Source organism: Hydrogenophaga borbori (assembly GCF_003417535.1).
GTDB lineage: Bacteria > Pseudomonadota > Gammaproteobacteria > Burkholderiales > Burkholderiaceae_C > Hydrogenophaga > Hydrogenophaga borbori.
On the sequence record NZ_QVLS01000014.1, the window covers coordinates 110,714 to 166,828 of the forward strand.

Here is a 56,115-nt window from a genome sequence, read left to right on the forward strand (position 1 = left end):
CGGCGGCGAAGACGGCATCCAGGCGGTGCCACGCGGCCAGCTCTTTGGCCTGATCGACCTGAGCCAGCCCATGGCCATGTACGCCGTGGTGTTCGTGGTCTTCTTCGCAGGGTTCCTGCTGATCTGGCGCGTGGTGCACTCGCCCTTCGGCCAGGTGCTGCAGGCCATCCGCGAGAACGAGGCGCGCGCCACCTCGCTGGGCTACGACACCGACCGCTACAAGCACCTGGCCTTCGTGCTGTCGGCCGGCCTGGCCGGCGCGGCCGGCGCCACCAAGGCCATCGTGTTCCAGCTCGCCTCGCTCACCGACGTGCACTGGAGCATGTCCGGCGAGGTGGTGCTGATGACGCTGCTCGGCGGCATGGGCACGCTGTTCGGCCCGGTGGTGGGCGCGGCCATCATCGTCTCGATGCAAAACTACCTCGCCCAGCTCGGCGCCTGGGTGACGGTGGTGCAGGGCGTGATCTTCGTGATCTGCGTGCTGGCCTTCCGCCGCGGCGTGGTGGGCGAGATCGCGAACCTGATCAAAAGACCGCTGTAGCGCCGCCGCCCGCGGGCGGCGCGCGGCTGGACCTCTGGGCGAGGCGGGTGCGACGGCTCAGACCGCGCCTGGCGCCTTGCCCGACGCCACCGCCGGCCGCTCGGCCACCGGCGGGTCGAGCCCAGGGGCAGGGTGACCGTCGAGCTTGCCCGCCCACTGGGCGGCCACCGCCGTCGCGATGCCGTTGCCGATCACGTTGGTGCCGGTGCGGCCCATGTCCAGCAGCACGTCCACACCCATGAAAAAAGGCGCCCCGAGGGGCGCCTTCGTCATGGCGGAAGCGGTCCTTACACCCGCTCGAAGATCCCCGCCGCACCCTGCCCCATGCCCACGCACATGGTGACCATGCCGTACCGCTTCTGGTGGCGCTTGAGCGCGTGCACCACGGTGGCCGAGCGGATGGCGCCGGTGGCGCCCAGCGGGTGCCCCAGGGCGATCGCCCCGCCCATGGGGTTGACCTTGGCCGGGTCCAGGCCCAGGGTGTTGATGACCGCGATCGACTGGGCCGCGAAGGCCTCGTTGAGCTCGATCCAGTCCATGTCGTCCTGCTTCAGGCCGGCGTAGCGCAGCGCGGCGGGAATCGCCTCCACGGGGCCGATGCCCATGATGTGCGGCGGCACGCCGCGGCTGGCGTAGCTCACGAAGCGCGCCAGCGGCGTGAGACCGAAGCGCTTGACCGCGGCCTCGCTGGCCAGGATCAGCGCGCCCGCGCCGTCGCTGGTCTGCGAGCTGTTGCCCGCCGTGACCGAGCCGCGCGCCGCGAACACGGTGCGCAGCTTGGCCAGGCCTTCCAGGCTGGTGTCGGGGCGCGCGCCTTCGTCCAGGTCCACGGTGCGCGTGCGTTTGTTCACCTCGGCGGTGTCCAGGTTCACCGCGCGCTCGGTCACGTCCACCGGCGTGATCTCGTTGGCGAACTCGCCATTCTTCATGGCCATGACCGCGCGCTGGTGCGACTGCAGCGCGAACGCGTCCTGCGCCTCGCGCGACACCTTCCACTGCTGCGCGACCTTCTCGGCCGTGAGGCCCATGCCGTAGGCAATGCCGTACTGCTCCACGTCCTGGGTGTTGGCGAAGATGGCGGGCGACAGGCTGGGCGAATTGCCCATCATGGGCACCATGCTCATGCTTTCGGTGCCGGCGGCGATCATCACGTCGGCCTCGCCCACGCGGATGCGGTCGGCCGCCATGGCCACGGCCGACAGGCCCGAGGCGCAGAAGCGGTTGACCGTGATGCCGCCCACGCTGTTGGGCAGGCCGGCGAGGATGGCGCCAATGCGCGCCACGTTCAGCCCCTGCTGCGCCTCGGGAATGGCGCAGCCACAGATCACGTCTTCGATGGCCTTGGGATCCAGCCCTGGCGCCTGCGCGAGCGCCGAGCGCAGCGCCAGGGCCAGCAGGTCGTCGGGTCGCAGGTGCTTGAACGCGCCCTTGTGCGACCGCCCGATGGGCGTGCGCGTGGCGGCGACGATGTAGGCGTCTTGAACTTGCTTGCTCATGGTCGGTTCCTCAGTTCCTCACCGGCTTGCCGGTGTTGAGCATCCCGAGGATGCGTTCCTGCGTCTTGGGGTGCGTGATGAGCGCGCAGAAGGCCTGGCGCTCCAGCGTCATGAGGTACTCCTCGCTGACCAGGGTGCCGGGGTCCACGTCGCCGCCGGTGACCACGTTGGCGATCAGGCTGGCGATGTGGAAGTCGTGCTGGCTGATGAAGCCACCGTCGCGCATGTTCACGAGCTGGCCCAGGATGGTGGCCTTGCCGTCGCGCCCGGCCACGGGGAACAGGCGCTTGTGCGGCGCGCGGTAGCCGGCGCGGAACATCGCCTTCGCTTCGTTGAGCGCGACGAACAGCAGCTCGTCCTTGTGCGGCACCACCAGATCGGACTCGAGCAGGTAGCCGATGGCGCGCGACTCGATCGCGCTGGTGCCGACCTTGGCCATGGCAGCCGCCGTGAAGCCCTCGGTGAGGAATGGCAGCAGATCCTTGCCGGTGGAACGGGCGGCGTTCTCGGCCGCGCGGCGCGCGACGTAGGTCAGGCCACCCGCGCCCGGGATCAGGCCCACGCCCACCTCCACCAGGCCGATGTAGCTCTCCATGTGCGCGACGCGCCGGCCGCTGTAGACGGCCAGCTCGCAGCCGCCGCCCAGCGCCATACCACGGATGGCCGAGACCACGGGCACGCTGGCGTAGCGCAGGCGCAGCATGGTCTGCTGCATGAAGCCCTCGGCGTCCTCGATGGCGGCCACGCCCACGGCCAGGAAGGCCGGCAGCATGGCCTGCAGGTCGGCGCCCACGCTGAAGGGTTCGTCGCCCGACCAGACCACCAGGCCCTGGTACTGCGCCTCGGCCAGTTCCACCGCCTGCATCAGGCCTTCGCAGACCTCGGGGCTGATGGCATGCATCTTGGTCTTGATGCTGGCGATCAGGACCTCGTTGTCGAGCGTCCAGAGCCGCACCGCGTCGGTTTCCTCGACGGTGGTGCCGGCATCGGCGAAACGCGGGCCGGCCTCGCCGAGCAGCAGTTCAGGGAAGGGCTGGCGCTGGTAGACCGGCAGCTCGCGGCGTGCCTCGAACACACCCTTGGTGGGGTTCCACGAGCCCTGGGCGGTGTGCACGCCGCCGGCCTCGGCCACCGGGCCCTTGAACACCCAGTCGGGCAGCGGCGCCGTCGACAGCGCCTTGCCGGCGTCGATGTCCTCCTGGACCATCTTCGCCACCTCCAGCCAGCCAGCCTCCTGCCACAGCTCGAAAGGGCCCTGCTTCATGCCGAAGCCCCAGCGCATGGCCAGGTCCACGTCGCGCGCGGTGTCGGCGATGTTCGCCAGGTGCACGGCCGCGTAGTGGAAACCGTTGCGCAGGATGGCCCAGAGAAACCGGCCCTGCGGACCGGTGCTGTTCTTCAGCAGGCGCAGCCGCTCGGCGGCGGGTTTCTTGAGCATGCGGCCATAGACCTCGTCGGCCTTCTCGCCCGAGGGCACGTAGTCGCCGCTCGCCAGGTCGAAGCGTTGGATGTCGCGGCCCACCTTCCTGAAGAAGCCGGCCTTGGTCTTCTGGCCCAGATGGCCCTTGTCGAGCAGGGCCTTGAGCACGGGCGGCGTGCCGAAGCTGCCGTAGAACGGGTCGCTCTCGGCGCTCAGGTTGTCCTGCAGGGTCTTGATGACGTGGGCCATGGTGTCCAGGCCCACCACGTCGGCGGTGCGGAAGGTGCCGCTGCTGGCGCGGCCCAGGCGCTTGCCGGTGAGGTCGTCCACGACGTCGAACGTCAGGCCGTGGTTCTCCACCTCCTTCATCGTGGCCAGCATGCCGGCGATGCCGATGCGGTTGGCGACGAAGTTGGGCGTGTCCTTGGCGCGCACCACGCCCTTGCCCAGGCCGCTGGTCACGAAGGTTTCGAGCTGGTCCAGGATCAGCGGCTGCGTCGCCGGCGTCGCAATCAGCTCCACCAGCACCATGTAGCGCGGCGGGTTGAAGAAGTGGATGCCGCAGAAGCGCGGCTTGATGGCCTCGGGCAGCGCCTCGCTCAGCGCCGTGATCGACAGGCCCGAGGTGTTGGACGCCACGATGGCGTGCGGGGCCACGTGCGGCCCGATCTTCTGGTACAGGTCGCGCTTCCAGTCCATGCGCTCGGCGATGGCCTCGATGACCAGGTCGCACTCGCCCAGCAGGGCCATGTGCTCCTCGTAGTTGGCCGCGACGATGAGGTCGGCGTCGGCGGCCACGCCGAGGGGCGAGGGCTTGAGTTTCTTCAGGTTCTCGATCGCCCGGGTGACGGTGCCGTTCTTCGGGCCTTCCTTCGCCGGAAGGTCGAAGAGCACGACCGGCACCTTGACGTTGACGAGATGGGCGGCGATCTGCGCGCCCATCACGCCCGCGCCGAGCACGGCGACTTTTCTGACGTTGAATCGGTTCATGGGGTGTTCGGAAAAAGGCTGGCGAAAGGTCATTCCACGCGTTGCCAGACCTGGGTTCGGAAGAAGGGGCCGATGTAGCCGCGCATCTCAAGTTGCGCACCGCCATTGACGGGCTTGAGGCGCGCGCGGTAGCTCTTGCCGTTGTTCGGGTCGACGATGCTGCCGCCCTCGAACACGGTCTTGTCGCTCTCGCCGGCCTTGATGTCGCGCAGGATCTCCAGGCCCACGATGGGCTTGTCCTTGCGGTCGTCGGTGCACTTGTCGCACACGCCCTTGGGGTCGCTGGCGGGGTCGAGCAGCTTCTCGATGCGGCCGCTGAAGACACCGTTGTTCTCGGTGATGCGAACCAGCGACTTCTCCTTCTTGGAGTCGTCGTCGATGGTCTTCCACAGGCCCGCGGGCGTCATCTGCGCGTGGGCCAGGCCGGCCAGAAAAAGGCCGGCAAGAGCGAACAAGGTTCTCTTCATGGCAGTCTCCTTGGAGCGAGGGGAAGTGATCGAGAAATGCCGCGGAACTGGCGGTGCCCAGCCGCTGGCGTTGCCCCCCTGAGGGGGCGACGCGAAGCGGCGCGGGGGTGTCTCATGCCAAGGCCAGATCGGTGTCCATCAGCGCCTGGCTGCCCGATCGCGCCAGGCGCATCAGCGTGGCCGTCTCGGGGAACAGCTTGGCGAAGTAAAAGCGCGCGGTCTGCAGCTTGGCGGCGTAGAACGGGTCGCTGCTGCCGCCGTCGATGGCGCGCTGCGCCGCCTGGGCCATGCGCGCGAAGAAGTAGGCGAACACCAGGTGGCCGGCCACGCGCAGGTAAGGCACGGCGGCCGCGCCCACCTCGTCGGGGTTCTGCAGGCCCTTGAAGCCGATCTCGGTGGTGAACTTGGTCATCTGCTCGCCCAGGTAGGCCAGCGGGTTGATGAACTCGGCCATCTTCTCGTTCACGCCCTCCTCTTCCACCAGCGCGGCCACGAGCTTGCCGAATTTCTTGAGCGTGGCCCCGTTGTTGCCCAGCACCTTGCGGCCCAGCAGGTCCAGGCTCTGGACCGTGTTGGTGCCCTCGTAGATCATGTTGATGCGGGCATCGCGCACGAACTGCTCCATGCCCCATTCCTTGATGTAGCCGTGCCCGCCGAACACCTGCATGCAGTGGTTGGTGGCCTCGAAGCCGTTGTCGGTGAGGAAGGCCTTGGCGATGGGCGTGAGCAGCGCGGCGAGGTCGGCGCTGTCCTTGCGCACCTTCTCGTCGGGGTGGTGCAGCTCCTTGTCGAGCAGCAGGGTGCAGAACATCAGCAGCGCGCGACCGCCTTCGGCGTAGGCCTTGGCCGTGAGCAGCATCTTGCGCACGTCGGGGTGCACGATGATGGGGTCGGCCGGCTTGTCCTTGGCCTTCACGCCCGAGAGGCTGCGCATCTGGATGCGGTCCTTGGCGTAGGCCAGCGCGTTCTGGTAGGCCACTTCGGTCAGGCCCAGGCTCTGGTTGCCCACGCCCAGGCGGGCGGCGTTCATCATCACGAACATGGCGGGCAGGCCCTTGTTGGGCTCACCCACCAGGGTGCCCACGGCGCCGTCGAGCACCATCTGGGCCGTGGCGTTGCCGTGGATGCCCATCTTGTGCTCCAGGCCGCCGCAGTGGATGGCGTTGCGCTCGCCGAGGGTGCCGTCGGCCTTCACCAGGTGCTTGGGCACCAGGAACAGGCTGATGCCCTTGCTGCCCACGGGCGCGTCCGGCAGGCGCGCGAGCACCAGGTGCAGGATGTTCTCGGCCAGGTCGTGTTCGCCGGCGCTGATGAAGATCTTCTGGCCCGTGAGCTTGTAGGTGCCGTCGGCCTGGGGCTCGGCCTTGGTGCGCAGCAGGCCCAGGTCGGTGCCGCAGTGCGGCTCGGTCAGGCACATGGTGCCGGTCCATTCGCCGCTGGTGAGCTTGGGCAGGTAGCGCTTTTTCTGCTCAGGCGAGCCGTGGGCGTGCAGGCATTCGTAGGCGCCGTGCGACAGGCCGGGGTACATGGTCCAGGCCTGGTTGGCGCTGTTGAGCATCTCGTAGAAGCACTGGTTCACGATCAGGGGCAGGCCCTGGCCGCCGAACGCCGGGTCGCAGGAGAGCGCGGGCCAGCCACCTTCCACGTACTGCGCGTAGGCCTCCTTGAAGCCCTTGGGCGCCTTCACCTCATGCGTGGACTTGTCCAGCACGCAACCTTCCGCGTCGCCGCCGATGTTGAGCGGGAAGGTCACCTCGGCCGCGAACTTGCCGCCCTCTTCCAGCACCGCGTTGATGGTGTCGGCGTCGATGTCGGCATGCGGCGGGCAGGCCTTGAGCTCCTCCACGGCATTGAAGACCTCGTGCATCACGAACTGCATGTCGCGCAGCGGGGGGGAGTAGACGGGCATGGGGGTGTTCTCCTGTGGTTTCGTCGAAATGAAAAGGGGCGGTCAGGCCTTGCGGCCGACGGGCTGGTGCGCGCCGTTGCGCTCGAGGATGGCGCCGAAGCCGCGCCAGGCGCGGTCGAGGCAGCCGGGGCTGCGCAGGAAGCGCGCCTCGTAGTGCAGGGCAAGGATCAGGCCGTGGATTTCGAAGGCCACCTGTGACGCGTCGGTGTCGGCCGACAGGTGGCCCTCCTCCGCGGCGATCTCGATCGCGCGCCGCAGGGCCTCCTGCCAGGTGCTGACCGAGCTCGCGAGCGCGTCACGCACGGGGCCGGGGCGGTCGTCGAACTCGACGGCGCCGCTGATATAGATGCACCCCGAGTCGATCTCGACCGAGGTGCGCTTCATCCAGTTGTCGAACATCGCGCGCAGGCGCGGCAGGCCGCGCGGGGCACTCATGGCGGGGTAGAAGACCTCGTCCTCGAAGCGCGTGTGGTACTCGCGCACCACCGAAATCTGCAGCTCCTCGCGCGAACCGAAGTGCGCGAAGACACCGGACTTGCTCATCTGCATGACTTCGGCGAGCGCGCCGATGGACAGGCCTTCGAGCCCGATCTGCGTGGCCAGGCCCAAGGCGGCGTCGACGATGGCGGCCTTGGTCTGCTGGCCCTTGGGTTGGGGCTTGGCCGCGCGGCCATTGGCGGGCGCGGCGCGGCGGGGACGGCTGGCGGTGGTGTCGCTCATGCGGGGACTGGGTGGATCGGCCGGGGGTGTCGGCCGAAAGAAACGAACGGTCGTTCTATTTTTACCCAGATTCCGGCGCGACTGGCAAGCCCGAGGGCATTTTGCGCGGGTTTGATTTAGAGCCAGCTGCCTAAGAGGGCGGCAGGGTTGCGGCGACCGAAGGGCCGGCCGCCCGCCCCGGGCCGGCCGGGACACGGTGCCGGCGCCCGAGACGCTCGCCGCCCGAAGCGGCGGCTCAGCCCCGCCCGCCGGGCAGCAGCAGCGCCAGGCTGTGCTCCAGGCTTTCGTTGGGCGAACGCTTGAAGCCGCTGCGCGCGAAGCGCTGCAGGCGCCCGACGCAGAAGGCCGTGATGACGGAGGCGTCGGCCTGCGCGTCCACCGTGGGCGTGGCGGCGCCGCCGAGCGTGGCGGCCTCGCGCAGGTTGTGGCGCAGCGTGGCCTCGATCTTGTCGAAGAAGAGGTTCATGCGCTGCTGCAGGCGCTCGTTCTCGAACACCAGGGCGTCACCGACCATCACGCGCGTCATGCCGGGGTTTTTCTCGCCGAACTGCAGCAACAGGGCCACGAGCTTGCGGCAGCGCGCCTGGGCATCGGGCTCGCGCTCGTCGAGCTGGTTGATGAGGCCGAAGACGGTTTGTTCGATGAACTCGATCAAGCCCTCGAACATCTGGGCCTTGCTGGCGAAGTGGCGGTACAGCGCCGCCTCGCTCACCTCGAGCCGCGCCGCCAGGGCCGCGGTGGTGATGCGCTCGGCACCGGGCTGCTCGAGCATGGTGGCCAGGGCCTGCAGGATCTGCACGCGGCGCTCGCCCGGCTTGGGCCGCTTGCGGCCGGTGGCCTCGACCGCTTCCGTGGCGGACGCGGCGTCCAGCGTGGCGTCGTCGGGCGAGGGCATGTCGGGCGCGGCAGCAGGGGTCATGGTCGGTGGTCCGTGAGGTGGCTGACAGTCCGGTGGACGCGGTCCCCCGATGGGGCTCGGGGGTATTCGCGCGGCATTCTCGCACAGCCGGCTACATCTGGTTACCCAGCATCGGCGCGGTCTGCGCAGCTAGTGGGCAACCGCATCGAAGACCACGCGCACGCACAGGCCATGCCCCTCGGCGCCGCTGCCCAGCTGCAGCTGCGTGTGGTGCACGCGGGCGATGCCATCGGCGATCGCCAGGCCCAGCCCGTGCCCGCTGCCAGCGGTGCCGGGCACCCGGTAAAAGCGCTGCAGCACGCGCGCGCGCTCGGCCGGCGCGATGCCGGGGCCGTCGTCTTCCACCTCGATCCAGGCCGCGCCCGCCCCGCCATCGCCCTGAGCGCAGCGCAGGGTGACGGCACCGCCCACGGGGGTGTACTTGATGGCGTTGTCCACCAGATTGATCAGCAGCTCGCGCAGCAGCCAGGCGTGGCCTTGCACGCGCGCGGGCGCCGCCTCCAGCCCCAGGTCGATGCGGCGCGCGCCGGCGGCGTCCAGGAAATGCGCGAGCACGGTTTCGCAGAGCTCGGCCAGGTCCACCGTCTCGCGGGCCGCGTCGTCGTCGCGCAGCGCGTCGGCCCGCGACAGGGCCAGCAACTGGTTGGCCAGCTGGGTGGTGTTGCGCGTGGCGTCGCGCAGGCGCAGCACCTGCTCGGCGCGCAGGCTCAGCAGGTCGCCCGCGCCCATGCTGCGCGCCGCCTGGGCCCAGGCCTCCACCTGGGCCTGCAGCCCGGCCAGCGGCGTGCGCAGCTGGTGCGCGGCGTCGGCCACGAAGCGCCGCTGGGTGTCGCTTTGCTCATTGACTCGCGCGAACAGGCGGTTGAGGGCCTGGACCAACGGACGCACCTCGGCCGGCGTGTGGCGCTCGTCGATCGGGCTCAGGTCGCGCGGCGAGCGCCGCTCCACCGCCTGCCGCAGGTCCATGAGCGGCTGCAACGCCCGAGTGACGCCCCAGCCCAGCATGCCCGCGGCCACCGCGAACAGCGCCAGGTTGGGCAGGAGCACGCGCAGCAGCACGTTGCGCAGCCAGTGCTGGCGCGCGTCGCTGCCGTCGGCCAGCACCAGGATGAGCTCGCCCGCTTCGGTGACCGCGCGCTGGGCGACCACGCGGTGCGTGACGCCCGCATCGACCACACTCACGAACTCGGGGGCCTCGGTGGTGGGCAGCAGCACCGGCAGCCAGTCGGCGCCGAACAGGCGCTCGCCCCGCGGGCTGAACACGCCCACGGCGGTGTGGCCGTCGCGGTCGGCCAGGAACTCCTGGATCGGCGGCGCCATCAGCAGGGTGAGGTCGGTGCCATCGGTGGGGGTGCCGCCGCGCGGCAGCACCACCGAGTCGGCCAGCATGGGCACCAGGCGCAGCAGGCGCTGGTCCTGCTGCAGCGCGGCGGTGCCCGCGCCCTGGTAGTGGAAGGCCAACGTGGCCGCGCCAATGGCCCCGATGGTGGCCAGCAGCATGACCAAGAGGCGGCGCCGCAGGCCGCCGATCAGGTCGCGCGGGGCGCCGGGCTCAGGCGTCGGCGCGACCCGCGGCATCGGCGCACTCCAGGCGGTAGCCGAAACCGCGGATGGCACGCACCGCGATGCCCGCCGGCTCCAGCTTGGCGCGCAGCCGCGAGACGTAGACCTCGATCGCGTTGGGCGTGATTTCCTTGTCCCAGCCGGTGAGCGCGGCCAGCAGCTTGTCTTTGGCCACAGGCTTGGGGGTCTGCATCAGCATGTACTCGAGCACGGTCCATTCGCGCGGGCCCAGCTCCAGCGGCTGGCCCGCGAGCGTGACGCGCCGCTGCGCGGTGTCCATCTCCAGCGCGCCGAAGCCCAGCACGGCCGAGGTGGCGGCCTGGGAGCGTCGCAGCAGCGCGCGCAGGCGGGCCAGCAGCTCGGGCAGCTCGAAGGGCTTGACCATGTAGTCGTCCGCACCGAGGTCCAGGCCCTGCACGCGGTCGTGCAGCGCGTCGCGGGCGGTGAGGATCAGCACCGGCAGCGCCAGGCCCTGCGCGCGGATGAGGCGCGTGAGCGCCAGGCCGTCGCCACCGGGCAGGCCGATGTCGAAGATGGCGGCGTCGAAGCCCTCGCGCGCCAGCACCTGCTCGGCGCGCTCGGCGCTGCCCACCCAGTCGACGGTGTAGCCCGCGTCGGCCAGGCCCAGCTTGATGCCGCTGGCGACCATGACGTCGTCCTCGACCAAGAGCAAACGCATGAGCTCACCGCGATGGTTTCGCCGCCGGGCCGCCCCAAGGCGAAACGCGACCCCTCGGGGGGCAGCGGCCCGCGCAGCGGTGGAGCGTGGGGGCTGTCATCCCTTGATCATGGTGCCGAAGGGCTCGTTGCCCAGCACCTCGAGCAACAGCGCGTGCGGCACGCGGCCGTCGATGATGTGCACCGCGTTCACGCCGCTCTTGGCGGCGTCCAGCGCGCCGGCGATCTTGGGAATCATGCCGCCGGAGATGGTGCCGTCGGCCACCAGCTCGTCGATGCGGCTCGGCGTGAGTTCCGTGAGCAGTTGGCCTTCCTTGTCGAGCACGCCGCGGATGTTGGTGAGCATGAGCAGCTTCTCGGCCTGCAGCACGGTGGCCAGCTTGGCGGCCACCACGTCGGCGTTGATGTTGTAGCTCTCGTTGTGCTCGCCAAAGCCGATCGGGCTCACGACCGGGATGAACTGGTCGTCCTGCAGGGCCTTCACCACCGCCGGGTCGACGCCCACGATGTCGCCGACCTGGCCGACGTCGTGCTCGCGTGAGGGGTCGGCCTGGTCGGCCATGCGCAGCTTGCGCGCGCGGATCATGGCGCCGTCGCGGCCGGTCAGGCCCACCGCCTTGCCGCCGGCCTGGTTGATCAGGCCCACGATGTCCTGCTGCACCTCGCCGGCCAGCACCCACTCCACGACTTCCATGGTCTCGGCATCGGTGACGCGCATGCCCTGGATGAACTCGCCCTTCTTGCCCAGGCGCTTGAGCAGGGTCTCGATCTGCGGCCCGCCACCGTGCACGACCACCGGGTTGATGCCCACCAGCTTGAGCAGCACCACGTCCTCGGCGAAATCCTGCTGCAGGGCCGGGTCGGTCATGGCGTTGCCGCCGTACTTGATGACCATGGTCTTGCCGTGGAACTGCCGGATGTAGGGCAGCGCCTGGGCGAGGATTTCCGCGCGGTCGCGCGGCGCGATGGTGGTGATGTCGGGAGCGGTGGACATGCGCGAAGTTCTTCCGAGAGGAACAAAACCGCGATTCTAGAGAGGCACACAACGCCAGGGTCTCGATCCAGGCACACCGCGGAACCGGCTTCGCCGGGCCGCCGGTGTTGCCCCTCGGGGGGCCGGGTGGCGCGACGCGCCGCGGGGGGCTTCAGAAATGGATGCCCCGCATCATCTGCTGCATGGCGATCGCCTCGGGCGACAACTGCGCCTTCGCGCCCTTCTCGCCCTTGGCCGCCGCCGAGTCCGGGAACATGCGGAAGCTGGTGTTCATCACGATCTGCGCGATGCGCGGCACCAGCGCGTGCATCACCTGGCCGGTCACGCCCAGGCGGGTGGCGATGCGCACCGGCTTGTCGATGCAGGCCTGGGCGATCATGTCGGCGGCCTCCTCGGGGCTCAGCGTGGGCACGTTGTTGTAGATCTTGGTGGGCGCGATCATGGGGGTGCGCACCAGGGGCATATTGATCGTGGTGAAGGTGATGCCCTGGTCGGCGAACTCGCTGCTGGCGCAGCGCGTCCAGGCGTCCAGCGCGGCCTTGCTGGCCACGTAGGCCGAGAAGCGCGGCGCGTTGGTGAGCACGCCGATCGAGCTGATGTTGACCACGTGGCCCCGGCGCCGCTGCACCATGCCCGGCAGCAGGCCCATGGTCACGCGCAGGCAGCCAAAGTAGTTGAGCTGCATGGTGCGCTCGAAGTCGTGGAAGCGGTCGTAGCTGCCCTCGATGGCCCGGCGGATGGAACGGCCGGCGTTGTTGATGAGGAAGTCCACGCCACCGTGCTGCTGCACCAGCAGCTGCACGAAGCGGTCGCAATCGGCCATGTCGGCGATGTCGGCCGGGTAGGCGATGAACTGGTAGCCCTTGGCCTTGGCCTCCTTGCAGGCCTCGTCGAGTTTGTCCTGGTCACGGCCGCAAATGATGGTGGTGGCGCCGGCCTCGGCGAAGGTGTGCGCCGCCGCCAGGCCGATGCCGGAACTACCGCCCGTGACCAGGACCACCTTTCCCGCGACGGTCCCCCGCAGGCTGCGGTCGCGGTGCAGGTCGGGATCGAGGTGGCGCTCCCAGTAGTCCCACAGGCGCCAGGCGTAGTCCTTCAGGTTCGGGCATTCCACGCCGCTGCCCTTGAGCGCGGCCAGCGTGCCGCGGCAGTCGAAGCGCGTGGGGTAGTTGACGAAGGTGAGCATGTCCTCGGGCAGGCCCAGGTCCTTCATCACCGCGTCGCGCACGCGGCGCACCGGCGCCAGGGCCATCAGTCCCTTCTTCACGCTCTTGGGGATGAAGCCCAGCAGCGCGGCATTCACGAACAGGTTCATCTTGGGCGCGTGCGCGGCCTTGCTGAAGATGTCGAGCACATCGCCCACGCGGTAGCCCACCGGGTCCACCAGGTGGAAGCACTCGCCGCCCTGCCGCGGGCCATGGGCGATGTGGTCGAGCGCGTTGACCACGAAGTCCACCGGCACGATGTTGATGCGCCCGCCCTCCAGGCCGATGCTGGGCATCCACGGCGGCAGGATCTGGCGCATGCGCTGGATCAGCTTGAAGAAGTAATAGGGGCCGTCGATCTTGTCCATCTCGCCGGTCTGGCTGTCGCCCACCACCATGGCCGGGCGGTACACGGTCCAGGCCAGCTTGTTCTCGGCGCGCACCAGCTTCTCGCTCTCGTGCTTGGTCATGAAATAGGGGTGATCGACGTTCTCGGCCTCCTCGAACATGTCCTCGCGGAACACGCCCTCGTACAGCCCCGCCGCGGCGATGGACGAGACGTGGTGGAAGTGGCCCGCACCGATGGCCTTGGCCAGCTCCAGCGTGTGGCGCGTGCCGTCGATGTTGGCGGCCACCTGGCTCTCCTCGTCGGCGCCCAGGTCGTACACCGCGGCCAGGTGAAAGAAGTGGTCGATCTGCCCCTTGAGGGCCTTCGCGTCGTCGGCCGAGACGCCGAGCTTCTTCTCGGTGAGGTCGCCGAACACCGGCACCGCGCGCGCCGGCCCCACGCCCCAGTACTCGCGCAGCGCCGCCACCTTGCCTTCGCTTTCGCGCCGGATCAGGAAGTGCACCACCGCCCCCTTTCGCTGCAGCAGCCGGCGAACGAGGCGCTTGCCGATGAAGCCGGTGGCTCCGGTCACGAAGTACTGCATGGGGGACTCCTGTGTGTTGTTGCTGGGGTGCCGCAAAGGGGCATCGCTCGCGATTCTGTTGCACGCGATCGGACGGCCCATTCCGCAGAAACCCGCGGCCGATTTAGTCGCATGCCCCTACACAGGCCCGGCGTGGGCCGCCACCATGCGCGGCAATGGTGACGCCCCTCAGGCCGCCAGCGCATTCGCAGCAACCACCACAGGAGCCCGAAGCATGGTCAAGAAGATCCAGAAGAAGGGCGGCAGCGCCCGCACCGACGGCGGCAACGAGAAGGGCCACGGCGCCTCGCCGCTGGCCGGCGCCATCAAGGAATCGGCCCAGCAGATCTGGCTGGCCGGCCTCGGCGCCTTCGCCAAGGCGCAGGCGGAAGGCGGCAAGGCCTTCGAGACCCTGGTCAAGGAAGGCATGAACATCCAGCGCAAGACCCAGACCGCGGCCGAGGAGCGCATCAGCGAGGCCACCAGCCGCGTGAGCAGCATGGCCAACGACATCCAGAGCAAGGCCGCCGGCCAGTGGGACAAGCTGGAGAGCCTGTTCGAGGAGCGCGTGGCCAAGGCCCTGGGCAAGTTGGGCGTGCCGTCGGCGCGCGACGTCGAGGCGCTGATGGAGCGCATCGAGGCGCTCAACCAGCAGGTGCTCAAACTCGGCGGCGTGGGCCTGGCCACCAAGCCCGCGCGCAAGGCCTCGGCCAGCGCCAAGGCCGCGCCTCGCAAGGCACCCGCCAAGCGCAGCGCCGCCCGCAAAGCCCCGGCGAAGAAAGCCACCGCGTGATCCGCCCTGCTGCGCCGCAGCAGCCCTGAGCGGGGGCACGCCCTACACTTGGCCGCATGAGACCCGCACGGCCGCCCGCAGGGGCTCGCAGCGCCGCGCGCTGCACGGAGGTGACCCCATGACCCGCACCCGCCCGCGCCCCCCCGCCCGCGCGCGCCCGCCGCGCATCGGGCTGGCCCTGGCCGGTGGCGGTCCGCTGGGCGCCATCTACGAGATCGGCGCCCTGTGCGCGCTCGACGACTCGCTCGACGGCCTGGACCTCAACGCCTGCGCTCACTACGTGGGCGTGTCGGCGGGCGGCTTCATCGCCGCCGCGCTGGCCAATGGCATTGCCCCGCGCGAACTGTGCGAGACCTTCATCGAGGACCGGCCCCGGCTCGACGGCTTCGACCCGGCCTGGCTGATGCAGCCGGCCTGGGGCGAGTTCGCCCAGCGCCTGCGCACGCTGCCGCGCCTGGCGGGCGAGGCCGCCTGGTCCTGGCTGGTCCAGGGCAAGGCCTTGAGCCAGGCACTGGAGCGCCTGGGAGCGGCGCTGCCCGCCGGCGTGCTCGACAACGACACCATCCACCGCGAGATCGCCCGGCTGTTCAGCCGGCCCGGCCGCAGCAACCGCTTTGCCGACCTGCGCGCGCGGCTGACCCTGGTGGCCACCGACCTGGACACCGGCGAGGCGGCGCCCTTCGGCCAGCCGGGTTGGGACCAGGTGCCGATCTCGCGCGCCATCCAGGCCAGCGCCGCCCTGCCCGGCCTGTTCCCGCCGGTGCAGATCGGCGGGCGGCACTACGTGGATGGCGCGCTCAAGAAGACCATGCACGCCTCGGTCGCCCTGGACGATGGCGTGGACCTGCTCCTGTGCCTCAATCCCCTCGTGCCTTACCACGCCACCCCGGAGTCAACGCACGGCGGCCGCATCCCCGCGCTGGTGGAAGGCGGGCTGCCGGTGGTGATGAGCCAGACCTTCCGCTCCATGATCCATTCGCGCCTGGTGCTGGCCTTCGAACGCTACGAGCGCATCTACCCCCACACCGACATCGTGCTGATCGAGCCCGACCAGCGCGACGCCGAGCTGTTCTTCGCCAACACCTTCAGCTACCGCCAGCGCCGCGAGATGGCCGAACACGCCTTCCAGCGCACGCGCGCGCTGCTGCGGCTGCGCGCGGGCCGCCTGGCGCCGCAACTGGCGCGCCACGGCATCACCATCGACCACGCCGCTCTCGCCGACCCCGAACGCCGCCTGATCGACACGCGCTACCGGCCCGCCGACAGCGCCGTGGCCACGCGGCTGCACCGCGTGCTCGACGAACTGCAGCGCCGCCTGCCGACCACCGCAGAGAGCACCACCGGGCCGCTCCCACGGCGCCCCGCCCCGCCGCGCGCCGCACGGCGGGCATTCCAATGAACCCCGCGCGCATGCCCAAGAAAGCCCCGCGCCGCACGGCCGAACGCATCCTGGAAACCTCGCTGGCGCTGTTCAACCGATTCGGCGAGCCCAACGTCTCCACCACGCTGATCTCTGCCGAGCTGGGCATCAGCCCCGGCAACCTGTACTACCACTACCCGGCCAAGGACGAACTCATCAACTCGCTGTTCGAGCGCTATGAACGTTCCCTGAACGAGTTGCTGGGCGCGGCCGAGGGCGTGCGTCACGTGGAAGACGCCTGGTTCTTCCTGCACTCGCTGTTCGAGCGCATCTGGGAGTACCGCTTCCTTTACCGCGACCTGAACGACCTGCTGTCCAAGAACCGCCTGCTGGAGACGCGCTTCCAGGGCCTGCTGGGGGCCAAGACGCGCGCCGTCCGCCAGCTGCTGGGCGGCCTGGGCCGCTCGGGCGCGATCCAGATCGACGGCCGCGAACTCGACCCCACGGCCGACGGCATGGTGGCCTTGCTCACCTTCTGGCTGAGCTTCGAGTACGTGCGCGACCCGCGCCACGCCCTGGAGCCCGACCACGCGCAGGCGGCGCTGCTGCGTGGCGCGCAGCACGTGCTGCACCAGCTCGCCCCCTACCTGGAGCCCGCGCAGCGCCAGCACCTCATGGCACTGTCGTCGGCGTACCAGCGCTGAGCGAAAAGCCCAGGAAGCGCGCCGCGCCGCGCGCCGCCGGCGCCATGTCGGCCAGGTGCAGCCACAGGTAGAAATTGGCGGCGTCGAAGGGGCTGGTGAAAACCGAGGGGCGCCAGCGGCGCCCCCCTTCGGCGTAGTAGACCACCCAGACCGGGCCCTCGGGGTGAATGCACCAGCCGCCCGCGCCGAACGCGTCGGGCACGCCCAACAGCCTGGGGTTGACGCCGCCCACCCGCAGGCGCATCAGCTCATCGGCCAGCTCTTCCAGGGCCCAGGCGGCCGGCAGCTCGGGCCGTGGCGGCGGCAACTCGTAGCGCGAACCCCATTCGATTTCCATCGGTGCTCCTTGCACGCGCGGCGCCCGGTGGCGCGCGGGCCGGCATTTGACGTCGGGAGCACCGGGCCGCGGCGCGGCAGCCCGGTGGAAATCACGCCTCGATCACAGGGCCCTCAGCCCTTCAGGCCGTCGACCGCCTGGAAGAGGGCCTGGCGCGCCTGGCTCACGATCTGGCCGCGCCAGACGTCGGTGTCGGTGTAGAAGGCGTCCTTGACGCGCTGCTTGATGGTCGCCTGCAGCTCGGCCGGCGCATCGGGGTGCTGGTGCAGCCAGTGGTCGCCGCGCAGCGCATCGATCACCTCGGGAATCGGCACCGTGCCGTACTCCAGTGCGATGCCGGTGTACTCCGCCTGCGGGCATTCCTGGTAGATGGACACCCACATCAGGCCGGTGAGCAGGGCCGAGGTGGACGAGCCATCGTAGATGGAGGTGATGGGCGTGGCGCCGTCGCCGCCCCACCAGGCCTTGGCGCGCGCGAAGGCGGCCGCGTCGTCGCGGCAGGCGAAGATGCGCTCGCCCAGGCCGCTGGGACCCAGGCCGGTGTGCAGGTCGATCCAGGCCACGCGGCGCGCGCGCCCGGCCTGCTCGCGCAGCACCCGGCGCACCGTGTCGTTGTTCCAGGTGGGCGCGGTGCCGCCGAAGAACAGGCCGTCGGGGAAGCGGTGCTGGCCCATGGTGATGGCCGCCTGGAAAGCGGTCATGCCGCGCCGGGCGATCCAGCTGCGCACGGCCGCTTCGTTCTCGGCCGTGGGCGGCCACTCGTCCGGCAGCAGCAGGTGGTGCAGATCGGCGTAGTCCTCGTTCACCGGCAGGGGGCCGGAGAAGTCCTGGAAGTTGCGGTTCAGGTCCACGTTCTCGTGCGTCACGCGGCGCAGCCAGGAGAAGCCGTGCGGGTTGAGCGCGTGGATGTAGAGCACCGCCACGCCGCTGTCGCGCGCCTTGGCGCGCCACTCGGCGTCGTGCAGGGCGTGCACCTGCACGCCGGAGCCGCAGAAGCCCTCGGCGCCATGGCAGGCGCTGCTCACGATGAGCAGTTGTTCGGCGTCGGGCGAGCCATCGAGGGCGGTGTCCATGGCCAGGGTTTCGCCCTCGCGGCCCTTGAGCGGGTGCTCGTGGCTGCGGATGGCCAGGCCCGCCGCGGCGGCGGCCTCGAGAAACTTGACCCGGGCCTTGGCGTAGGTTGGGGAGAACGCGTCGCGGATCTCGATCACGCCGCACCCCCGTTCGCGCGCGGCTGGGCCAGCCATTTTTCGGCCAGGCGCACCCAGTAGGTGGCGCCCAGGGGGATCAGGTCGTCGTTGAAATCGTAGTTCGGGTTGTGCAGCACGCAGGGACCTTCGCCATGGCCGACCTCGCGGTGGGCGCCGTCGCCGTTGGCGATGAACACATAGCAGCCCGGCTTGGCCTGCAGCATGTAGGCAAAGTCCTCGGCGCCCATGGTGGGCTCCTGCGCCAGCACGCGCTCGGGACCGACGATCTCGGCCAGCACTTCGCGCGCGAAGGCGGTCTCCGCCGGGTGATTCACGGTGGGCGGGTAGTTGCGGTGGAACTGGAACTCGCAGGTGGTGCCATAGGCCGCGCAGGTGTGCTCGGCGATTGCCTGCATGCGCTTTTCGATCAGGTCGAGCACCTCGTAGGTGAAGGTGCGCACGGTGCCTTGCAGCTCGGCGTGGTCGGGCACGACGTTGGTGGCCTCGCCGGTGTGGACCATGGTGACCGAGATCACGCCCGCGTCCACCGGCTTCTTGTTGCGCGTGATGATGGTCTGGAAGCCCATGACCATCTGGCAGGCCACCGGCACCGGGTCGATGCCGGTGTGCGGCAGCGCGGCGTGCCCGCCCTTGCCGCGGATGGTGATCTTGAATTCGCTGGTGGAGGCCATGACCGGCCCGGCGCTGGCCGCGAAGCTGCCTGTGGGCAGGCCGGGCCAGTTGTGCATGCCGAACACCGCTTCCATCGGACACTCGCTGAACAGGCCGTCCTTGATCATTTCGCGCGCGCCGCCGCCGCCCTCCTCGGCCGGCTGGAAGATCAGGTAGACCGTGCCGTCGAAGTGGCGGTGCTTGGCGAAGTGCTGGGCCGCAGCCAGCAGCATGGCGGTGTGGCCGTCGTGGCCGCAGGCGTGCATCTTGCCGGCGTGCTGGCTGGCGTGGGCGAAGCGGTTGTGCTCCTGCATGGGCAGGGCGTCCATGTCGGCGCGCAGGCCGATCGCCCGGCCACTGGCGCCGCCGTCGCGGCCGTGCACGATGCCCACCACGCCGGTGGTGCCCATGCCGCGGCGGATGGGAATGCCCCACTCGGTGAGCTTGGCGGCGACGAGGTCGGCGGTGCGCACCTCCTCGAAGCAGAGTTCGGGGTGCGCGTGGATGTCGCGCCGCACGGCCGCGATGCCCGCGGCCTGGGTGACGATGGAATCGATGAGCTTCATGTCCGGTCTCCGAAACCGGGCATGGTAGCGGTAGCAGGCGCCGCCGCGCGTGCCCGCGGCGACAGCCCCGCGCGCCCGTCGGGCAAGGGCGCCGGGGGCTGGCGCTTCAGCGCCGCACGCGCCCGTCCTCGGTCAGCAGGGTGAGTTCCACGAACCGGGAACCGGTGTGCTTGTTGGGCCCGAAGTCCACCGGGAAACCGCCCAGGTCCAGGCCCCGGATGCCTTCGATGGCGTTGATGAAACCCTCGCGGCTGAGGCCACGGCCCGCGCGGTTGAGCGCTTCGGTGAACACCTTGGCGGCCACGTAGCCCTCGATGCCCGAGTAATTGGGCGCGCGGCCCTGCTTGGCGCGCACGGCGGCCAGGTACTCACCCGACAGGGATGTGGCCGGGCTGTACGGAAACGGCATGACCTGGCTCACCGCCACGCCGCGCGCGTCCTTGCCGAGCTCGTCGAGCAGGGCCTGGGTGCCCACGAAGGACACGTTGTACAGGTTGCCGGCGAAACCGGCCTTGCGCGCCGCGCGGATGAAGGCGGCGCAGGACTTGTAGGCGCTGATCTGCACGATCGCCTCGGGCCGTCCGGCCAGGATGGACTTGAGCGACTCGGCCACGTCCACGGTGTTGCGCTCCACCGTGCCGGTGGAAGCGGGTTCCATGTTGAGGGCCTTGAGCGCGCGCGTGACCCCTTCCAGGCCGGTCTTGCCGTAGGCGTCGTTCTGGTAGAAGACCGAAATGCGCTTGATGCCCACCTGCGTGAGCTGGCGCACGATGGCCGCCGTCTCGTCGAAGTACGAGGCCCGCACGTGGATGGCGTAGCGGTTGAAGGGCGTGCGCAGGGCCTCGGCGCCCGAGAAGGGCGCGAAGAACGGGACCTTGGCCTCGGTGGCCAGTGGCAGCGCTACCACGCTGGTGGGCGTGCCGATGTAGCCGAACAGCGCGAACACGCCCTCGCCGATGAACTGACGGGTGTTGGCCACGCAGCGGTCGGGCTCGTAGCCGTCGTCCAGGCGCTTGAGCTCGATGCGCCGGCCGTGCACGCCGCCCTTGGCATTGAGCTGCTCGAAGAAAAGCTGGGCGCCCAGGTGGAACTGCAGGCCCAGCTGCTCCGCCGCGCCGCTGAACGGGGCCGACTGGCCCAGCACGAGGGTGGTGTCGCTCAGGCCGGCGGGGGCCCCTTGGGCGCCCGCGCGGGCGGGCAGCAGGGCCAGGCCGGGCAGCAGGGCGGCGGACCCGGTGGCGGTCAGCAGGCGACGACGTCTCATGGCGGCTCCTTGAAGGACGGAACGGGCTCGGGCAGCCGCAAGGGTATAAACAAGCGTTCATATGCCTGCAGGGGCATCCGCCAGGCGGCGCCCCGGAACGGGCGGACGCGGCGGCCTATGATCGCTTGGCCACACCCCCATTCCGCCATGACAGAAGCATCACTTGTTGTCCGCGGCGCCTGTCCGCACGACTGCCCCGACACCTGCGCCCTGCTGACCACGGTGGAGAACGGCCGCGCCGTGCGGGTGCAGGGCAACCCCGCGCACCGCCACACCGACGGCGTGCTCTGCACCAAGGTCTCGCGCTACGCCGAGCGCACCCACCACCCCGATCGCCTGCTGCAGCCGCTGCGCCGCACGGGTCCCAAGGGCAGCGGGCGCTTCGAGCCGGTCGGCTGGGACGAGGCGCTGGACGACATCGCCGCCCGCCTGAAGACCATCGCCGCGCGCGACCCGCAGGCCATCCTGCCCTACAGCTACGCCGGCACCATGGGCCTGGTGCAGGGCGAGGGCATGGCCGCGCGCTTCTTCCACCGCCTCGGTGCCTCGTTCCTGGACCGCACCATCTGTGCCTCGGCCGGCAGCGAGGGCCTGACCCAGACCCTGGGCGGCAAGGTCGGCATGAAGGTGGAGCACTTCGCCGAGGCCCGGCTGATCCTGATCTGGGGCAGCAACAGCATCGCCAGCAACCTGCACTTCTGGAAGCTCGCCCAGCAGGCCAAGCGCGACGGCGCGCGCCTGGTCTGCATCGACCCCCGGCGCAGCGAAACCGCCGAAAAGTGCCACGAGCACCTGGCCATCCGCCCCGGCACCGATGCCGCCCTGGCGCTGGCCCTCATGCACGAGCTGATCGTCCACGACTGGCTGGACCACGACTACATCGCCCGCCACACCCTGGGCTGGGAAGGCCTGCGCGAGCGCGCCCTGCAGTGGCCGCCCGCGCGCGCGGCCGAGGTCTGCGGCATTCCCGAACGGCAGATCGCCGAACTGGCCCGCGCCTACGGCACCACGAAGCCGGCCGCGATCCGCCTGAACTACGGCATGCAGCGCGTGCGCGGCGGCGGCAACGCCGCCCGGGCGGTGGCCTGCCTGCCGGCGCTGGTGGGCGCCTGGCGGCACCGCGCGGGCGGGCTGCTGCTGTCCAGCTCTGGCCTGTTCCCGGTGCGCCGCGCCGAGCTGCAGCGGCCCGACCTGCTGGCCGGCCTCGCGCCACGCACCATCAACATGAGCACCATCGGCGACGACCTGCTGCGCGAGTCCTCGCCCGCCTTCGGTCCGAAGGTCGAGGCGCTCATCGTCTACAACAGCAACCCGGTGGCGGTGGCGCCCGACTCGGCTCAGGTGGTGAAGGGTTTTGCGCGCGACGACCTGTTCACCGTGGTGCTGGAGCACTTCCAGACCGACACGGCCGACTTCGCCGACTACGTGCTGCCGGCCACCACGCAGCACGAGCACTGGGACATCCACACCAGCTACGGCCACACCGACGTGCTGCTCAACCGCCCGGCCATCGCACCGCAGGGCCAGGCGCGCCCGAACACCGAGGTCTTCCGCGCCCTGGCCGCGCGCCTGGGCTTCGACGACCCCTGCTTCGCCGACGACGACCTCACGCTGTGCCGCACGGCCTTCGGCGACCAGGTCGATTTCCAGCGGCTGCTCGACGTCGGCTGGGCCACGCTGCCGGTGCCCGAGGCACCCTACGCCGAGGGCGGCTTCCCCACGCCGTCCGGCCGCTGCGAGTTCCACAGCGCACGCCTGGCCGCCCAGGGCCTGGACCCGCTGCCCGACCACATCCCCAATGCCGAGCCCGGCGGAACGCACCCCGACTACCCGCTGGCGATGATCTCGCCGCCCGCGCGCAACTTCCTCAACAGCAGCTTCGTCAACGTCGCCAGCCTGCGCGGCATCGAGGGCCAGCCGCGGCTGGAAATCCACGCCGACGACGCCGCGCCGCGCGGCATCGCCAGCGGCCAGATGGTGCGCGTGTTCAACCAGCGCGGGGAGTACCGCTGCGTGGCCGAGGTGTCCGAGCGCGCGCGCCCCGGCGTGGTCAATGGACTGGGCATCTGGTGGCGCAAGCTCGGCCCCTTCGGCACCAACGTCAATGAGGTGACCAGCCAGCGCCTCACCGACATGGGCCGCGGCCCCACGTTCTACGACTGCCACGTGCAGGTGGCGCCACTGGAGGCCTCGGCCTGATGCGCGCGGCCGCGCTGCTGCTGGCGGCGACGGCGCTGGTCTCGGGCTGCGCCCGCACGCAGGGCTTGGGCTACTACTGGCAATCGCTCAGCGGCCACGTCGACCTGATGTGGCGCGCCCGTCCCATCGACGACTGGCTGGCCGACGCCGGCACGCCCGGAGCGCTGAAAGACCGCCTGCTGCTCGCCCGGCGCCTGCGCGCCTTCGCCGTGAGCGAACTGGACCTGCCCGACAACGCCAGCTACCACCGCTACGCCGACCTGGGGCGCAACGCCGCCGTCTACAACGTGGTGGCCGCACCGGCGCTCTCGCTCAGCCTGCAGACCTGGTGCTTCCCCGTGGCCGGCTGCGTGGGCTACCGCGGCTACTACCGCGAGGCCGATGCGCGCGCCTTCGCCGCCGGTCTGGACCGGGGCCTGGAGGTGGCCGTGTACCCGGTACCCGCCTACTCCACCCTGGGCTGGATGAACTGGGCCGGCGGCGACCCGCTGCTCAACACCTTCATCCGCCAGCCCGAGGGCGAGCTCGCCCGCCTGCTGTTCCACGAACTGGCCCACCAGGTGGTCTATGCCAAGGACGACACCACCTTCAACGAGTCCTTCGCCACGGCGGTCGAGCGGCTGGGCGTGCAGCGCTGGCTGGCGCAAGCGTCCACGCCCGGCGCGCGCGTGGCGTACGAAGCCTTCGACCAGCGCCGCCGCGCCTTCCGCGGCCTCACCGCCTCGGTGCGTGCGCGGCTGCTGGCGGTGTATGGCGACGCCTCGCTCGACGACGCGGCCAAGCTCGAGCGCAAGGCGCGCGTGATGGCCGACTTCCGCCGCGAATACGAGGCGCTGAAGGCCTTCTGGGGCGGCTTCGCGGCCTACGACCCCTGGGTGGCGCGCGCCAACAATGCCCTGCTGGGCGCCCAAGGCGCCTACGACCAGCTGGTGCCCGGCTTCGAAGCCCTGTTCGCGCGCGAGGGCCGCGACTTCGCGCGCTTCTATGATGCGGTGCGCACGCTCGCCGCCCTGCCCCAGGCCGAGCGCCACCAGCGCCTGCAGGCGCTGGCGATCACCCGCTGAACACCAGGAGACCCCGCCCCATGGCCGACATCCACATCGAACGCGAGCACGCCCTGGGCCTGGCGGCCGCGCGCCAGCTGGCCTGGAAATGGGCCGAGCAGGCCGAAGAAGAGTTCGACATGAGCTGCACCTACGAAGAAGGCACCCGCGAGGACGCCGTGCAGTTCACTCGCTCGGGCGTCAGCGGTTGCCTGCGGGTCGAGGGCGACCGCTTCGTGCTCGACGCCAAGCTCGGCTTCCTGCTCGGCGCCTTCAAGGAGCGCATCGAGGCCGAGATCGTGAAGAACCTGGACACCCTGCTGGCGGCGAAGAAGCCCGCCGCGAAGAAGGCGGCCGCCAAAAAGAAAACCACCTGAACGCTCAGGTGGTTGTCGGGGGCTTGCGGCTTCAGCTCAGGCTGTCGATGAGGTCGATGTACTGCTGCATCGCGTCGTCGGACGAGGCGCCCTTGAAGCCGTTCCAGGCGTCCCACTTGGCGCGGCCCACCATGTCGCTGAAACCCGGCTTCTTTTCGGTGTTGTCGCCCGCGGTGGCCTGCTTGTAGAGGCCATAGATCTTGAGCAGCGTGGCGTTGTCGGGGCGCTCGGCGAGCTTCTTGGAATGGGCAACGGCGTTCTCGAAACGGGCTTTGAGGTCGGACATGGGGTCTCCTGAAGGGGGGCGCCAAGGGGATGGCGGTTTGTCCCGGTATCTTACGGAGCCCGGCCTGCCCACAATAGAGAACCCACCCGAGGAGACACCATGGACCACCGCGTCGCGGCCCTCACGCAGGCGCTGAGCAGCACGCTCGGGCTCGAAGGCGAGCGCATGAGCAAGGTCGACACCGCCTGGCTGCGCATGGACTCGCCGGCCAACCTCATGATGATCGTCGGCGTGTGGGTGCTGCGGCCCGGCGTGGCGCGCGCGGCGCTGGAGCAGCGGGTACGCGAGCGGCTGCTGCACTACCGGCGTTTCCGGCAGATCGCCCGCGAGGACGCGGCCGGCGCCGCCTGGATTGACGACCCCGACTTCGATCTCGCCCGCCACGTCACCACGCACCGCCTGCGCCGCCGACGCGGCCAGGGCGAGCGGGAGGCCTTGCAGGACCGGGTGGGCCAACTCGCCATGCAGCGGCTCGATCCCCACCACCCGCTCTGGCACTTCGAATTGATCGAGGACTGCGCCGGCGGCTCGGCGCTGATCGCGCGCATCCACCACTGCATCGCCGACGGCATCGCGCTCATCGGCGTGATGATGAGCCTGGTGGACGGCGGCCAGGCCCCGGCGCCGCGCGCGCGGCGGACCAGGCGCGCCAACGAGGGCGCCGAGGACTGGCTGGCCGACGCCCTGATCCGCCCGCTGGGCGACCTCACCGCGCGCGCCCTGCAGGTGGCGGGTGGCGGCGCGGCGAAATCGCTCTCGCTCATGGCCGCGCCGCAGCAAACCCTGGCCAGCGCCGTGGACCAGGCCGTGGGCGCGGCGCACATCGGTGCCCAACTCGCCAGCGACGTGGCCGCGCTCGCCCTCATGCCCGACGACTCGGCCACCCGGCTCAAGGGAACGCCCGGCGCCGTCAAGCGCGTGGCCTGGTGCGAGCCGATCCCGCTGGACGCGGTCAAGGCCATCGGACGCGCCTTCGACGCCTCGGTCAACGATGTGCTGCTGTCCTGCGTGGCCGGTGCCATCGGCCAGTACCTGCGCGGCCACGGCGACGACACCGCGGGCCAGGAGATCCGCGCCATGGTGCCGATCAACCTGCGGCCGCTGGAAGAGGCGTGGCAGCTGGGCAACCGCTTCGGCCTCGTGCCGCTGCTGCTGCCCATCGGCATGACCAACCCGGTGGAGCGGCTCTACGCCGTGCGCGAAGGCATGCGCCAACTCAAGGGAAGCCTGCAACCACTGCTCACTTTTGCCCTGCTGTCGGTGGCGGGCCTGCTCATCAAACCGGCGCAGGACGCGCTGCTCAATCTCTTCGGGCGCAAGACCACCGCCGTGATGACCAACGTGCCCGGACCGGGCAAAAAGCTGCTGTTCTGCGGCAGCACCCTGGAGCAGACCATGTTCTGGGTACCGCAGTCCGGCACCGTGGGCCTGGGCGTGTCGGTGCTGAGCTACGGCGGCGGGGTGCAGTTCGGCGTGATCGCCGACGCCGGGCTCTGCCCCGACCCGCAAGCCATCATCGACGGCTTCGAACCCGCCTTCCAGCAGTTGCTGGCCCTGACGCTGATGCTGCCCTGGGGCCCTGAATGACCGCCGGGGCCGCTCAGGCCACCGCCAGCCGCTGGCTGGCGATGTGCAGCAGCCCGTCGAAAATCAGGCTCTCCACCAGCTCGACCTCGGTGGACATGGACGGCGCCATCTTCCAGCCCGCGCCGCCCGTCATGTAGACCACGGGCGCCTCGCCGCAGTGCCGGCTCAGGTTCTCCACCATGCGCTGCACCGCGCCGGCAATGGCAAAGGTGCCGCCGCTGGTGAGCGCGTCGCTGGTGTTGGTGGGAAAGTCGCGCACGTCGCCCGTGGGCACGTGCAGGCCGGCGGTGCCCGATTCGAGCGCGCGCAGCATGATGCCGTGCCCTGGCAGGATCAGGCCGCCCAGGAACTTGCCCTCGGCGTCGATGGCCTCGACCGTGACCGCCGTGCCCACCATCACCACCACGCAGGGCCGCTGGGGGCCCTGGGCGAGCAGTCGCTGGCGCGCCCCGATCATGGCCACCCAGCGGTCGGAGCCCAGCCGCGCGGGGTGGTCGTAGCCGTTGACCACGCCGGCCTCGGCATTGCCCGAGACCACCCACTGGGGGGTCACGTCCCACATCTCCAGCTGCTCCTCGACGCGGCGCTTGACCGCATCGCCCGCCACGACACAGCCCAGCACCCAGCGCGGCGTGGGCAGGCGGCTCCAGTCGCCCTCTTCGAGGGTTTCGATGTTCTCGAGGAATTGCGCGCCGTGCGTGATCAACCGGGCACCGACGCGCGGCTCGTCGTACAGCGCCCACTTCAGGCGCGTGTTGCCGACATCCAGGGCGAGAAAAGCCATGGGGCGCGATTATGACAAGGGCCTGATCCCGGCGGGGATGGGCCCGAAGCGCCCGGGGACCGGCTCGATCGGGCGCCCCTTGGACAGGGTGGCGGGCGTCAAATCAGGCCAAGCCAGCAGGCCCGCTGCACGGCGCCGAGCTTGTTGTCGGTCTGCAGCTTGGCCATGGCGTTGGCCAGATGGTAGTTCACGGTGCGCTCCGAGCAGTCCATGCGCAGCGCGGTTTCGCGCGCGGTCAGGCCCTCGAAGGCCAGGTTGAGGCTTTCCAGCTCGCGCGGGCTCAGGCTCACGCGCTGCTCCGCCAGGGCGCGCTTGAGCATGGGCCAGACATTGAAGACCGACCAGGCCAGCGTGGCGGCTTCCAGGCGGCTGTCGTAGGCGCGCGGGCTGAACATGAAACATTCGAAGGCCCGGCCAGCCGGCAAGGGGAAGGCCACCCGCACCAGGCTCTGCTGCCCGTGGGCCAGAAACAGGCGACGCCAGCGACTGGAATGCTCGGCGGCCGACTTGGAAATATCCTGCCAGGCCACCAGGGGCGCGTCGCTTTCACGCCAGCTCGCGCCAAAATCCACGCTGGCCGCCAAGGCCTCGGCGGGTGCCAGCATGCGGGGGGGATGCACGGCCAGCAGTTCGCGGCGCTCGCGCGGGCCCAGGGGGTCCGGGCCCAGCACCATCACCACTTCCACCCCCTGTTCGCGCAGCGCCATCAGCCAGTCGGCCAGGATGCTGTCGACGCCGACACTGTCAAAGTTGACAGGGAGTGTCATGGGCGCGGGGCCTCGCGAGGTTGCAGAATGCGCGCAACCCGGGCGTCGGAGGCGACGCCCGCGAGAGGCCAGTCAGGACAGGAGACCATATTGCGGCTGAACCGGTTGCAGTGGAAAAGCGGGTGGGCAAGGTGGCGGCAGTGGTTGCTCGACGAAGTCGTGCACACGCCGCTGGAGCCCATTTTGCACCCATCGCCGCGCCGACTGGTGTGGATCGGCTTCTTCACGTTCAGCGGGCACCTGCTGATCTACTGGATCTGGGCGCACGCCGTGCCCCAGCCCTACGAGAACCCACTGGCCCGGCTCCTGATGGCGTTCACGGCGCTCATCTACCTCATGCCCAGCCTGCGCCGCGACCCGACCTCGGCCGCCAGCGGGCGTCTGTTCAGCCTGGCCACCTGGATCCAGCTGCCGTGGTTCTTCACCTGGATGTACGCCATGAACGGCGGCAACCCCGCCTGGCTGGGCAGCGTCGCGGCCATGGTCCTCATCTACTACCACGCCACCGACTGGCGCCTGGCCACGCTGGGCCTGTTCACCGGCGGTGCGGCGGGGCTGTACTCGGCGCACCTCATGGGCGCCAGCCCCGTGGGCCCGGAGCAGCCCCTGGCCAACGTGGTCGTGATCGCCTTCGCCTGGACCATGGGCCTGATGCTGGGCATCTCCAGCGCCAACCTGCGCCGCGCCCGGTTGCTCAACACCCTCTCCACCATGGGCGTGATGGCGCACGAGTTGCGCACCCCTCTGGCCACCGTGAACCTGATGGGCGACGTGCTGCGCAACCTCTCGCAGCACGACGTGAGCGACGCCAAGCGCAAGAAGTTCGAGGAACTGGCCACGCGGCTGCAAAACCTGGTGCGCAGCATGAACCGCCAGATCGACACCCAGATCTCCAACGCCCAGCTGCTGCGCCTGCCGCGCGAACAAAGCACCATCCGGGCGGCCGAACTGGTTCAGGAGGTGGTCGCCAACTACCCCTACCGCAGCTCGCGCGAGCGCGACTGCGTGCGTGTGCAGGTGCAGCAGGACTTCTGCTTCCTCGGTTCGCGCTCCCTGTTCGCCCAGGTGGTGATCAACCTGCTGAAGAACGCCCTGCACGCCTTGGCGGCCGCCAGCCACGCGCCCCAACCGGGCGATTTGCGGGTCGACGTGGGCATCCATCACGGCAAGGGCCGCATCGCCGTCTCGGACGACGGCGTCGGCATCTCGCACGAGTTGCAGAATCGCATCTTTGAACCTTTTTATTCCTCGCAGGCCGGCGCAGGCAACGGACTGGGCCTCACGTTCTGCAAGAACGTGGTCGAAGCCGCGCGTGGCCGCCTGAGCGTGCACTCCGAACCCGGACTGGGCGCCGTCTTCATGATCGACCTGCCCCTGACCGCGACGGCGCCCGTTCGGCCCGCCGCCACCGCCCAATCCCAATGGCTCTGACCCTCTCCCTCTTCCAGCGCCCAGGCGGCGTCCTCTTCCTGGACGACGACCCGGACTACCTCGAAATGCTCGGCATGGTGGTGCCCGCCCAGACCCAGGTGGAGCTCTACTCCCGGCCGTCCGGCTTCCTGGCCCGTATGCAGGCCGAGCCCGCGCACTGGGAGGCCGACGCCGCCCTGCAGCTGCAGATGATCGACCGCTGGCGCCAGGGGCAACCCCTCATTCCCCAGGTCCTGCGCTACTGGGCCAGTCGCCCCGAGCGCTACCACCTGGCCCAGGTCTGCGTGGTCGACTACGCCATGCCCGGCACCGACGGCCTGACGGTGCTCAACACCCTGCTCGACTGGCCGGGCGCGCGCGTGCTGCTCACCGGCCAGGCCGACGAGCAGATCGCCATCCAGGCCTTCAACAACGGCCTGATCGACCAGTTCGTGCCGAAACAGGCCACCGACATCACCCGCCACCTGCTGGGCGTGCTGCGCCGCCTGGCCCAGGCGCCCCACCCGCGGCTGAACACCCTGTGGCGCGGCGTGCTGCGGCCCAATCAGCTGTCGCTGCTGCAGATCCCTTCGGTGGCGCAGTGGCTGCGCGACTACACCCACCACCACTGGGTGGAGTACGTGGTGATCGGCGAGCCCTTCGGCCTGATCGGCCTGGACATGGCTGGCCAGGTGCACTGGCTGCAACTTGAGCCCACCTCCAGCCTGCCCGACCTGGCCGATCTCGCCGCCTCGGCGGCGCTGGGCATGGAGGTGGTGCAGGCCATCCGCGCCGGCCAGCGCTTGGCCGCGGTGGAACTGCACCAGCAACTTGCCCTGCCCGGTCGGGTGCGCACGGCGCCCGCCATCGCCATCGGCGAGGACGGCCTGCTCATGGCCGCGCCCTTCCAGCTCGAAGGGACCGAATTGCCCCAGCCCATCTACCCGTACCGCAACTTCCTGCAGTCCGAGAACCACCGCATGGTGCAGGACCACTGAGGCGGCGGGCGGCACGCGTCCGCCCGTGCCCCTCAGTCGGCCGCGCCCGCCCGTGCGCGGCGGGCGATCGGCCACTCCCAGGGCTGCACGATGGGAGCCACCTCGCGCAGCACCGCCTCGATGTGCTCGATCTCGGCCTCGGTGAGCGCGGCGTTCAGCGTCAGTCGCACCATGGCGCGGTTGCGGCTGGTCGCGGGCGCACAGAAGATGGCACCGAACAGGCCGCGGGCTTCCAGTTCATCGCGCAGGCGCATGGTCCCGGGCTCGGTGCCGGCCTCCAGCGCGATGATCTGCTCACTGCCCTGGTGGATGGGGTAGCCCATGTCGCTGATGCTGGCGCGCAGGCGCCGCGTGATGGCCATGAGCCGCTCGCGCGCCGCGTCGGCGCGCTGCAGCACACCCACGGTGGCGCGCAGGCCGGCCACCTCGTGCGGCAGCAGGCAGGAGCTGAAGATGTTCGGGAAACTGGAGCTCAGCACGTAGTAGCGCATGCTGGCCGGCATGGTGAAGAAGCCGGCGCGCCCGGCCATGGCCTTGGCCAGGCTGGCGGTGATGAAGTGCACCCGGTCGGTCAGGCCCAGCTCGGCGCACAGGCCGGCGCCGCGCGGGCCATGGGTGCCCAGCGAATGCGATTCGTCGACCAGGATCATGGCGCCGTGCTTCTCCACCACCTCGACCATCTCGCGCAGGGGGCAGACGGCGCCGGTCGTGCTGTAGACCGAGTCCACCACCACCACGCCCGGGCCCTTCTTGGTCAACACCCGGTCCAGGTGGTCCGGGTCGTTGTGGCGAAACGGGGACGCGGGCGCCCGCGCCGCATGGGCGCCTTCCCACAGCGAGGTATGGGCCATGGTGTCGATGTAGACCGGCGTGTCGGCGTTGGCGATGGCCTGCAGCAGGCCCACGTTGGCCGAGTAGCCCGATTGGCAAATCAGGCCGTCCTCCTTGCCCACCCAGTTCGCCATCTCCAGCTCCAGGGCCCGCGAGGGGTGCTGGGCCAGCAGAAACACGCCCGACTGCACCACGAATTCCGAGTTGCGGGTGAGGGCCGCGACCTGTGCCGACACGATGTCCGGGTGTCCGGTGACGCTCAGGTAGTCGTTGCCGTCCAGGCGCACCGCGTTGGGTCCGGGCTGGCTGCCGTGCAGCACGAATTTGCCCCCCCAGTCCCCCTCCCAGCGGGGCAGGAAGTCCCGCTCCAGGCGCGCGCGCAAAGCGGGGTTGAGCGGCGGATCCTTCGGCGCCGCGAGTTCGAGCGTTCCCAACGTTGTCATGGAGTTCCCTTTAAAGACCTAGGACTCCATTGAAAAAAGAAATGTGTGACGGATCGCACAAACCCTGTCAGGATTGACAGGGGGCTTGACGCTTTCGTCTCAACTTTGAGTTTGGAAAACCGACCAGTGGTCGGGCAGGCGCTTCTTTTTCGCAACATGTTGTGGCTGGCTTTCGCATCTGGTTACGTGTCCAGCCATCGCATCCGCGCCTTTGTTGCTGCAAAGCAGCGGCACCAGATCGGTGCCAGTGGCGCCGGCGGGCCGACACCCGCCCTGAGACACACGCGGCGCCACAATTCACATTATGAAATTTTGAAGAATTTCATCGCCCGCTTCAAAAAAATTCACGCGGTTCGCTGACCGCTGTCCCCTTCGCGAACAGAAGGCGGACAAGAGGCTGACACCCCGCCCCACGCTCCGTGAAAACCCTGTCTTGGTAAGCATGCACCCGGAAGGATGATGCCCGCTCCACCTGACCCTCACTGGAGACAAACCGATGTCCGAGAAGAAAACCGTCCCGTCCCGTCGCGGCGTGCTCAAGGGTGCCGCCGTCGCCACCGGTGCCATGGCCGTGCCCATGGTCGCCACCGCACAGACCACCACGCTTCGCTTCCAGTCCACTTGGCCCGCCAAGGACATCTTCCACGAGTACGCCAACGACTTCGCCAAGAAAGTCAACGACATGGCGGGCAACCGCCTCAAGATCGAGGTGCTGCCCGCCGGTGCGGTGGTGCCGGCCTTCCAGCTGCTGGAAGCGGTGTCCAAGGGCACGCTGGACGGCGGCCACGGCGTGATCGCCTACCACTACGGCAAGAACTCGGCCCTGGCCCTCTGGGGCTCCGGCCCCGCCTTCGGCATGGACCCGAACATGGTGCTGGCCTGGCACTACTACGGCGGCGGCAAGGACCTGGTGGACGAGATCTACAAGTCCCTGAACATGGACGTCGCGTCCTTCCTCTACGGCCCCATGCCTTGCCAGCCCCTGGGCTGGTTCAAGAAGCCGGTGGCCAAGGTCGAGGACATGAAAGGCCTGAAGTTCCGCACCGTGGGCCTGGCCGTGGACGTGTTCACCGCCATGGGCACCGCGGTCAACCCGCTGCCCGGCGGCGAGATCGTCCCCGCGCTGGACCGCGGCCTGATCGACGCGGCCGAGTTCAACAACGCCTCGTCCGACCGCGTGCTGGGTTTCGCCGACGTGGCCAAGAACTGCATGCTGCAGAGCTTCCACCAGAGCGGCGAGCAGTTCGAGATCCTGTTCAACGGCGCCAAGTACAAGGCCCTCAACGGCGAACTCAAGGCCATCATCGACTACGCCGTGCAGGCCGCCAGCGCCGACATGAGCTGGAAGGCCATCCACCGCAACAGCGAGGACTACATCGAGCTCAAGAAGGCCGGTGTCAAGTTTTTCAAGACGCCCGACCCGGTGCTGCGCGCGCAGCTCGCCGCCTGGGACGCGACCATCGCCAAGAAGTCCGGCGAGAACCCGCTGTTCAAGAAGGTGCTCGACTCGCAGAAGGCTTTCGCCGCCCGCGCGGGCCAGTGGCAGAACGACTACACGGTCGATTTCAAGATGGCCTACAACCACTACTTCGGCCGCGGCGCCAAGAAGAGCTGATCGCCAACAGCCAGCCCAGGAAAGGGCGCCCCCTTGGGCGCCCTTTCTGTTTCCGGGGAACTCCATGCAAAAACTACTTCTCACGGTCGACGCCATATCGACCTGGTTCGGCAAGGCCTGCGCCTGGACGGTGGTGCTCCTGACGGCGCTGATCACCTGGGAGGTGTTCTCCCGCTACGTGCTCAACCACCCGCACGCCTGGGTGCTCGACGCCCAGATCATGCTGTACGGCGTGCTCTTCATGACCGCCGGCGCCTACACCCTGGCCAAGAACGGTCACGTGCGCGGCGACGTGCTCTACGGCTTCTTCCGCCCGCGCACGCAGGCCTCGATCGACCTCACGCTGTACATCCTGTTCTTTCTGCCGGGCGTCATCGCGCTCACCTGGGCGGGCTGGACCTTCGCCAACGAATCGCTCGCGATCCGCGAGCAGACCTTCAACGCCGACCCGCTCCCGGTCTACCCCTTCAAATTCTTCGTGCCGATCGCCGGCGCCTTCCTTTTGCTGCAGGGCATCGCCGAAATCATCCGCTGCGTGATCTGCCTGCGCACTGGCGCATGGCCCAGCAAGGAAGAGGACGTCGAAGAGGTCGACGTCGACAAGCTCAAGGAAATGGTGCACGTGAAAGACGCCGACATCGAAGCCCTGGACCAGACGCTGGTCAGCAAGAAAGGCGGTCAGTGATGGCGATCCGCAAGGAACTCTGGTTCGGCTTCACGCTGATGGGCGTCATCGTGGCCGGCGTGCTGGCCATGGTGTTCAGTGTCGACACCATGACCAACGGCCACTACGGCCTGCTCATGCTCTCGCTGGTGGTGGTGGCCATCATGCTGGGCTTTCCCACCGCCTTCACGCTCATGGGCATGGGCATGATCTTCACCTTCTTCGCCTACCACTCGGGCAACCAGACCGCGGCCGGCGCGATCACGCAGACACTGGATCTGATGGTGCAGCGCGCTTTCTCGGTGATGGCCAGCGACGTGCTGATCGCCATCCCCCTGTTCGTGTTCATGGGCTACCTGGTCGAGCGGGCGAACCTGATCGAGAAGCTCTTTCGCAGCCTGCATCTGTCGCTGGCGCGCGTGCCGGGCTCGCTGGCCGTGGCCACGCTGGTCACCTGCGCGGTGTTCGCCACGGCCACCGGCATCGTCGGGGCGGTGGTCACGCTCATGGGCCTGCTGGCGCTGCCGCAGATGCTCAAGGGCGGCTACGACACGCGATTGGCGGCGGGCGCCATCACCGCAGGCGGCTGCCTGGGCATCCTGATCCCGCCGTCGGTGCTGCTCATCGTCTACGGCGCCACGGCCGGCGTGTCGGTGGTCAAGCTGTACGCGGGGGCGTTCTTCCCCGGGCTCATGCTGGCGGGTCTGTACATCGTGTACGTGATCGTCATGGCCAAGCTCAAGCCGACCTGGGCACCGCCTCTGACGGCCGAGCAGCGTCGCGTGCCGCTGCCCGAGCCTCTGCTGAAGCTGGGCGCCACCGCCGGCAAGTCGGCCCTGCTCGGCCTGCTGTCGGCGCTCAAGGGCCGCAACAACCAGGGCGTCTCCACCAGCTACCTGCTGCGCCAGCTCGGCGTGGTGCTGTTGCCGGCGGCCCTATTCGTGGCCGTGGCGGTGCTCAGCTACCCCAGCGCCAAGCCGGTGGCGGCCGATGTGCCGGCCGGTCTGGTGCCCCTGGGTCTGGGCGGCGGTGCACAGGACAGCGGCGGCGGCCTGGCCGAGCCACCGGGCGCCGACGACCAGGGACTGGCCGAGCCCGATGGCGGACTGAGCGAGCCGCCCAGCAGCGAAGGCGGCGATGGCTTGGCCGAGCCACCCTCCGCGGACGAGCCCGAGGCGCTGGGCGAGCCCGCGACCGGCGGCCTCGCCGAGCCTTCGGCGGCGCCGGCTGGCACGGGTGACGGCGCCTCGGGCGCCGACACTGCGCAGGGCGGCGCGGGCAGTGGCTACTGGATCGGCGTGGCCGTGGGAGCCCTCGCGCTCGCGGTGTTCTATGCGCTGTTCAGCTACGCCAGGGTCGAGATTTTCAAGATGCTGCTCGCCAGCTTCTTCCCGCTGATGGTGCTCATCCTGGCCGTTCTCGGCTCCATCGTGTTCGGCCTGGCGACGCCCACCGAAGCGGCCGCCGTCGGTGCCTTTGGCGGCCTTCTCCTGGCGGCCGCCTACCGGCAGCTCACGTTCAGCGTGGTCAAAGAAAGCGTCTTCCTCACGGCCAAGACGAGTGCGATGGTGTGCTGGCTGTTCGTGGGCTCGGCCATCTTCTCGGCCGCCTTCGCACTGCTGGGCGGACAGGAGCTGGTCGAGCAGTGGGTGCTGGGCATGAACCTGTCCAAAACCGAGTTCCTGATCCTGTCGCAGGTGATCATCTTCATCCTGGGCTGGCCGCTGGAATGGACCGAGATCATCGTGATCTTCATGCCCATCTTCATCCCGCTGCTGGACAACTTCGGCGTCGATCCGCTGTTCTTCGGCCTGCTGGTGGCGCTGAACCTGCAGACCGCCTTCTTGAGCCCCCCGGTGGCCATGAGCGCGTTTTATCTGAAGGGCGTCGCACCGAAGCATGTGACGCTGAACCAGATCTTCGCCGGCATGATTCCCTTCATGGGCATACAGATCATCGCCATCGTTCTGCTGTACCTGTTCCCCGGGATCGGCCTGTGGCTGCCCTCGGTGCTCTACAACTGACCACCGCTCATCCTGTACAGGGGCGCTTCGGCGCCCCTTTTTTTCTGGTTTGCCGCTACCATTGACGTTTACGTTAACGTCAATTCGACCAAGCCCGGTTAGGGTGTCCGTCGCGCCCCCGCCAAGACCCGCCATGCCCAGCCCCAGCGACATCCGCCTGCCCTTCCCTGCGTCGGTGCTGCGCGCGCCCAAGGGCTCGGCCTGGCAGCGCTGGCAGATCGACCCCGAGGCCGCGCGGCCCCAGGTCTCGCTCAAGTCGCTCGATCCCGCCGAGAAGCCCTTTTCGGGCGGTGACAAGGCCGCCGACAAGGCCGCGGTGGAGCGGCTGGCCGATGAAATCGATCAGCTGCAGAACGTGTTCCATCCCGATGCGCGCTACAAGCTGCTGGTGGTGCTGCAGGGCACCGACACCGCCGGCAAGGACGGCACCGTGCGCGGCGTGTTCGGCCGCACCAGTCCGCTGGGCGTGCGCACCGTGGGCTGGAAGGCGCCCAGCGAGGCCGAGCGTGCGCACGACTACCTCTGGCGCATCCACCAGGCCATGCCCGGCAATGGCGAGATCGTCGTCTTCAACCGCAGCCACTACGAGGACGTGCTGGTGCCCGTCGTCAACGGCTGGATCGACAAGGCCCAGACCCAGCAGCGCTACGCGCACATCAACGACTTCGAGCGCCTGCTGGCCGAGACCGGCACCGTGGTCCTGAAGTTCATGCTGCACATCGGCTTCGACGAACAGCGCCAGCGCCTGCAGGACCGCATCGACGACCCCGAGAAGCACTGGAAGTTCAGCCTGGGCGACCTCGAGGTGCGCAAGCAATGGGGCGCGTACCAGAAGGCCTATGAGGACTTTCTGGCAACCACCAGCACGCCCTGGGCGCCCTGGACCGTGGTGCCCGCCAACAGCAAGACCCACCGCAACCTCATGGTCGCCACCATCGTGCGCGACACCCTGCAGCGGCTGGCGCTGCGCTTCCCGCCCGACGACCCCGCGCTGAAGAACCTGCGCGTCGAATGAACCCACCCCAGAGAGACGAGCCATGACCCAGCTGAGCGCCGACTACCAGGCCCTGACCCAGTACCGCCCCAAGCACAAGGTGCGCTTCGTCACCGCAGCCAGCCTGTTCGATGGGCACGACGCGGCCATCAACATCATGCGGCGCATCCTGCAGGGCATGGGCGCCGAGGTGATCCACCTCGGTCACAACCGCAGCGTGGACGAGGTGGTCACCGCCGCCTTGCAGGAAGACGTGCAGGGCATCGCCATCAGCAGCTACCAGGGCGGCCACGTCGAGTACTTCAAGTACATGGTGGACCTGCTCAAGCAGCGCGGCGGCGCGCACATCCAGGTCTTCGGCGGTGGCGGCGGCGTGATCGTGCCGAGCGAAATCCAGGAGCTCCAGGCCTACGGCGTGGCGCGCATCTACAGCCCCGAGGATGGTCAGCGCATGGGCCTGCAGGGCATGATCGGCGAGATGGTCATGCGCTGCGACCACGACCTCTCATCGCACGCACCCAAGGCCTTGAAGGCCATCCAGGGCCACGGCGAGATGCACTGGCGCGCGCTGGCCCAGCTCATCACCGTGATCGAGAACGGACAGGCCGACGCCGCGCTGGTGCAGGCCGTGCGCGAGGCCGCCGCGCAGGTGAAGGTGCCGGTGCTCGGCATCACGGGCACCGGCGGCGCGGGCAAGTCCTCGCTCACCGACGAGCTCATCCGCCGCCTGCGCCTGGACCAGGGCGACGCCGCGCGCGCGGCCGTCATCAGCATCGACCCCTCGCGGCGCAAAAGTGGCGGTGCCCTGCTGGGCGACCGCATCCGCATGAACGCCATCGCGCCGTGGCAGAACGGTCCGCGCGTCTTCATGCGCTCCCTGGCCACGCGCGACTTCGGCAGCGAGATCAGCGCCGCCCTGCCCGATGTGATCGCCGCCTGCAAGGCCGCGGGCTTCGACCTCGTGATCGTGGAGACTTCGGGCATCGGCCAGGGCGACGCGGCCATCGTGCCGCACGTGGATGTGCCGCTGTACGTGATGACGCCCGAGTTCGGCGCCGCCAGCCAGCTCGAGAAGATCGACATGCTGGACTTCGCCGAGTTCGTGGCCATCAACAAGTTCGACCGCAAGGGTGCGGCCGATGCCTTGCGCGACGTCGCCAAGCAGGTGCAGCGCAACAAGGAGGCCTGGGGCAAGCGGGCGGACGAGATGCCCGTCTTCGGCACCATGGCCGCGCGCTTCAACGACGACGGCGTGACCGCGCTCTACCAGGCGCTCAAGCCCCGCCTGGCCGGGCTCGGCCTGGCGCTGAAAGAAGGCAGCCTGCCCGTGGTGGACGTGCGCCACAGCACCAACCAGACCCCCGTGGTGCCGCCCGCGCGCACGCGCTACCTGGCCGAGATCGCCGACACCGTGCGCGGCTACAAGAAGTCCGTGCGCGAACAGGCGCGCCTGGCACGCGAGATCCAGCAGCTGCAGGCCACGGCGGGCATGCTGCGCAAGGACAAGCCCGAGCGTGCCCGCGCCGCCGAAGCGGTGATCGACCTGGCCCAGGTGCGCGAACTCGACCAGGACCCGGGCGCGCGCAAGCTGCTGGCGCAGTGGCCGGACATGCAGAAGGCCTACGCGGGCGACGAGTACGTGGTGAAGATCCGCGACAAGGAAATCCGCACGGCGCTCACCACCAAAAGCCTGTCGGGCACGGTGATCCGCAAGGTGGCGCTGCCGGGCTACGAAGACCACGGCGAACTGCTCAAGTGGCTGATGCTGGAGAACGTGCCCGGTAGCTTCCCCTACACCGCCGGCACTTTCGCCTTCAAGCGCGAAGGCGAGGACCCCACCCGCATGTTCGCCGGCGAGGGCGACCCCTTCCGCACCAACCGGCGCTTTCGGCTGCTGTCCGAAGGCATGCCGGCCAAGCGCCTGTCCACCGCCTTCGACTCGGTCACGCTGTACGGCAACGACCCCGACCCGCGCCCGGACATTTACGGCAAGGTCGGCAACTCGGGCGTGAGCATCGCCACGCTGGACGACATGAAGGTGCTCTACGGCGGCTTCGACCTCTGCCACCCGGCCACCTCCGTGTCCATGACCATCAACGGCCCGGCGCCCAGCATCCTGGCCATGTTCATGAACACGGCGATCGACCAGAACCTGGAGAAATTTCAGGCCGACAACGGCCGCGAGCCCACCGCCACAGAGGCCGCCAAGATCCGCGAATGGGTGCTGGCCAATGTGCGCGGCACGGTGCAGGCCGACATCCTGAAGGAAGACCAGGGCCAGAACACCTGCATCTTCAGCACCGAGTTCAGTCTCAAGGTGATGGGCGACATCGCCAGCTACTTCGTGCACCACGACGTGCGCAATTTCTACTCGGTGTCCATCAGCGGCTACCACATCGCCGAGGCCGGGGCCAACCCGATCAGCCAGCTCGCCTTCACGCTGTCGAACGGCTTCACCTTCGTGGAGGCCTACCTCGCACGCGGCATGCACATCGACGACTTCGCGCCCAACCTGAGCTTCTTCTTCAGCAACGGCATGGACCCCGAGTACACCGTGATGGGCCGCGTGGCACGGCGCATCTGGGCCGTGGCCATGCGCGACAAGTACGGTGCCAACGAGCGCAGCCAGAAGCTCAAGTACCACATCCAGACCAGTGGGCGCAGCCTGCACGCGCAGGAAATCCAGTTCAACGACATCCGCACCACCCTGCAGGCGCTGATCGCCATCTACGACAACTGCAACAGCCTGCACACCAACGCTTTCGACGAGGCCATCACCACGCCCACCGAAGACTCGGTGCGCCGCGCCATGGCGATCCAGCTCATCATCAACCGCGAGTGGGGCCTGGCCAAGAACGAGAACCCCAGCCAGGGCAGCTTCATCATCGAGGAGCTGACCGAACTGGTGGAGGAGGCGGTGCTGGCCGAATTCGAGCGCATCGCCGAGCGCGGCGGCGTGCTCGGCGCCATGGAGACCGGCTACCAGCGCGGCCGCATCCAGGATGAGTCCATGCACTACGAGATGCTCAAGCACACCGGCGAGCTGCCCATCATCGGCGTGAACACCTTCCGCAACCCACACGGCGACCCGATCCCGCAGTCGCTGGAGCTGGCGCGCTCCACCGAAGATGAAAAGCAAAGCCAGCTCAAGCGCCTGCAGGACTTTCATGCCCGCCACGCGGCCGAGTCGCCCGCGATGCTGGCGCGCCTCAAGCGCGCCGTGATCGAGAACGGCAACGTGTTCGAGGTGCTGATGGACGCGGTGCGCTGCTGTTCGCTGGGCCAGATCACCAGCGCGCTGTTCGAGGTGGGCGGCCAGTACCGGCGCAACATGTGACGGCGCCGCCTCCGTGCGTGCCGTCCTCGTCAATCCCGCCGCTCGCGCCGGCAGGGCCCCGGCCCTGCTACCCGAGCTGCGCCGCGCCCTGCCCGCCGACGTGACCCTGCACGTGCCCGACAGCGCCGACGCGGCGCTCGCCGTGCTGCACGCCCTGCCCCCTGGCAGCCGCGTGGTGGCCGTGGGCGGCGACGGCACCTTGCACCGCTGGCTGCCCGCGCTGATCGCGCGCGACCACGAGCTGGGCCTGGTGCCCCTGGGCAGCGGCAACGACGTGGCGCGCGCGCTCGGCCTGGGGGGGGAGGCGCCGCTGACCTGGCTGTCGCATGCGCTCAACGCGCCGCCCAGTTTCATGGACCTCGGCCTGGCCCTCTGGCACGACGGCCAGGGCCGCCCGCACGAGACGCCCTTCATCTCCAGCCTGAGCGCGGGCTTCGACGCCGCCGTGGCGCGCCGCGCCATCGATGGCCCGGCCCGCCTGCGCGGCCTGCCGCGCTACCTCTGGGCCACGCTGCGCGAACTCGCGGCCCTGCGCACCTGGGCGCTGGACATCACCGTGGACGGCGAGCACCTGCACAGCGGTCCCGCCCTGTTCGCGGCCAGCCTGAATACGCCCAGCTTTGGTGGCGGCATGCCCGCCACGCCGGGCGCGCGCACGCACGACGGCCTGCTCAACCTGTTGCTGGCGGGGCCGTTCACGCGCGGCGGCGCGCTGCGCATGCTGCCGCGCCTGCTGCGCGGCCGCCACCTGGGCCACCCCCGCATCCACACCCAGGCCTTCGAGGCCCTGCTGATCCTGGCACGGGGCGACCTGCCGCTGGCCGCCGACGGCGAATGGCTGGGCTTCGCCCGCTCCGTTCAGGTGGTGGTGCGGCCTTCGGCGCTGCGTGTGGTGCGCAAGGGCTGATCAAGGCGCCGACTGCAGGGCCCCGGCCACCCGGCTTCCCCCGGCGATGGCGCGCAGCACGAAGGGGCTGGGCGTGTCGTTCACATAGGCTGCGTCCGGCACGCCCGACAGGCCGATGCGGGCCTGCAGCGTGGCGTTGGGCCAGAAGTTCGGCGCGCCCACGTTGCTGGCGCCAGGGATGTTGGCCGCCATGTCGAAAACGTTCTGGCTCTGGCCCACGCTGCCGCTGGAGAAGCCGCCGGCGATCAGCGTGGGGCTGCCCGTGCCCGCGAACAGGTTGGCGGTGAGGCCCACGGCGCTGGCGCCGCTGGCCACGTACAGGTAGCCGCCGCCCGATCGCGTGCTCACCAGGGTGTTGTGCACCAGCTGCAGCGAGCGCGAGGGATTGGTGTAGCCCTCGAAGCCATAGGCGACGAGGTAGGCGTTGTCGGCGTTCGGGCCCTTCTGCATGAGGTTGCCACGCAGGACGACCTGACCACCGTTCGGGAAGTCGGTCTGGTAGCTGGCGGTGCCGCTGGGGCCGTCCATGAAGTAGCTGTTCTCGATCAGGTTGTCGCGCGCGCGGCTCTTCAGGTTGTGCCCGATGCGGGCCTGGCGGAAGAAGCTGGCGCGCACCACCAGGCGGTCGATCTGGTTGACATAGAGGTTGTGCGTATAGCCATCGCCGCGCCCGTTGCCCGCGAACTCGGTGTAGCTGATGTCGATGCTGCCGTTGCCCGGGTTCGCCAGCAGGCCGTTCTCGTTGTCGTAGAAGCCGCTGTTGAGGATGCGCAGGGTCCCGCTGGTGTGCTCGGCGCGGATGCCGGCGCCGTTCTGGTCGGGCACGGTGGCGTTGTGGAAGGAAATGCCATCCACCGTGACGTTGGCGCCACCGATGACCCAAATGCCCTTGCCGCGCGCGTTCTGGCCGTCGGCGTACATGCGCGCGGGGCCGCCCGCGCCGCAGATGGTCAGGTTGCCGGCCGTCCATTGCGCGACGGCGGCCGAGCCCCGGTAGTCGCCCGCGCTGATGCGGATGGTGTCGCCCGACTGGGCGGCGGCCGCGGCGGCGGCGGGCGAGGCATAGGTTTTGCCGGGGCCCACCTCGAGCACGCGGCCGGCCGGGCTGGCGCAGGCATTGCCCAGGCCAGGGCCCGCGCCCGGTGGCAAGGGCGTCACGCTGGAGGGCGGCAAGGGAGAGGACGGGGACTGGCCGGGGCCATCGGAGCCACCGCCACCGCCGCAGGCGGCCAGGCCGGCAAGCAGCGCGGGAATGCACAAGAGACGAAGCAGCATACGGGCGCGGGGCCGGGCGGCGGCCCGGCGCAGAACAGGAGAACGGGGGAGTATCCGGTGTCGGCTGGCCTCACGCGCCCCGCCCAGGGTAGCGATTCGTAACAGTCGCGCGGAGAATGCCGAGCCATGCAAGCCCCCATCACCCTCATCGGCGCGCCCACCGATATCGGCGCCGGCGCGCGCGGCGCGTCCATGGGCCCGGAGGCCCTGCGCGTGGCCGGCCTCGCGGCCGTGCTGCAGGCCCAAGGCCTCACGGTGCACGACCGCGGCAACCTGACCGGCCCGGCCAACCCCTGGCGCCCGCCGCAAGGCGGCTACCGGCACATCGAGGAGGTGGCGGCCTGGAACCACGGCCTGCACGGCGCCGTGCTGGACGAGCTGCGCGCCGGCCACCTGCCCATCGTGCTGGGCGGCGACCACTGCCTGGGCCTGGGCTCCATCAGCGCGGTGGCCCGGCACTGCCGCGAAAGACACAAAAAGTTGCGTGTGCTGTGGCTGGACGCGCACGCCGACTTCAACACCGCCGCCCTCACGCCCAGTGGCAATCTGCACGGCATGCCGGTGGCCCTGCTGTGCGGCCTGGGCCCGCCCGAACTCACGGGCATCGGCGGCCACACGCCCGCGATCCGCCCGCAGGACATCCGCCAGATCGGCATCCGCAGCGTGGACGCGGGCGAAAAGCGCCTGGTGCACGAGCACGGGCTGGAGGTGTTCGACATGCGCACCATCGACGAGATGGGCATGCGCCACACCATGGAGCTGGCACTCGCGGGCGTCGACGGCGACACCCACCTGCACGTGAGCTTCGACGTCGATTTCCTGGACCCAGAGATCGCGCCCGGCGTGGGCACCACGGTGCGCGGCGGACCCACCTACCGCGAGGCGCAGCTGTGCATGGAAATGATCGCGGACACCGGCCGGCTGGCCTCGCTCGACGTGATGGAGCTGAACCCGGCGCTGGACGTGCGCAACCGCACGGCCGAACTGGCGGTCGACCTGGTGGAGAGCCTGTTCGGCAAGTCGACCCTCATGAGAAAGCAAGCACCGACGCGCGCGACTTGATCGAGGACGCCGCGGAACCGGCTCCCCCGGGCCGCAGACATCGCCCCCTGGGGGCTGACGCGCGCAGCGCGGCGCAGGGGATCAACTCTTGCCCACCAGCTCCAGGTGCTCCACCACCGGCGGCTGCGCGAAGAACGGCCCCACGATGGCGCGCCACTCGGCGAAGGCCGGCGAGCCGCGGAAGCCCACGGTGTGGTCCTCCAGCGTGTCCCAGTAGATCATCAACAGGTAGCGGCCCGGGCTCTCGATGCTGCGGTTGACCTTGAAGCCCTGGAAGCCCTTGGCCGTCGAGATGACGGTGCTCGCGCCGCGCAGGATGGCTTCCTCAAACGCCGAGGCCTTCGAGGGATCGATGCGGATGTCCGCGTGTTCCAGGATCATGTGCTGTCTCCGTTGTGGTTTCGGCCGCGGCGCGGCGTGCGGCGCGGATCATATCCACCGCCTTCTCGGCGATCATGATCACGGGGGCATTGGTGTTGCCGCCCACGATGCGCGGCATCACCGAGGCATCGACCACGCGCAGGCCGCTCACGCCGTGCACGCGCAGCTCAGGGTCCACCACGGCGCCCTCGCCCGGTCCCATGCGGCAGGTGCCCACGGGGTGGTAGATGGTGTCGGCGTGGCCGCGCACGAACTGTTCGATCTGCGCCGCGCTCTGTGCGTCGGCCGAGGCCCGCGACTCCACGCCGCCGAAGCGCGCCAGCGCGGGCTGGCTCAGCAGCTGCCGCATGCGCTGGAAGCCGAGCACCAGGCGCGCGGTGTCGTCCGGGTCGCTCAGAAAGGCCGGGTCGATCAGCGGCATCACCTGCGGGTCGCGGCTGGCCAGTCGCAGCGTGCCCCGGCTCTTGGGGCGCAACAGACAGACATGGCAGGAGTAGCCGTGGCCGAACACCGTCTTGCGCCCATGGTCCACCAGCTTGCCGATGACGAAGTGCAGCTGCAGGTCGGGAACGGCCTCGTCGGGCGAGCTGCGGATGAAGCCGCCCGCCTCGGCGAAGTTGGTGGTGAGCAGGCCGGTGCGCGCGCGCCGCCACTCGCCGATGCCGCGCAGCGCCGCCAGCGCACCCCGCAAGGACAGGCCGAACAGCTCGGTCGCGCGCGGCGCGCTGACCACCTGCACCACGTCCACGTGGTCGTGCAGGTGGGCGCCCACGTCGGGCAGGTGGTGCAACACCCGGATGCCGTGCTCGCGCAGCTGATCGCCCGGCCCGATGCCCGAGAGCATGAGCAGTTGCGGCGAGCCAAAGGCACCGGCGCTGAGCACCACCTCGCCACCGTCGCGGCAGCGCGCCAGCTGCAAGGGGCCGCGCCCGCCCTTGGCGCGGTACTCCACGGCCACGGCGCGCGGTGCCTGGCCGGCCTCTTCGTCCAGCACCACACGGCAGACCAGCGCATCGGTGATGACCGTGAGATTGGGCCGGCCCAGGTGCGGCGTGAGGTAGGCCTTGGCCGCGCTGAAGCGCTCGCCATGCTGGTGCGTGACCTGGTAGTGGCCGATGCCCTCCTGATCGGCGCCATTGAAGTCGGCGTTGATCGGGTAGCCCGCCTCGCGCCCCGCCTCGATGAAGTGCGGCACGAAGGGGTTGGGGCTGGTGAGGTCGCGCACGTTCAGCGGCCCGCCGGTGCCGTGAAAGGCGTCGGCGCCACGCTCGTTGTGCTCGGCGCGCTTGAAGATCGGCAGCACGTCGGACCAGGCCCAGCCCGGGTTGCCCGCGGCGGCCCAGGCGTCGTAGTCGCTGGGGTGGCCACGCGCATAGATCATGGCGTTGACCGAGCTGGAGCCGCCCAGCACCTTGCCGCGCGGCTGGTAGCCGCGCCGCCCGTTCAGGCCGGGCTGGGGCACGGTCTCGTAGCACCAGTTCGCCTGCCCGTTCTTGGCCAGCACCGCCAGCCCGGCGGGGCAGTGGATGAGCACGCTGCGGTCGGGCGGCCCGGCCTCGATGAGGGCCACGCGCAGGGCCGGGTCCTCGCTGAGCCGGCCGGCCAGCACGCAGCCGGCCGATCCGCCGCCCACGATGATCACGTCGTACATGCTGTCTCCTGCATTGCCGGCGGCACCCGGATGGGTACGCGACAATGGGCGGCCAAGGTAGCAGGCGCCCCCTTGCCGGTGTAGGCAGACCTGCCTAGCCGCGACGCCCCGACACCCGCGCATCACGCGGGTTTCCCCTGATCCCACTCCCTTTCTCGACGAGGTTCTTCGCATGAGCAGCAACAGCATCCAGACGGTCGGCATCATCGGCTCGGGCACCATGGGCAATGGCATCGCCCAGGCCTGCGCCACCAACGGCCTGCGCGTGGTCATGGTCGACATCGCGCAGGCCGCTCTGGACAAGGGCCTGGCCACCGTCGCCGGCAGCCTGGACCGGTTGATCAAGAAAGAGAAGATGACGGCCGAGGCCAAGGCCCAGGCGCTGTCGCTGATCAAGACCAGCACGAACTACGAGGACCTCAAGGGCGCGCAACTGGTGATCGAGGCCGCCACCGAGAACGAACCGCTGAAGGTCAAGATCCTGCAGCAGCTCGACGCCCTGCTCGCGCCCGAGGTGATCGTCGCCACCAACACCAGCTCGATCAGCATCACCAAGCTGGCCGCCGCCACGAAGCGCCCCGACCGCTTCATCGGCATGCACTTCTTCAACCCCGTGCCCATGATGGCGCTGGTGGAAATCATCCGCGGCCTGCAGACCAGCGACGCCACGCACGCCACGGTGAAGGCCCTGGCCGAGGCCCTGGGCAAGACGCCGATCACGGTGAAGAATGCGCCGGGCTTCGTGGTCAACCGCATCCTGGTGCCCATGATCAACGAGGCCTTCTTCGTGCTGGCCGAGGGCCTGGCCACGGCCGAGGACATCGACGCCGGCATGAAGCTGGGCACCAACCAGCCCATCGGCCCGCTCGCGCTGGCCGACATGATCGGCCTGGACGTGTGCCTGGCCGTCATGAACGTGTACGTCGAGGAATACAACGACAGCAAGTACCGTCCCTGCCCGTTGCTCAAAGAGATGGTGGCCGCCGGCTACCTGGGGCGCAAGACGGGGCGCGGCGTCTACACGTACTGAAGCGCCGCACGCGGGGCGCTTCACCGGGCACGGGCTTCTGCACCCGGCACCCCGGGTCACTCGTCCTCGCAGACCTTGCCGGTGGGGTAGGTCGTGGTGGTGCCGCTCAGGGCGCGCATGTAGGCCAGGTAACGCTCGGCGCGCTCGGGGGTGTTGGCCGTGATGGCTTCGATCTTGAGCGTGATGGCATATCCATCCTTATCCGCCTTGCTTTTTTTTGCGGGAGGAAAGTCAGCCTCAAAGGTCTCGGACATGCACGCGGTGGAGGCCATGCTGGCGTCGGCCAGGGCCATCAGCGTGTGGCCCGATCGGTCCTGGCTGTTCATTGGGAGGCTCACGTTGGACACCGGCAGGTAGGTGCCATCCACCCGGCGCAGGCCATGGATGACGAGGTCGCTGTCAGCCAGCACATACGGACCGCGCAAGGTGGGAGAGGCCGGCGCGATGTGCACCACCTGGGCCGCGACATAGCCGGTGTCCTCGCCCACCGCCGCGCCAGCCTGGCGCGAATGGGCCAGATAAGCCTCGTAAGCGGCATTGACGAACAGGTTGCCCTGCGAATGGGCCACGAGCACAGCGCGTTCGGCCCGCTGGCCGGCCCGGATCAGTTGCGCGGTGTGTTCGGCCATGTCCTGTGCGGTGAGCGGGTCCGCAGCCAAGGCCGTGCTCAACGCCGTGATCTTGGCCAGCGTCGCATTGGCCAGTGCATCGAACCAATTGCCCAGTGCCTTGTCGCTGCGCACCACCCGGGCCACCAGGCGCTGAGTGAAGGAACCCGGCTGATCGTTCTGGCCGCTGACCTGCTCCCAGAAGTGCTCCCAGCGCCGGGACAGCAGGCCATTCAACTCCGTGCTGCGCTGGCGGAACACCTCGGCCACGTCTTGCAGGCATGCATCGTCGTCGCTGCGCTTGCACGTCTGGTTGTAGAACAGCTCGTAGCGCACCGGCGCGCTGTGCCAATCGGGACCGATGAAGTTCTGTTGCTTCAGCACCTCCAGTGAGGCCCAAGCCTCCCTTCGCGTATTCCACACCCCATTGAAGAACCCCACCAGATAGGCCATGGTGTAGCAGGGGTACTGAAAGTCGACGCCGAAACCGACGCCTTCAAAGGTGTCCAGGTACTGGGCGTACGGTTTGTCGTCGGCGTAAGGCCAGGTTCGGTACCGGTCCCCGCGAGACCAGTAGGGAAACCGAGGGATCAGGTCCACCGCGGGATTCGGTGGCCAAGGCGTGGTGGCCTTTTTCACCTCGGGGTCCGTTGTTCGGGTCGCGGTGGATAGCGGTAGTTGGTCTCGATGGCCTGCTGCTTCAAGCGGACGTCTCCGCACAGTTGCTAGGGTTTGGGGCCCGCGGCCAGCGTGGCGGTGCACAGCAGCAAGGGCATCGACGCCCACGGATATCGGATGCGCATGGTTTTCCCCCTGAGATGGCCATGGCACCGGATGTCCAAGGCACGGCACCAGCTTAGGCAGCCCCGCCCATGCATACCCTCAGGAGTTGGGCCGAAGGTGGACAGTCAAGGCCCCCCAACCGTCCGGGGAACTGAGACAAGACCCGACATCACGCCGCGCCGCTCGCCTACCATCGCCCCCCATGAGCGCTTACGACTTCGATCTCTTCGTCATCGGCGGTGGCAGCGGCGGCGTGCGCGCCGCGCGCATGGCCGCGCAGCGTGGCCAGCGCGTGGCCCTGGCCGAGGTGCTGGGCACCGATGGCCTGGGTGGCACCTGCGTCAACGTGGGCTGCATCCCCAAGAAGCTGTACAGCTACGCGGCGCACTACCACGAGGCCTTCGCCGAAGCGGCCGGCTATGGCTGGCACGTGGGGGAAACACACCTCGACTGGGCCACGCTCAAGGCCAACCGGGCCCAGGAGATCGCGCGCCTGAACAGCGTCTACGCCAACCTGCTCAGCGGCGCCGGCGTCACGCGGCTCGACGGCTTCGCGCGCCTGGTCGGGGACCACGACATCGAACTCGCCACGCTGCACGCCGACGGCTCGCCGGGCCACCAGCGCTTCAGTGCCGCCCACATCCTGATCGCCACGGGCGGCACGCCCCATGTGCCGCACTTCAGCGGGCGCGAGCACGTGATCACCAGCAACGAGGTGTTCGACCTCGAGCCCTTCCCGAAGCGCCTGCTCATCGTCGGCGGCGGCTACATCGCCTGCGAGTTCGCCTCCATCTTCAACGGCCTGGGCGCGCGGGTGACGCAGCTCTACCGCGGCGAGCAGGTGCTGCGCGGCTTCGACGACGAGATCCGCCACTTCGCGGCGGCCGAGATGGCCAAGGCCGGCGTGGACCTGCACCTCAATGCCGGCGTGGTCGACATCCGCAAGACCGCCGACGGCCTCGTCGTGACCTGCGAGGACGGCAATACCCTCACCGTGGACGCCGCGCTCTATGCCACCGGCCGGGTGCCCAATACCCAGGGACTCGGGCTGGACACCGTGGGCGTGGCCCAGGGGGCCCAGGGCGAGGTGCTGGTCAATGAGCGCTACCAGACCAACGTGCCGCACATCCGCGCCGTCGGCGACGTGACCAACCGCGTGCAACTCACGCCGGTGGCCTTGGGCGAGGCCATGGTGGTGGTGGACGATCTCTGCGGCCCCGCGCCCGGCAAGGCCGCGCGCGAGATGAGCTACGACTTCGTGCCCACCGCCGTCTTCACGCACCCCAGCATCGGCACCGTGGGCCTCACCGAAGCCCAGGCGCGTGAACGCTTCGGGGAGGTCACCGTCTTTCGCAGCGAGTTCAAGGCCTTGAAGCACACCCTGTCGGGCCGCACCGAACGCACGCTGATGAAGCTGGTGGTGGACACCCGGAGCGACCGCGTGGTGGGCCTGCACATGGTGGGCGCCGAGGCCGGCGAGATCGTGCAGGGCTTCGCCGTCGCGCTCAAGGCCGGCGCCACCAAGGCGGTGTTCGACAGCACCATCGGCATCCACCCGACGGCGGCCGAGGAGTTCGTCACCATGCGCGAGCCGGTGCGCCGCTGAGCGCACGGCGGGCCGCTCGCCCCCTCAGCCCCACCAGGCCAGCAGGGCCACGCCCAGCAGCGTGTGCAGCCACAGCCCCGGCGCCAACCAGCGCAGGTAGGCCCAGCCGCCCGACGCGAACGCGGTGACCGACTTGCTGCCCGCGTGCACCAGCAGCGCCAGCATCAGCGCGTGCCGAGACCCTTCAGCGGGCGCCGCGTCGCTGAACACCGCCGCCACCGAGGCGTGCAGATCGGCCAGGGCGCCCACCACGGCGCCGGCCATCAGGCCCGCCTGGCCCAGCCAGGCCTGCAGGCCGTGCACCAGGGCCTGCACGGCCGCCAGCAGCGCCGCCACGGCCAGCGCACCGCCCAGACTGAACATGCGGTCGTCGCGCGCGCTCGGCAAGGCCTCGGTGCGCGGGGTGGCGCCCGTCACCACCACGTCCTTGACCTCGCCACGCACGAGCCACCAACCCCAGGCCAGCGCCAGCGTGGCGGCCACCAGTACGGGCAGCCACAGCACCGGCAGCCAGGCCGGGCGCACGGCGGCCGCCACCAGCAGCAGCTGCAGTTGCGTCGACACGCAGGACAGCAGGCCCCCGCCGGCCATGGCGCGCGCGGGGGCGCTGCCCTCGCGCGCCGCCAGGCCCATGCTGGCGATGGTGGCGGTGCTCGACACGAAGCCCGAGGCCAGCGCCGACAGCGCCACCGCGTGCCGCGTGGCCAGCAGCCGGCGCGCCAGGTGGGCCGCCGACTGCAGGGTCAGCAGCAGGGCCAGCAAGGTGCCGATGGTGCGCGGATTGAGCGCCTCGCCCCACAGCGGCCGATCGGGCAGCAGGGGCAGGCCCAGCAACACCAGCGCCACCAGCAGCAGGCCGTCGCGCAGCTCGGCGGCGCGCAGCCAGTGATTGACGAAGCGGTGGGCCCGATCGCGCACCGCCAGCACCACCGTCAAGCCCACGGCCAGGCCCGCCGCCAGCGCGGCGCTGTGCGCGCTCAACACGCCGACCAGGTAGGTCAGCAGCAAGGCCACCTCGGTCGTCACGCCAGGGTCCTCGGAGCGGTCCTTCAGGTAGGCCACCAGGCCCAGGCCCGCGACGAAGGCCGCGCCCGCCACCACAATGCCGCTCAGCCCGGTGAGCGCCGCCGCGGCGCCCGTGACGCAGGTGAGCGCAAAACTGCGCAGGCCGGCCAGGGCGCGCGTCGGCCCCGCGCCCTTGCGCCGCTCGCGCTCGATGCCCACCAGCAGGCCGCAGCCCAGCGCCACGGCCAGGGTGGCGGCCGCGTGGGACAAATCGGGGGAGTTCAGGCCGTTCACTTCACAATAGCCGCATGCAAAAAACGCCCGAATTTACCGCCCCCCAGCGCTTCGACGACCCGGACGCCGCGCTGGATCAGGTGCGCCGCATCTACCAGCACAGCGTCGAGTTCCTGCGCCAGGCCCTGCACGACTACGTCGGTGGCGCCGATTTCCACGACGTGCGCGTGCGCGCCTGCTACCCCTACGTGCGGCTGGTGAGCCACAGCAACCTGCGCCTGGGCGAAGGGGCCGACGAACTCGGCCGCCAGCGCCTGAGCTACGGCTTCGTGGCCGGCCCGGGCCGCTACGAAACCACCCTCACCCGCCCCGACCTGTACGGCGACTACTACCGCGAGCAGTTCCGCCTGCTGCTGGCCAACCACGGCGGCGAGATCGAGATCGGCACCAGCACCCAGCCCATCCCTATCCATTTCTCGTTCGCCGAGCACGACCACGTGGAAGGCCAGATGGGCGCCACGCGCCGCGCCTTCATGCGAGACGTCTTCGACCTGCCCGATCTCACGGCCATGGACGACGGCATCGCCAACGGCACCCACGAGCCCGGCCCGGGCGATCCGCACCCGCTGGCCCTGTTCACCGCCCCGCGCGTGGACTACTCGCTGCAGCGCATGCGCCACTACACCGGCACCTCGCCCGACTGGTTCCAGAACTTCGTGCTGTTCACCAACTACCAGTTCTACATCGACGAGTTCATCAAGCTCGGCCACGCCGAGATGGACAAGCCCGACAGCCCCTACATCGCTTTCATCGAGCCGGGCAACGTGGTCACGCGGCGCAAGGGCCTGGACGCCCGGCCCGGCGACGAGCTGGGCCACGCGCCGCCGCGCCTGCCGCAGATGCCCGGCTACCACCTGGTGCGCGAGGACCGCAGCGGCATCACCATGGTCAACATCGGCGTCGGCCCGGCCAACGCCAAGAACATCACCGACCACATCGCCGTGCTGCGCCCGCACGCCTGGCTGATGCTGGGCCACTGCGCCGGCCTGCGCACCACGCAGCAGCTGGGCGACTACGTGCTGGCACACGCCTACGTGCGCGAAGACCACGTGCTCGACGAGGAGTTGCCGCTGTGGGTGCCCATTCCCGCACTCGCCGAGATCCAGCTCGCGCTGGAGGCCGCGGTGGCCGACGTGACCGGCGTGCCGCCGGCCGAGCTCAAGCGCATCATGCGCACCGGCACCGTGGCCAGCACCGACAACCGCAACTGGGAGCTGCTGCCCGACAACACGCCTCAACGGCGTTTCTCGCAGTCGCGCGCGGTGGCGCTGGACATGGAGTCGGCCACCATCGCGGCCAACGGCTTCCGCTTCCGCGTGCCCTACGGCACCCTGCTGTGCGTGAGCGACAAGCCGCTGCACGGCGAGATCAAGCTGCCCGGCATGGCCAATCACTTCTACCGCGAGCGCGTGGACCAGCACCTGCGCATCGGCATCCGCGCGGTGGAGCTGCTGCGCGCGGGCGGCGTGGACCAACTGCACAGCCGCAAGCTCAGGAGCTTCGCGGAGGTGGCCTTCCAGTAAGGAGAAGCCGCATGGCGACCACCCGACGCAAGTTCGTCCTCGGCACCCTGGGCATCGCCGGCGCCCTGGTGGTGGGCTGGGGCCTGATGCCACCGCGCCAGCGCCTCACCACGGCGCAGCCGCTGCCCACGGGCGAAGGCGAGGTGGCCTTCAACGGCTGGGTCCGGATCGCGCGCGACGGCACGGTCACCGTGACGCTGGCCAAGAGCGAGATGGGCCAGGGCGTGGTCACCTCCTTGTGCATGCTGCTGGCCGAGGAGCTGGACGCCGACTGGTCGCGCGTGCGCTGGCAGCCGTCGCCCATCGACGCCATCTACAACAACATCGCCAGCGTGGTCGACGGCCTGCCGGTGCACCCCGACACCGACAACCTCGCCGTCGACGCCGTGCGCTGGCTCACCGCCAAGGCCATGCGCGAGATCGGCGTGATGATGACCGGCGGCTCGTCCAGCGTGAAGGACCTGTGGCTGCCCATGCGCCAGGCCGGCGCGTCCGCGCGCCAGATGCTGGTGGCCGCCGCCGCCGCGCAATGGGGCGTCGCCGCGGCCGACTGCGGCACCGAGAACGGCGAGGTGATCGCGCCCGACGGCCGCCGCCAGGGCTACGGCGCCCTGGCCGCCGCGGCGGCGCAGCAAGCGCTGCCGCGCGACCCGCCGCTCAAGGCGCCCGAGCGCTTCAAGCGCATCGGCCAAGCCACGCGCCGCCTGGACACGCCCGGCAAGATCGATGGCAGCGCGCGCTTCGGCATCGACGCCCTGCCCGAAGGCCTGCTGTACGCCAGCGTGCGCCTGTGCCCCACCCTGGGTGGCCGCGCGCACAGCCACGACGACGCCGCGGCGCGCGCGGTGCGCGGCGTCAAGGCCGTGCTGGCCGTGGAGCCCCTGCGCGGCGGCACCGGCGGCGTGGCGGTGATCGCCGACCACCCCTGGCGCGCCCGCCAGGCGGCCGACAAGCTGGACGTGAACTGGGACCACGGCGCGCTCGCCAGTTTCTCCAGCGCGCAGGCCATCGAGGGTTTCGCCGCCGCCGCGCGCACCGAAAAGGGCTTTGCCTTCTACGAGACCGGCGAGGTGGACGCCGCGCTCGCAGGCGCCGCGGCGCGCATCGAGGCCGAGTACCGCGCACCCTACCTGGCCCATGAGGCCCTGGAGCCCATCAACTGCACCGTGCTGTTCGAGGGCAACAAGGCCACGGTGTGGGTGTCGACCCAGGTGCCCGGGCTGGCGCGCAAGGCCGCGGCCGGGGCCCTGGGCCTGCCCGACGAGGCCGTGGCGGTGCATGTGCTCATGCTGGGCGGCGGCTTTGGCCGCCGGCTGGAGGTGGACTTCATCGCCCAGGCCGCCGCCATCGCCAAGGCGGTGCCGGGACATCCGGTGCAGACGCTCTGGAGCCGCGAGCAGGACATCCGCCACGACCTGTACCGCCCGGCCTGCGCGGCGCGCTTCGAGGCTGGCTTCGACGCCGACAAGCGGCTCGTCGCCTGGAAAAACACCAGCGCGGGCCAGGCCATCGTGCCGCAGGTGCTCACGCGCGCCTTCGGCCTGCCCGGCGGCGGGCCCGACAAGACCACCAGCGAGGGCGCTTTCGACCAGGCCTACGAGTGGCCAGCCGCCCGCATCGCGCACGTCAAGGTGGACGCGCCGCTGCAGGTGGGCTTCTGGCGTTCCGTGGGGCATTCGCACCAGGCCTTCTTCAAGGAAGGCTTCGTCGACGAGTGCGCGCACGCGGCGGGCCAGGACCCGCTGGCCTTTCGCGAATCGCTGCTGCGCCGGCACCCGAAACAGCTGGCCGTGCTGCGGGCCGCCGCCCAGGCCGCGGGCTGGGGCACCCCCTCGCCGCCCGCGCCCGACGGCGCGCGGACCGCGCGCGGCATCGCCCTGCACGATTCCTTCGGCTCCACGGTCGCGCAGGTGGCCGAGGTCTCGCTCGGCCCCGACAAGGCCATCCGCGTGCACCGCGTCTGGTGCGCCATCGACTGCGGCTTTGCCGTCAACCCGGCGGGCATCCGCCAGCAGTTGGAGGGCGGCGTGGTGTTCGGCCTGTCGGCCGCGCTGCATGGCGGCGTGGAGATCGTCGACGGCCAGGTGCAGCAGAGCAACTTTCACGACCAGCCCATCCTGCGGCTCAACGAAGCGCCGCGCGTGGACTGCCTGATCCTGCCGGGTGACGGCTCCCCCGAGGGTGTGGGCGAGCCCGGTGTGCCGCCGATCGCGCCCGCCGTGGCCAACGCGCTGTTTGCGCTCACCGGGCAGCGCCTGCGCAGCCTGCCCCTGAAACTCGCCTGAGGAGCCGCCCATGACCACCGCGCTCAATGTGAACGGCCGCGACCTCAGCGTCGACGCCGACCCCGACACGCCCCTGCTGTGGGTGCTGCGCGCCGACCTGAAACTCACCGGCACCAAGTTCGGCTGCGGCGTGGCCCTGTGCGGCGCCTGCACGGTGCACGCCAACGGCCAGCCCATCCGCGCCTGCGTCACGCCGGTCTCCGCGGTCGCGGGGCAGGCCATCACCACCATCGAAGGCATCGAAGGTCCCGAGATCGCCGCCCTGCGCGCGGCCTGGACCGCCGTGGACGTGGTGCAGTGCGGCTACTGCCAGGGGGGCCAGCTCATGAGCGCCTGCGCGCTGCTCAAAAGCAATCCCCGGCCCGACGACACGGCCATCGACGCGGCCATGAGCGGCAACCTGTGCCGCTGCGGCACCTACCAGCGCATCAGGGAAGCGGTCGCGCTCGCGGCGCAACAGGCCAGGGGCTGAGTCAGGCGGCCCGGCGCGGCTTCACCTTCGAGGCCGCGAGCTTGGCGTTCTCGCGCGCGCGCTGCACGTCGGCCTCGCGCGCCAGCGCGACGCCCATGCGCCGCTTCTGAAAGCTCTCGGGCTTGCCGAACAGGCGCAGCTCGGTGCCGGGCACGCGCAGGGCCTCGTCCACGCCGTCGAAGGCGATGCCCTGGGCCTCCACGCCGCCATAGATCACGGCGCTGGCGCCCGGGCTCTTGAGCGCGGTGTCCACCGGCAACCCCAGGATGGCGCGCGCGTGCAGCTCGAACTCGTTCTGCCACTGCGTGACCATGGTCACCATGCCGGTGTCGTGCGGGCGCGGGCTGACCTCGCTGAACCACACCTGGTCGCCGGCCACGAACAGCTCCACGCCGAACAGGCCCTGGCCACCCAGGTTGTCGGTGATGGCCTTGGCGATCTCGCGGCTCTTGCGCAGGGCCTCGGCGCTCATGGGGTGCGGCTGCCAGCTCTCGACGTAGTCGCCGCCCACCTGCACATGCCCGATGGGTTCGCAGAAGTGCGTCTCGGCCTGGCCGCCGGCGCCCAGCGCGCGCACCGTGAGCAGGGTGATCTCGTAGTCGAAGCGGATGAACCCCTCGACGATGACCCGCCCGTGACTCACCCGGCCGCCGGCCATGGCGAAGTCCCAGGCCTTCTGCACGTCGGCGGGGCCGTCGATCTTGCTCTGTCCCTTGCCGCTGCTGCTCATCACGGGCTTGACGATGCAGGGGTAGCCGATGCCGCTGTCGATGGCCGCCTGCAGCTCCTGCAGCGAATCGCAGAACTGGTAGGGGCTGGTCGGCAGGCGCAGCGTCTCGGCCGCCAGGCGGCGGATGCCCTCGCGGTCCATGGTGAGCCGGGCGGCGCGCGCGGTGGGGATCACGCGCACCACGCCCGCGGCCTCGAGTTCCTGCAGCATGGGCGTGGCGATGGCCTCGATCTCGGGCACCACCAGGTGCGGGCGCTCGCGCTCGATCAGCGCCTTGAGCTGGGCCGGGTCGCTCATGGCGATGGTGTGCGCGCGGTGCGCCACCTGATGACCGGGCGCGTTCTCGTAGCGGTCGACCGCGATGGTCTCCACGCCCAGGCGCTGCAGGGCGATCAGCACCTCCTTGCCGAGTTCGCCGCTGCCCAGCAGCATGACTTTGGTGGCC

General features: G+C 69.8%; 48 protein-coding genes (2 of these 48 only partly in view). 23 read left to right on the top strand and 25 right to left on the bottom strand.

The features are described from left to right. Window positions 1-541 carry the 3' portion of a branched-chain amino acid ABC transporter permease gene (locus tag DY262_RS19600; RefSeq protein ID WP_116960817.1) on the top strand. Its footprint begins 440 nt before the window's first position, so 541 of the gene's 981 nt are visible here — the last part of the coding sequence; the start codon falls outside the window, past its left edge; the stop codon is at window positions 539-541. Between the two features lie 57 nt (window positions 542-598). Here the strand turns inward: DY262_RS19600 and DY262_RS19605 are convergent, their stop codons facing one another. From DY262_RS19605 to DY262_RS19655, 11 genes are all read right to left on the bottom strand, one after another. Then, complete coding sequence (locus DY262_RS19605; protein WP_116960755.1) at window positions 599-814, bottom strand: hypothetical protein; 216 nt, start codon at window positions 812-814, stop codon at window positions 599-601. Window positions 815-828: 14 nt separating this feature from the next. Continuing rightward, window positions 829-2,037: an acetyl-CoA C-acyltransferase gene (locus DY262_RS19610; RefSeq protein WP_116960756.1), complete on the bottom strand. Its 1,209-nt coding sequence runs from the start codon at window positions 2,035-2,037 to the stop codon at window positions 829-831. Window positions 2,038-2,047: 10 nt separating this feature from the next. Then, on the bottom strand, window positions 2,048-4,447 hold the full coding sequence (locus tag DY262_RS19615; protein ID WP_116960818.1) for a 3-hydroxyacyl-CoA dehydrogenase/enoyl-CoA hydratase family protein: 2,400 nt from the start codon (window positions 4,445-4,447) through the stop codon (window positions 2,048-2,050). A 29-nt stretch (window positions 4,448-4,476) separates the two neighbouring features. Then, window positions 4,477-4,914 carry a DUF2147 domain-containing protein gene (locus tag DY262_RS19620; protein ID WP_116960757.1) on the bottom strand — a complete coding sequence of 146 codons (438 nt, stop codon included), beginning with the start codon at window positions 4,912-4,914 and terminating at the stop codon, window positions 4,477-4,479. A 112-nt stretch (window positions 4,915-5,026) separates the two neighbouring features. Next, window positions 5,027-6,823 (bottom strand): acyl-CoA dehydrogenase C-terminal domain-containing protein, encoded by a 1,797-nt coding sequence (locus DY262_RS19625; protein ID WP_116960758.1) that lies wholly within the window; start codon window positions 6,821-6,823, stop codon window positions 5,027-5,029. Window positions 6,824-6,865: 42 nt separating this feature from the next. Next, a complete protein-coding gene (locus DY262_RS19630; protein ID WP_116960759.1) occupies window positions 6,866-7,543 on the bottom strand; it encodes a TetR/AcrR family transcriptional regulator in 678 nt (225 codons plus the stop codon). Between the two features lie 235 nt (window positions 7,544-7,778). Beyond that, a complete protein-coding gene (slmA, locus tag DY262_RS19635) occupies window positions 7,779-8,438 on the bottom strand; it encodes a nucleoid occlusion factor SlmA (protein WP_425459305.1) in 660 nt (219 codons plus the stop codon). Between the two features lie 153 nt (window positions 8,439-8,591). Then, window positions 8,592-10,040 (bottom strand): ATP-binding protein, encoded by a 1,449-nt coding sequence (locus DY262_RS19640; RefSeq protein ID WP_181936574.1) that lies wholly within the window; start codon window positions 10,038-10,040, stop codon window positions 8,592-8,594. Then, window positions 10,015-10,704, bottom strand: coding sequence for a response regulator (locus DY262_RS19645; protein ID WP_116960761.1), 690 nt, complete (start codon window positions 10,702-10,704; stop codon window positions 10,015-10,017). Before DY262_RS19645 ends, DY262_RS19640 begins: the two co-directional genes overlap by 26 nt. A 96-nt stretch (window positions 10,705-10,800) precedes the next feature. Next, window positions 10,801-11,697, bottom strand: a complete 897-nt coding sequence (gene argB / locus DY262_RS19650; RefSeq protein WP_116960762.1) for an acetylglutamate kinase — start codon at window positions 11,695-11,697, stop codon at window positions 10,801-10,803. 151 nt (window positions 11,698-11,848) lie between these two features. Further along, the gene (locus tag DY262_RS19655) at window positions 11,849-13,834 is read right to left on the bottom strand and encodes an SDR family oxidoreductase (RefSeq protein ID WP_116960763.1); all 1,986 of its coding nucleotides are present in this window, start codon (window positions 13,832-13,834) and stop codon (window positions 11,849-11,851) included. Window positions 13,835-14,048: 214 nt separating this feature from the next. Here DY262_RS19655 and DY262_RS19660 point away from each other — a divergent pair, with 214 nt between their 5' ends. From DY262_RS19660 to DY262_RS19670, 3 genes are all read left to right on the top strand, one after another. Beyond that, complete coding sequence (locus DY262_RS19660) at window positions 14,049-14,606, top strand: phasin family protein (protein ID WP_116960764.1); 558 nt, start codon at window positions 14,049-14,051, stop codon at window positions 14,604-14,606. 118 nt (window positions 14,607-14,724) lie between these two features. Further along, window positions 14,725-16,005 (top strand): patatin-like phospholipase family protein, encoded by a 1,281-nt coding sequence (locus DY262_RS19665; RefSeq protein WP_245981111.1) that lies wholly within the window; start codon window positions 14,725-14,727, stop codon window positions 16,003-16,005. An 11-nt stretch (window positions 16,006-16,016) separates the two neighbouring features. Further along, window positions 16,017-16,670, top strand: coding sequence for a TetR/AcrR family transcriptional regulator (locus DY262_RS19670; RefSeq protein ID WP_116960765.1), 654 nt, complete (start codon window positions 16,017-16,019; stop codon window positions 16,668-16,670). Here the strand turns inward: DY262_RS19670 and DY262_RS19675 are convergent. The 4 genes from DY262_RS19675 to DY262_RS19690 form a co-directional block, all read right to left on the bottom strand. Then, window positions 16,639-17,007 carry a hypothetical protein gene (locus DY262_RS19675; RefSeq protein WP_116960766.1) on the bottom strand — a complete coding sequence of 123 codons (369 nt, stop codon included), beginning with the start codon at window positions 17,005-17,007 and terminating at the stop codon, window positions 16,639-16,641. The genes DY262_RS19670 and DY262_RS19675 overlap by 32 nt on opposite strands. A 113-nt stretch (window positions 17,008-17,120) precedes the next feature. Further along, window positions 17,121-18,218, bottom strand: coding sequence for a M14 family metallopeptidase (locus DY262_RS19680; protein WP_116960820.1), 1,098 nt, complete (start codon window positions 18,216-18,218; stop codon window positions 17,121-17,123). Further along, complete coding sequence (locus DY262_RS19685; protein WP_116960767.1) at window positions 18,215-19,435, bottom strand: M20 aminoacylase family protein; 1,221 nt, start codon at window positions 19,433-19,435, stop codon at window positions 18,215-18,217. The genes DY262_RS19680 and DY262_RS19685 overlap by 4 nt, the downstream gene beginning before the upstream one ends. Window positions 19,436-19,541: 106 nt before the next feature. Then, complete coding sequence (locus DY262_RS19690) at window positions 19,542-20,699, bottom strand: ABC transporter substrate-binding protein (RefSeq protein WP_116960768.1); 1,158 nt, start codon at window positions 20,697-20,699, stop codon at window positions 19,542-19,544. A gap of 147 nt (window positions 20,700-20,846) precedes the next feature. On the opposite strand from DY262_RS19690, the gene DY262_RS19695 reads away from it, so the two are divergent. The 3 genes from DY262_RS19695 to DY262_RS19705 are packed head-to-tail and all read left to right on the top strand — an operon-like array spanning window position 20,847 to window position 24,318. Next, a complete protein-coding gene (locus DY262_RS19695) occupies window positions 20,847-22,898 on the top strand; it encodes a molybdopterin-containing oxidoreductase family protein (RefSeq protein WP_116960769.1) in 2,052 nt (683 codons plus the stop codon). Beyond that, window positions 22,898-23,962, top strand: coding sequence for an aminopeptidase (locus tag DY262_RS19700; RefSeq protein WP_116960770.1), 1,065 nt, complete (start codon window positions 22,898-22,900; stop codon window positions 23,960-23,962). Before DY262_RS19695 ends, DY262_RS19700 begins: the two co-directional genes overlap by 1 nt. 20 nt (window positions 23,963-23,982) lie before the next feature. After that, window positions 23,983-24,318: a polyhydroxyalkanoic acid system family protein gene (locus DY262_RS19705; protein ID WP_116960771.1), complete on the top strand. Its 336-nt coding sequence runs from the start codon at window positions 23,983-23,985 to the stop codon at window positions 24,316-24,318. A 31-nt stretch (window positions 24,319-24,349) separates the two neighbouring features. On the opposite strand, the gene DY262_RS19710 is transcribed toward DY262_RS19705, so the two are convergent. Next, a complete protein-coding gene (locus DY262_RS19710) occupies window positions 24,350-24,604 on the bottom strand; it encodes an acyl-CoA-binding protein (RefSeq protein WP_116960772.1) in 255 nt (84 codons plus the stop codon). A 99-nt stretch (window positions 24,605-24,703) separates the two neighbouring features. Here DY262_RS19710 and DY262_RS19715 point away from each other — a divergent pair, with 99 nt between their 5' ends. Then, window positions 24,704-26,191 (top strand): wax ester/triacylglycerol synthase family O-acyltransferase, encoded by a 1,488-nt coding sequence (locus DY262_RS19715; RefSeq protein WP_116960773.1) that lies wholly within the window; start codon window positions 24,704-24,706, stop codon window positions 26,189-26,191. Window positions 26,192-26,204: 13 nt separating this feature from the next. Here DY262_RS19715 and DY262_RS19720 read toward each other — a convergent pair whose 3' ends face one another. Both DY262_RS19720 and DY262_RS19725 read right to left on the bottom strand, forming a co-directional pair. Then, complete coding sequence (locus DY262_RS19720; protein ID WP_116960774.1) at window positions 26,205-26,975, bottom strand: type III pantothenate kinase; 771 nt, start codon at window positions 26,973-26,975, stop codon at window positions 26,205-26,207. A 98-nt stretch (window positions 26,976-27,073) separates the two neighbouring features. After that, entirely contained in the window at window positions 27,074-27,742 is a 669-nt protein-coding gene (locus DY262_RS19725; RefSeq protein WP_116960775.1) for a helix-turn-helix transcriptional regulator, read from the bottom strand. A gap of 144 nt (window positions 27,743-27,886) precedes the next feature. Between DY262_RS19725 and DY262_RS19730 the strand changes: the two genes are divergently transcribed. Together DY262_RS19730 and DY262_RS19735 are read left to right on the top strand one after the other, a co-directional pair. After that, entirely contained in the window at window positions 27,887-29,173 is a 1,287-nt protein-coding gene (locus DY262_RS19730; protein ID WP_245981114.1) for a sensor histidine kinase, read from the top strand. Next, on the top strand, window positions 29,164-30,150 hold the full coding sequence (locus DY262_RS19735) for a response regulator (RefSeq protein ID WP_083292756.1): 987 nt from the start codon (window positions 29,164-29,166) through the stop codon (window positions 30,148-30,150). The genes DY262_RS19730 and DY262_RS19735 overlap by 10 nt, the downstream gene beginning before the upstream one ends. A 32-nt stretch (window positions 30,151-30,182) precedes the next feature. Here the strand turns inward: DY262_RS19735 and cqsA are convergent, their stop codons facing one another. Next, entirely contained in the window at window positions 30,183-31,424 is a 1,242-nt protein-coding gene (cqsA, locus tag DY262_RS19740; RefSeq protein WP_116960777.1) for an alpha-hydroxyketone-type quorum-sensing autoinducer synthase, read from the bottom strand. A gap of 156 nt (window positions 31,425-31,580) precedes the next feature. Between cqsA and DY262_RS21870 the strand changes: the two genes are divergently transcribed. From DY262_RS21870 to DY262_RS19770, 7 genes are all read left to right on the top strand, one after another. Continuing rightward, window positions 31,581-31,784, top strand: coding sequence for a hypothetical protein (locus tag DY262_RS21870; protein ID WP_181936575.1), 204 nt, complete (start codon window positions 31,581-31,583; stop codon window positions 31,782-31,784). A 136-nt stretch (window positions 31,785-31,920) separates the two neighbouring features. Next, a complete protein-coding gene (locus tag DY262_RS19745) occupies window positions 31,921-33,039 on the top strand; it encodes a TRAP transporter substrate-binding protein (protein WP_116960778.1) in 1,119 nt (372 codons plus the stop codon). 64 nt (window positions 33,040-33,103) lie between these two features. Next, entirely contained in the window at window positions 33,104-33,724 is a 621-nt protein-coding gene (locus tag DY262_RS19750) for a TRAP transporter small permease subunit (RefSeq protein WP_116960779.1), read from the top strand. Beyond that, window positions 33,724-35,727, top strand: a complete 2,004-nt coding sequence (locus tag DY262_RS19755) for a TRAP transporter large permease (RefSeq protein WP_116960780.1) — start codon at window positions 33,724-33,726, stop codon at window positions 35,725-35,727. Before DY262_RS19750 ends, DY262_RS19755 begins: the two co-directional genes overlap by 1 nt. 133 nt (window positions 35,728-35,860) lie before the next feature. Beyond that, window positions 35,861-36,742 (top strand): PPK2 family polyphosphate kinase, encoded by an 882-nt coding sequence (locus DY262_RS19760; protein WP_116960781.1) that lies wholly within the window; start codon window positions 35,861-35,863, stop codon window positions 36,740-36,742. A gap of 22 nt (window positions 36,743-36,764) precedes the next feature. Next, complete coding sequence (icmF, locus tag DY262_RS19765; protein WP_116960782.1) at window positions 36,765-40,058, top strand: fused isobutyryl-CoA mutase/GTPase IcmF; 3,294 nt, start codon at window positions 36,765-36,767, stop codon at window positions 40,056-40,058. Between the two features lie 13 nt (window positions 40,059-40,071). Beyond that, window positions 40,072-40,965, top strand: a complete 894-nt coding sequence (locus DY262_RS19770; RefSeq protein ID WP_116960783.1) for a diacylglycerol/lipid kinase family protein — start codon at window positions 40,072-40,074, stop codon at window positions 40,963-40,965. Here the strand turns inward: DY262_RS19770 and DY262_RS19775 are convergent, their stop codons facing one another. Continuing rightward, window positions 40,966-42,240 (bottom strand): right-handed parallel beta-helix repeat-containing protein, encoded by a 1,275-nt coding sequence (locus DY262_RS19775; RefSeq protein WP_147326279.1) that lies wholly within the window; start codon window positions 42,238-42,240, stop codon window positions 40,966-40,968. A 126-nt stretch (window positions 42,241-42,366) separates the two neighbouring features. Between DY262_RS19775 and rocF the strand changes: the two genes are divergently transcribed. After that, window positions 42,367-43,302 carry an arginase gene (rocF, locus tag DY262_RS19780; RefSeq protein ID WP_116960785.1) on the top strand — a complete coding sequence of 312 codons (936 nt, stop codon included), beginning with the start codon at window positions 42,367-42,369 and terminating at the stop codon, window positions 43,300-43,302. A gap of 81 nt (window positions 43,303-43,383) precedes the next feature. Here the strand turns inward: rocF and DY262_RS19785 are convergent, their stop codons facing one another. Together DY262_RS19785 and DY262_RS19790 are read right to left on the bottom strand one after the other, a co-directional pair. Beyond that, complete coding sequence (locus tag DY262_RS19785) at window positions 43,384-43,683, bottom strand: antibiotic biosynthesis monooxygenase family protein (RefSeq protein ID WP_070397117.1); 300 nt, start codon at window positions 43,681-43,683, stop codon at window positions 43,384-43,386. After that, complete coding sequence (locus tag DY262_RS19790) at window positions 43,628-45,334, bottom strand: GMC family oxidoreductase (RefSeq protein WP_245981116.1); 1,707 nt, start codon at window positions 45,332-45,334, stop codon at window positions 43,628-43,630. The genes DY262_RS19785 and DY262_RS19790 overlap by 56 nt, the downstream gene beginning before the upstream one ends. Before the next feature lie 172 nt (window positions 45,335-45,506). Between DY262_RS19790 and DY262_RS19795 the strand changes: the two genes are divergently transcribed. Further along, complete coding sequence (locus tag DY262_RS19795; protein ID WP_116960786.1) at window positions 45,507-46,364, top strand: 3-hydroxybutyryl-CoA dehydrogenase; 858 nt, start codon at window positions 45,507-45,509, stop codon at window positions 46,362-46,364. Between the two features lie 56 nt (window positions 46,365-46,420). On the opposite strand, the gene DY262_RS19800 is transcribed toward DY262_RS19795, so the two are convergent. Continuing rightward, window positions 46,421-47,611, bottom strand: a complete 1,191-nt coding sequence (locus DY262_RS19800) for a hypothetical protein (protein WP_147326280.1) — start codon at window positions 47,609-47,611, stop codon at window positions 46,421-46,423. Between the two features lie 346 nt (window positions 47,612-47,957). Between DY262_RS19800 and gorA the strand changes: the two genes are divergently transcribed. Further along, the gene (gene gorA / locus DY262_RS19805; RefSeq protein WP_116960788.1) at window positions 47,958-49,361 is read left to right on the top strand and encodes a glutathione-disulfide reductase; all 1,404 of its coding nucleotides are present in this window, start codon (window positions 47,958-47,960) and stop codon (window positions 49,359-49,361) included. A gap of 24 nt (window positions 49,362-49,385) precedes the next feature. On the opposite strand, the gene DY262_RS19810 is transcribed toward gorA, so the two are convergent. After that, window positions 49,386-50,636: an MgtC/SapB family protein gene (locus DY262_RS19810; RefSeq protein ID WP_245981117.1), complete on the bottom strand. Its 1,251-nt coding sequence runs from the start codon at window positions 50,634-50,636 to the stop codon at window positions 49,386-49,388. Window positions 50,637-50,674: 38 nt separating this feature from the next. Between DY262_RS19810 and DY262_RS19815 the strand changes: the two genes are divergently transcribed. Genes DY262_RS19815 through DY262_RS19825 form a run of 3 tightly spaced genes read left to right on the top strand, consistent with a single transcriptional unit; the run spans window position 50,675 to window position 54,940 of the window. Continuing rightward, window positions 50,675-52,183, top strand: a complete 1,509-nt coding sequence (locus DY262_RS19815) for an AMP nucleosidase (protein WP_116960790.1) — start codon at window positions 50,675-50,677, stop codon at window positions 52,181-52,183. Between the two features lie 11 nt (window positions 52,184-52,194). Further along, the gene (locus DY262_RS19820; RefSeq protein WP_116960791.1) at window positions 52,195-54,468 is read left to right on the top strand and encodes a xanthine dehydrogenase family protein molybdopterin-binding subunit; all 2,274 of its coding nucleotides are present in this window, start codon (window positions 52,195-52,197) and stop codon (window positions 54,466-54,468) included. A 10-nt stretch (window positions 54,469-54,478) separates the two neighbouring features. Then, complete coding sequence (locus DY262_RS19825; RefSeq protein ID WP_116960792.1) at window positions 54,479-54,940, top strand: (2Fe-2S)-binding protein; 462 nt, start codon at window positions 54,479-54,481, stop codon at window positions 54,938-54,940. Window position 54,941: 1 nt separating this feature from the next. Here the strand turns inward: DY262_RS19825 and purT are convergent, their stop codons facing one another. Continuing rightward, on the bottom strand, window positions 54,942-56,115 hold the 3' portion of the coding sequence (gene purT / locus DY262_RS19830; protein WP_116960793.1) for a formate-dependent phosphoribosylglycinamide formyltransferase. It continues 32 nt past the right edge of the window; the window shows 1,174 of its 1,206 coding nt (coding positions 33-1,206); the start codon falls outside the window, past its right edge — the gene reads right to left on this strand; its stop codon occupies window positions 54,942-54,944.

Excerpts from the sequence above, each read along its gene's own strand:
- DY262_RS19605 (WP_116960755.1), bottom strand. The coding sequence starts at position 814 with ATGACGAAGGCGCCCCTCGGGGCGCCTTTTTTCATGGGTGTGGACGTG.
- DY262_RS19610 (WP_116960756.1), bottom strand. The coding sequence starts at position 2,037 with ATGAGCAAGCAAGTTCAAGACGCCTACATCGTCGCCGCCACGCGCACG.
- DY262_RS19615 (WP_116960818.1), bottom strand. The coding sequence starts at position 4,447 with ATGAACCGATTCAACGTCAGAAAAGTCGCCGTGCTCGGCGCGGGCGTG.
- DY262_RS19620 (WP_116960757.1), bottom strand. The coding sequence starts at position 4,914 with ATGAAGAGAACCTTGTTCGCTCTTGCCGGCCTTTTTCTGGCCGGCCTG.
- DY262_RS19625 (WP_116960758.1), bottom strand. The coding sequence starts at position 6,823 with ATGCCCGTCTACTCCCCCCCGCTGCGCGACATGCAGTTCGTGATGCAC.
- DY262_RS19630 (WP_116960759.1), bottom strand. The coding sequence starts at position 7,543 with ATGAGCGACACCACCGCCAGCCGTCCCCGCCGCGCCGCGCCCGCCAAT.
- slmA (WP_425459305.1), bottom strand. The coding sequence starts at position 8,438 with ATGCCCTCGCCCGACGACGCCACGCTGGACGCCGCGTCCGCCACGGAA.
- DY262_RS19640 (WP_181936574.1), bottom strand. The coding sequence starts at position 10,040 with ATGCCGCGGGTCGCGCCGACGCCTGAGCCCGGCGCCCCGCGCGACCTG.
- DY262_RS19645 (WP_116960761.1), bottom strand. The coding sequence starts at position 10,704 with ATGCGTTTGCTCTTGGTCGAGGACGACGTCATGGTCGCCAGCGGCATC.
- argB (WP_116960762.1), bottom strand. The coding sequence starts at position 11,697 with ATGTCCACCGCTCCCGACATCACCACCATCGCGCCGCGCGACCGCGCG.
- DY262_RS19655 (WP_116960763.1), bottom strand. The coding sequence starts at position 13,834 with ATGCAGTACTTCGTGACCGGAGCCACCGGCTTCATCGGCAAGCGCCTC.
- DY262_RS19660 (WP_116960764.1), top strand. The coding sequence starts at position 14,049 with ATGGTCAAGAAGATCCAGAAGAAGGGCGGCAGCGCCCGCACCGACGGC.
- DY262_RS19665 (WP_245981111.1), top strand. The coding sequence starts at position 14,725 with ATGACCCGCACCCGCCCGCGCCCCCCCGCCCGCGCGCGCCCGCCGCGC.
- DY262_RS19670 (WP_116960765.1), top strand. The coding sequence starts at position 16,017 with ATGCCCAAGAAAGCCCCGCGCCGCACGGCCGAACGCATCCTGGAAACC.
- DY262_RS19675 (WP_116960766.1), bottom strand. The coding sequence starts at position 17,007 with ATGGAAATCGAATGGGGTTCGCGCTACGAGTTGCCGCCGCCACGGCCC.
- DY262_RS19685 (WP_116960767.1), bottom strand. The coding sequence starts at position 19,435 with ATGAAGCTCATCGATTCCATCGTCACCCAGGCCGCGGGCATCGCGGCC.
- DY262_RS19690 (WP_116960768.1), bottom strand. The coding sequence starts at position 20,699 with ATGAGACGTCGTCGCCTGCTGACCGCCACCGGGTCCGCCGCCCTGCTG.
- DY262_RS19695 (WP_116960769.1), top strand. The coding sequence starts at position 20,847 with ATGACAGAAGCATCACTTGTTGTCCGCGGCGCCTGTCCGCACGACTGC.
- DY262_RS19700 (WP_116960770.1), top strand. The coding sequence starts at position 22,898 with ATGCGCGCGGCCGCGCTGCTGCTGGCGGCGACGGCGCTGGTCTCGGGC.
- DY262_RS19705 (WP_116960771.1), top strand. The coding sequence starts at position 23,983 with ATGGCCGACATCCACATCGAACGCGAGCACGCCCTGGGCCTGGCGGCC.
- DY262_RS19710 (WP_116960772.1), bottom strand. The coding sequence starts at position 24,604 with ATGTCCGACCTCAAAGCCCGTTTCGAGAACGCCGTTGCCCATTCCAAG.
- DY262_RS19715 (WP_116960773.1), top strand. The coding sequence starts at position 24,704 with ATGGACCACCGCGTCGCGGCCCTCACGCAGGCGCTGAGCAGCACGCTC.
- DY262_RS19720 (WP_116960774.1), bottom strand. The coding sequence starts at position 26,975 with ATGGCTTTTCTCGCCCTGGATGTCGGCAACACGCGCCTGAAGTGGGCG.
- DY262_RS19725 (WP_116960775.1), bottom strand. The coding sequence starts at position 27,742 with ATGACACTCCCTGTCAACTTTGACAGTGTCGGCGTCGACAGCATCCTG.
- DY262_RS19735 (WP_083292756.1), top strand. The coding sequence starts at position 29,164 with ATGGCTCTGACCCTCTCCCTCTTCCAGCGCCCAGGCGGCGTCCTCTTC.
- cqsA (WP_116960777.1), bottom strand. The coding sequence starts at position 31,424 with ATGACAACGTTGGGAACGCTCGAACTCGCGGCGCCGAAGGATCCGCCG.
- DY262_RS21870 (WP_181936575.1), top strand. The coding sequence starts at position 31,581 with ATGTTGTGGCTGGCTTTCGCATCTGGTTACGTGTCCAGCCATCGCATC.
- DY262_RS19745 (WP_116960778.1), top strand. The coding sequence starts at position 31,921 with ATGTCCGAGAAGAAAACCGTCCCGTCCCGTCGCGGCGTGCTCAAGGGT.
- DY262_RS19750 (WP_116960779.1), top strand. The coding sequence starts at position 33,104 with ATGCAAAAACTACTTCTCACGGTCGACGCCATATCGACCTGGTTCGGC.
- DY262_RS19755 (WP_116960780.1), top strand. The coding sequence starts at position 33,724 with ATGGCGATCCGCAAGGAACTCTGGTTCGGCTTCACGCTGATGGGCGTC.
- DY262_RS19760 (WP_116960781.1), top strand. The coding sequence starts at position 35,861 with ATGCCCAGCCCCAGCGACATCCGCCTGCCCTTCCCTGCGTCGGTGCTG.
- icmF (WP_116960782.1), top strand. The coding sequence starts at position 36,765 with ATGACCCAGCTGAGCGCCGACTACCAGGCCCTGACCCAGTACCGCCCC.
- DY262_RS19775 (WP_147326279.1), bottom strand. The coding sequence starts at position 42,240 with ATGCTGCTTCGTCTCTTGTGCATTCCCGCGCTGCTTGCCGGCCTGGCC.
- rocF (WP_116960785.1), top strand. The coding sequence starts at position 42,367 with ATGCAAGCCCCCATCACCCTCATCGGCGCGCCCACCGATATCGGCGCC.
- DY262_RS19785 (WP_070397117.1), bottom strand. The coding sequence starts at position 43,683 with ATGATCCTGGAACACGCGGACATCCGCATCGATCCCTCGAAGGCCTCG.
- DY262_RS19790 (WP_245981116.1), bottom strand. The coding sequence starts at position 45,334 with ATGTACGACGTGATCATCGTGGGCGGCGGATCGGCCGGCTGCGTGCTG.
- DY262_RS19795 (WP_116960786.1), top strand. The coding sequence starts at position 45,507 with ATGAGCAGCAACAGCATCCAGACGGTCGGCATCATCGGCTCGGGCACC.
- gorA (WP_116960788.1), top strand. The coding sequence starts at position 47,958 with ATGAGCGCTTACGACTTCGATCTCTTCGTCATCGGCGGTGGCAGCGGC.
- DY262_RS19815 (WP_116960790.1), top strand. The coding sequence starts at position 50,675 with ATGCAAAAAACGCCCGAATTTACCGCCCCCCAGCGCTTCGACGACCCG.
- DY262_RS19820 (WP_116960791.1), top strand. The coding sequence starts at position 52,195 with ATGGCGACCACCCGACGCAAGTTCGTCCTCGGCACCCTGGGCATCGCC.
- DY262_RS19825 (WP_116960792.1), top strand. The coding sequence starts at position 54,479 with ATGACCACCGCGCTCAATGTGAACGGCCGCGACCTCAGCGTCGACGCC.